This is a genomic window from Saccharothrix saharensis, from assembly GCF_006716745.1.
GTDB classification, from domain to species: domain Bacteria; phylum Actinomycetota; class Actinomycetes; order Mycobacteriales; family Pseudonocardiaceae; genus Actinosynnema; species Actinosynnema saharense.
The window spans coordinates 115,343-173,013 of the sequence record NZ_VFPP01000001.1 but is presented as its reverse complement, the minus strand read 5'-3'; the positions used below and the strand labels follow the sequence as shown (position 1 = coordinate 173,013).

The following is a 57,671-nucleotide window of genomic DNA, read 5'->3' as shown; positions in this document are numbered from 1 at the left end:
GGAACGCCAACTTGCCCGGCACCACCGGGGACGACTCGGCGCGCGCGACCGCGGCCAGGCCGTCACGCAGGTCCGCCAGGTCACCGCCGACCACCACGGCCCGGTGCTCGAACATCGTGCGCCGCAGCAACGACCGGCCGACGTCGACCGGCGCCACGTCCGCGCCCTCGGCCCAGTCCCGCAGCTTCGCCGCCTGACCGGCCAGCGCGGCAGGCGTCTTCGCGGACAGCACCCACGGCACGAGACCGGTCTCCGCCGGGGCCGCCGCGGGCTCGTCCGGCGCTTGCTCCAGGATCACGTGCGCGTTCGTGCCGCTGATGCCGAACGACGAGATCCCGGCCCGACGCGGTCGCGTCACCCGCGGCCACGGCCGCGCCGACGTGAGCAGCTCGACCGCGCCCGCGTCCCAGTCGACCTTGGCGGACGGCACGTCCACGTGCAGCGTCTTCGGCAGCAGCCCGTGCCGCAGCGCCTGCACGACCTTGATCACGGCCGCCGCACCCGCCGCGGACTGCGTGTGGCCGATGTTCGACTTGATCGAACCGAGCCAGAGCGGCTCTCCGGATCGTTCGGCGCCGTAGGTCGCGATCAACGCCTGGGCCTCGATCGGGTCGCCCAACGTCGTGCCGGTGCCGTGCGCCTCGACCACGTCGACGTCCGAGGTGGTCAAACCGGCCGAGGCGAGGGCCGCGCGGATCACCCGCTGCTGCGACGGGCCGTTCGGCGCGGTCAACCCGTTGGACGCGCCGTCCTGGTTCACCGCGCTACCGCGCACCACCGCCAGCACGGTGTGCCCGTTGCGGCGGGCGTCCGACAGGCGTTCGACCAGGATCATGCCGACGCCTTCGCCCCAGCCGGTGCCGTCGGCGGCTTCGGCGAACGACTTGCAGCGGCCGTCGGCGGCCAGGCCGCGCTGCCGGCTGAAGTCGACGAACGTGGTCGGCGTGGCCATCACCGCGACACCGCCGGCCAACGCCAGGTCGCACTCGCCCTGCCGCAGTGCCTGCGCGGCGAGGTGCAACGCGACCAGGGACGACGAGCACGCCGTGTCGACCGTGACCGCGGGACCTTCCAGTCCGAGCGCGTAGGACACGCGGCCGGACGCCACGCTGCCCGCCACGCCGGTGCCCGCGAACGCGGCCAGCTCCTCGCCTCCTTCGACCAGGAACCGGCCGTAGTCGTGGTACATCACGCCCGCGAACACCCCGGTCCGGCTGCCGCGCAACGTCACCGGGTCGATGCCCGCGTGCTCCAACGCCTCCCACGACGTCTCCAACAGCAGCCGCTGCTGGGGGTCCATCGCCATCGCCTCACGGGGTGAGATGCCGAAGAACGCCGCGTCGAAGTCGGCCGCCTCGTGCAGGAACCCGCCCTCACGGGTGTAGGTCTTGCCGGGCTTGCCCGGTTCGGGGTCGTAGAGGCCGTCCACGTCCCAGTCGCGGTTGGTCGGGAACCGGGTGATCCCGTCCCGTCCTTCCGCCACCAACCGCCACAAGCCGTCCGGGCTCGTCACACCACCGGGGTAACGGCACGCCAGGCCGACGATCACGATCGGGTCGTCGTCGGTCACCACCCGACGCCGCGTGGGCGCGTCGACCGCCCGTTCCCCCACCAGCTCCGCGCGCAGCAGACCGACCACGGCGGCCGGCGTCGGGTAGTCGAACACCAGCGTCGCGGGCAGTCGGGCCCCGGTCGTGGCGGCGAGGCGGTTGCGCAGCTCGACGGCCATCAGCGAGTCGAACCCGAGGTCGGAGAAGGCGCGGTCGGCGGCGATCGCCGAGCCGTCGGCGTACCCGAGCACGCCCGCGACCTGCGTGATCACCACGTCCACCAGCACCGCGTCACGCTCGGCCTCGGCCAGGCCGGCGAGCTTGCGCCCCAGCCCGGTCAGGGTGGGCGCGGCGGTGGCCGTGCGGCGCGACGGTCCGCGGACCAGGCCCCGGAACAACGGCGGCACGGCGTCGGTCATCGCGCGCGGGTCGAACTTGATCGGCACCACCGCCGGCGCACCCGCGGCCGTGGCGGCGTCGAACAGCCGCAGCCCTTCGGCGGTCGACAGCGCGGCCACACCTTCGCGGGACATCCGCCGCAGGTCCGCTTCGGTGAGGTCGCCGGTCATGCCGCTGCGCTCGGCCCACAGCCCCCACGCCAGCGACACGGCGGGCAGCCCGCGGGCGTGGCGGTGCTGGGCGAGGCCGTCGAGGAACGCGTTCGCCGCCGCGTAGTTGCCCTGGCCGGGTCCGCCGACCACGCCGGCGGCCGCGGAGTAGAGCACGAAGGCGCGCACGTCGCCGAGCAGTTCGTGCAGGTGCCAGGCCGCGTCGACCTTCGGCCGGAACACGCCGTCGACCCGGTCCGGGGTCAACGCGGTCACCACGCCGTCGTCCACCACGCCCGCGGTGTGCACGACACCGGTGAAGCGCTGTTCGGCGAGGCGGGCCACGGCGTCGCGGTCCGCCACGTCGCACGCGACCACCTCGACGTCGGCGCCGAGTGCGGCCAGCCGCGCCACCAGCTCGTCGGCTCCGGGCGCGTCCGGTCCACGCCGGCTGGTCAGGACCAGGGTCCGCACGCCCCGCGTCACCAGGTGCTCGGCGATCATCGCGCCCAACGTGCCCGTGCCGCCGGTGACCAGCACGCGGTCGTCGGCGTGCCACGTCGGTTCGCCGGTCGCGGGCACGCGCGCCAGGCGCGGCGCGAACACCCGACCGCCGCGCACGGCGAGCTGCGGCTCGTCGGCCGCGGGCACGTCGACCACATCGGCGTCCGTGTCGAGCAGCACGAACCGGCCGGGGTGCTCGGTCTGCGCCGACCGCATCACGCCCCACACCGCGGCGGTGACCGGGTCGACGTCCTCCCCCGCCACCGAGACCGCGCCCCGCGTCACGACCGCGAGCCGCGCGTCCTCCTCGGCCAGCACCTCGCGCAGCCGCGCCAGGACGTCGTTGACGACAGCACGGGCGGCTGTGGGCGCGTCGCCCTCGGGCCGCACGACCTCGTGCACCGCGATCGGCTCCGCGCCGTCGTGCGGGACACCGACCCACTCGACCCGGAACAGGGAGTCGACGTCGGCGGCCAACTGCTCGACCGACACGGGCCGCAGCGTCAACTGCTCGACGGACGCGACCGGCGCGCCCGTGCCGTCCGCCACGACCACGGACACGCCGGAACCGCTCGGCGTCAGCCGGACCCGCAACGCCGACGCGCCGGACGCGTGCAGCGCCACCCCGGCCCAGCTGAACGGCAACTGCGCCTGTCCCCGCTCTCCGACGAACCGCCCCAGGCCGACCGCGTGCAGGGCGGCGTCCAGCAACGCCGGGTGCAGCCCGAACCGCTCCGGCCGCAACCCGTCGGGCAGGACCACTTCGGCGAACACCTCGTCGCCAACCCGCCACGCCGCCGCCAACCCCTGGAACACCGGCCCGTAACCGAAGCCGTTCGCGGCCAGACCGGGGTAGAAACCGTCGACGTCCACCGGTTCACCCGGCGGCGGCCACTCGTCGAGCGGTGCCGGTTCCTCGCGCGGCTCGGTGGTGAGCACGCCACCCGCGTGCCGGGTCCAGTCGCCGCCGTCACGGGAGTGGACGCTGATCGACCGACGTCCCGTCCCGTCGTCCGCACCGACGAGCACCTGCAGCTGCACGGCGCCGTCCGGGGGGAGGACGAGCGGCGCGCCCAACGTCAGCTCGGCGACCGCCGCACAGCCCACCTCGTCGGCGGCGCGCAGGGCCAGTTCGAGGAACGCCGTGCCGGGCAGCAACGTCGACCCGAGCACCACGTGGTCGGCCAGCCACGGGTGGCTGTGCACGGAGATCCGCCCGGAGAACAACGTCCCACCGGACTCGGGCACCGCCACCACCGCGCCGAGCAACGGGTGCTCGGCCGCGCCCAGCCCCGCCGACGCCACATCACCGACCGACGACGCGGGCGTGGGCCAGTAGCGGCGACGTTCGAACGCGTAGGTCGGCAACTCGACAGGGCGGCCGCCGGGGAACCAGGCGTCCCACTCCACCTTCACACCGCGCGCCACGAGCCGCGCGACCGCCTCGACCAGCGTGCGCAATTCCGGCCGGTCCTTGCGCTGGGACGCGACGAGCGCCGGCACGTCCGACGTCAGCGACTCCTGCCCCATCGCCGCCAGCACACCGTCCGGCCCGACCTCCAGGAACGTCGTCACGCCCTGCGCTTCGAGCCCGCGCACCGCGTCACCGAACCGCACCGTCGCGCTGACGTGCCGCACCCAGTACTCGGCGTCGAACGCCGCGCCTGCGGAAGGGTCCCCGCCCAGGGGAACCCTGTTTACAACGCTACTCGACAGGTCCGACAAAACCGTCGACACGAACGGGATCTGTGGAACGTTGAAGGTTAACCCCGACACCACAGCGCGGAACTCCGCGAGCATCGGAGCCATCAACGGCGAGTGGAAAGCATGACTCACCCGCAACCGCTTCGACTTCACGTCCAGACGCGCAACCAGCGCATCCACCGCCGCTTCCGAGCCCGAGACAACCACCGAACGCGGACCGTTGACCGCCGCGATACCCACCTCGTCGGTCAGCACAGCCCGGACATCATCCTCACCGGCCCGCAACGACACCATCGCGCCACCAGCGGGCAAAGCCTGCATCAGACGACCACGAGCCGTCACCAAGCGGGCGGCATCGGCAAGGGACAACACACCAGAGACGTGAGCGGCGGCGATCTCACCGATCGAGTGACCGGCCACGAAGTCCGGACGGATGCCCCATGCTTCAAGCAAGCGGAACAGAGCCACCTCGAACGCGAACAATCCCGGCTGCGTGAACTCCGTCTGGCTCAGGCGATCCGCATCGCTCCACATCACGTCGCGGAGAGCCGGGTCCAGAGCGGACAGCACCTCATCGAAAGCCGAAGCGAACACCGGGAACGCCGAGTACAGCTCCCGACCCATCCCCACCCGCTGCGCACCCTGACCGGTGAACAGGAACGCCGTGCGCCCGGCCGTGACGGAGTCCACCAGCACACCGGCGGGCACGTCACCGGTCGCCAACCCGGCCAACCCCCGCGTCAACTCGGCGGCATCCGCGGCGACCACCACCGCGCGCCGCGCCAACCCGGCCCGCGTGGTGGCCAACGACCACCCGAGGTCGTGCAGCGACACGCCGTCGACCCGCTCCAGCAGCCGCGCGGCCTGCGGGGGCAACGCCGAGTCCGTGCGCGCCGACAGCAGGAACGGCAGCGGCAGCCCGCTCGTGGCCGGTTCCGGGGCCGGGTCGGCGGCGGGGGCCTGTTCGAGGATGACGTGCGCGTTCGTGCCGCTGATGCCGAACGACGACACCGCCGCCCGGCGCGGCTGGTCACCCGAGTCCCACGGGCGGGCCGACGTGAGCAGCGACACCGCGCCGGCCGACCAGTCGACCTGCGGTGTCGGTGACGCCACGTGCAGGGTTCGGGGCAGCACGCCGTGCCGCATCGCCATGACCATCTTGATGATCCCGGCAACACCCGCCGCCGCCTGCGTGTGACCGATGTTCGACTTCACCGTGCCGAGCCACAACGGTCGGTCGGCGGGTCGCTGCCGGCCGTAGGTGGCGAGCAGCGCCTGCGCCTCGATGGGGTCGCCGAGCGACGTCCCGGTGCCGTGTGCCTCGACGACGTCCACCTCGTCGGAGGCCAGGCGGGCGTTGCCGAGGGCGGCGCGGATCACGCGTTGCTGGGCCGGGCCGTTGGGCGCGGTCAACCCGTTGGACGCGCCGTCCTGGTTGACCGCGCTGCCGCGCACCACGGCGAGCACCCGGTGGCCGTGCCGGCGCGCGTCGGACAGGCGTTCGAGGACGAGCACGCCGACACCTTCACCCCAGCCGGTGCCGTCGGCGTCGGCGGAGAACGCCTTGCACCGGCCGTCGGCGGCCAGGCCTCGTTGCCGGGAGAACTCGACGAACATGCCGGGCGTGCCCATGATCGTCACGCCGCCGGCCAGCGCCAGGGTCGACTCGCCCTGCCGCAGCGACTGCACGGCCAGGTGCAGTGACACCAGCGACGACGAGCACGCGGTGTCGATCGTGACGGCCGGGCCTTCGAGACCGAGGGTGTAGGCGATGCGGCCGGACGCCACGCTGCCCGACGTGCCCGTGCCCACCAGCCCGGCGATGTCCTCGGCCGCGTTCTGCAACGAGTGCACGTAGTCGTGGTAGTTCAGCCCCACGAACACGCCGGTGCGGCTGCCGCGCAGCGACGTCGCGTCGATGCCGGCGTGCTCGAACGCCTCCCACGACGTCTCCAACAGCAGCCGCTGCTGCGGGTCCATCGCGACGGCTTCCCGCGGTGAGATGCCGAAGAAGTTCGGGTCGAACTCGCCGACCCGGCGCAGGAACCCGCCTTCGCGGGCGTAGGACGTGCCGGGGTGCGCCGGGTCGGGGTGGTAGATGCCGTCGACGTCCCAGCCGCGGTCGGCGGGGAAGCCGGAGATGGCGTCCCGTTCGCCGACGACGAGGTCCCACAGCTCGTCGGGCGAGGTGACGTCGCCCGCGAACCGGCACGCCATGCCGACCACGGCGATGGGCTCGCTGCCCCGGTCCTCCACCTCGCGCAGCCGCCGGTGGGCCTCCTGCGCGTCCGCGACGGCTCGTTTCAGGTAGTCACGCAGCGCCTGTTCGCCGGCCATGCGGGTTCAGCTCCTCGCGGTGTTGTCGGGGGTGCGCACGCGACTCACCCGAGTCCTCGGTCGATCAGGGCGAACAGCTCGTCGTCGGTCGCCTCGTCCAGCGCGGCCGGCGCGCCGGTCGCGGCGGCCGAGGTGCCATCGACCAGGGCCAGCAGGTCACGCAGGCGGGCACCGACCTCGTCCAGCGACCCGCCGTCGGACAGCACCGGCCGCAGCGTGATCCGCAGCCGGTCCAGCTCGGCCAGCACCGAGCCGACGCCACCCGCGTCCGCGAGCCCGAGCTGGTCCTTCAGCTCGGCGGCGAGCGCTTCGGGTGTCGGGTGGTCGAACACGAGCGTCGCGGGCAGCGTCAGCCCGGTCGCCGTGCCGAGCCGGTTGCGCAGCTCGACCGCCATCAACGAGTCGAAGCCCAGTTCCTGGAACGCCCGCGCGGGTTCGACGGCGGTCGCGTCGGCGTAGCCGAGGACGGCGGCGACGTGCGTGGCGACGAGGTCGAGCAGTACCCGGTCACGGTCGGCGGCGGACAGCGGCTCCAGCTGTTCCCGCAGGCCACCGACCGCGCGTCGGGTGGTGGCCGCGGCTCGCCGGGTGGGGCGGACCAGGTCGCGGAACAGCGGTGGCACGTCGCCGCCACCGGTCGGGGCGAGCGCGGCCGGGACCAGCGCCGCTTCGTCCAGCGCCAGGGCGGTGTCGAACAACGCCAGGCCGTCGGCCGCGGCCAGCGGCACGACACCGGACCGGGCCGTGCGGCGGCGGTCCACTTCGGACAGCTCGGCGGTCATGCCGCTGGTGTCGGCCCACAGGCCCCACGCCAGCGACACCGCGGGCAGCCCGGACGCCCGCCGGTGCGCCGCCAGGGCGTCGAGGTAGGCGTTGGCGGCCGCGTAGTTCGCCTGGCCGGGTCCGCCGAGCACGCCGGCGGCCGAGGAGAACAGGACGAACGCCCGCAGCCCGAGGTCGAGGGTCAGCTCGTGCAGGTGCCGGGCAGCCTCGACCTTGGGCCGGAACACGCCGTCGACCCGGTCCGGGGTCAACGCCGTCACCACGCCGTCGTCCAGCACACCGGCCGTGTGCACGACGCCGGTCAGCGGCCGGTCCGCGGGCACGTCGGCCAGCACCGCCGCCACGAACGCGCGGTCCGCCACGTCACCGGCGGCGACCACGACGTCGGCGCCCTGCGCGCGCAGGTCGTCGACCAGGGCGGGCGCACCGGGCGCATCCAGGCCGCGGCGGCTGGTCAGGACCAGGCTCCGCACGCCGTGCACGGTGACCAGGTGCCGGGCCACCAGTGCGCCGAGCGTGCCCGTGCCACCGGTCACCAGGACGGTGCCCGACGGGTCCCACACGGGCTTGGGGTCCGGCGCGACGTCCCCGGTGGCCACCTTCGCCAGCCGCGGCGCGTAGACCTTGCCGTCGCGGACCATGACCTGCGGCTCGCCCGCGCCCAGTGCCAGGCCGACGTCGTCGGACCCGCCGTCCACCAGCACGAACCGTCCCGGGTGCTCCGACTGCGCGGACCGCACCAGGCCCCACGCCACCGCGGCGGCCGGGTCGGGGGTGTCGCCGACCGCGCCGGACGTGCGCACGACGAGCTGTTCCGGACGTCCTTCCGCCAGCCAGTCCTGCACGGTCAGCAGCACGGCGTGCGCGACCTCGCGGGGTGTGCCGCCGGGAACCGCGGTGACCACGAACCCGTCCTCGACCACCGGGCCGGACGCGAGCTCCGCCCACCGGACCCGGAACAGCGAGTCCACGTGGCCGCGGGCACGCGCGGGCAGCTCCACGGGCCGGAACCCGACCGTGCCCTGCCACACCGGGTCGCCGTTCGGGTCGGCCGCCCGCACCGCGAACCCGTCGCCGTCGGGCGTGAGCCGGACCCGCAGGGCCGTCGCGCCGGTCGCGTGCGGCACGACGTCCCGCCACCGCGCCGGTACACCGTCCACCGCGAGTGCGTGCGTCATCGCGTCCAGCAGGGCCGGGTGCACGCCGAACGCGCCCGCCTCCACGTCGTCGGGCAGCTCGACCTCGGCGAACACCTCGTCGCCGTGCCGCCACGCGGCCCGCAGGCCCTGGAACACGTACCCGGTGTCGTCGGCGTACCGGTCGGACACGTCGACCGGTGTCGCGCCCGCCGGTGGCCACTGCGCGAGCGAGAACGCGTCGGCCGGTACGGAGCCGACCACGCCGAACCCGTGCCGCGTCCAGGCCGAGCCGTCCTCGGGCTGCGAGAACACCGCCACCTCACGCCGGCCCGCGGTCGCCGCGCCGACCGTCACGCGCAACCGCAGCGCACCCGACTCGGGCAGGACCAGCGGCACGTCCAGCGCGAACTCGACCACCTCGGGGCACCCGGCCTCCTCGCCCGCGTGCGCGGCCACGTCCAGCACCACCGATCCCGGCACCGCGGCCACGTCGGCCAGCCACGGCTGACCCGCGACCGACAGCCGCCCGGTGGACACCAGGGAGTCGGGCAGCGCGATCGCGGCCCCGAGCAGCGGGTGCGTCGACGCGGTGAGGCCGGCACGGGTCACGTCACCGGTGGTCGCGGGCTCGGCGGGCCAGAACCGCTGGTGCCGGAACGCGTAGGTCGGCAGGTCGACCCGCCGACCACCGGCCACCGCGGGCCGCCAGTCGACCTCCACGCCGTGCGCCCACGCCTCGCCCAGCGAGGTGAGGAACCGGGCCCGGCCACCGTCGTCGCGCCGCAGCGTGCCGACCGCCGTGCCGTCGATGCTCACCGCCACCACCGGGTGCGGGCTGACCTCGACGACCACGCCGTCGGCGACCGCGCTGACGACCTCGTGGAACCGCACCGGCTGCCGCAGGTTCGCGTACCAGTACGCGGCGTCCAGGCCGGAGGTGTCGAGCACCCCGCCGGTCACGGTCGAGTGGAACGGGATGGCGGACGGGCGGGGCCGCACGGGGGCCAGCCGGGTCAGCAGCTCGTCGTGGATCTCCTCGACGTGCGCCGAGTGCGAGGCGTAGTCCACGGCGATCCTCTTCGCCCTGACCTCGATCGCCTCGCAGTGCGCGATCAGCTCGTCCAACGCCTCCGGGTCACCGGACACCACCACGGCCGCGGGGCCGTTCACGGCGGCGATCGACACGCGCCCGGCCCACCGCTCGACCATGGCCGCCGCGTCGGCCTGCGGCACCGCGACGGACACCATGCCGCCACGTCCGGCCAGGCCACGGGCGATGGCCTGGCTGCGCAACGCCACCACCCGCGCGCCGTCCTCCAATGACAACCCGCCCGCCACCACGGCCGCCGCGATCTCACCCTGCGAGTGCCCCACCACGGCGGACGGCGTCACGCCGTAGGAGCGCCACAGCTCGGCCAGCGACACCATGACCGCCCACAGGGCGGGCTGCACCACGTCGACCCGCCGCAAGGCGTCCTCGTCGGTCAGCACGTCGAGCAGCCGCCAGTCCGCGAACTCCGACAACGCCGCCGCGCACTCGGCCAGCCTCGCGGCGAACACCGGTTCGTCGCGGGCCAGCTCGGTGGCCATGCCGACCCACTGCGAGCCCTGGCCGGGAAACACGAACACCGGCCGTTTGGCCGGGCCCGCCGCCGCGACGGGGTGCTCGCCGGCGGCCAGCGCGGTCAGGCCGTCCCGCAGGTCGTCACCGGAGCCGACGACCACCGCGCGGTACTCGAACGTCGACCGGGTGGTGGCCAGCGAGTACGCCACGTCGAGCGGTGCGCCGCCGTCGTGGTCGAGCAGGCGTCGCGCCTGGGCGGCGAGGGCGTCCGCGGACTTGGCCGACACCACCCAGGGCACGACACCGGCCTCGACCGGGGTCACCGGCTCCCGCGCCGGGGGCTGTTCCAGGATCACGTGCGCGTTCGTGCCGCTCACGCCGAACGACGACACGCCCGCGCGCCACGGCCGGTCCACCTCGGGCCACGGGCGCGCCGACGTCAGCAGCTCCACCGCGCCCGCGTCCCAGTCCACCTGGGACGTCGGCTCGTCCACGTGCAGCGTCTTCGGCAGCACGCCGTGCCGCATGGCCATGACCATCTTGATCACGCCCGCCGCGCCGGCCGCCGCCTGGGTGTGACCGATGTTGGACTTGATCGAGCCGAGCCGCAGGGGCTCGCCGTCCCGGTCACGGCCGTAGGTGGCCAGCAGGGCCTGCGCTTCGATCGGGTCGCCCAACGTCGTGCCGGTGCCGTGCGCCTCCACCGCGTCCACGCCCGAGGTGGACAGACCGGCCGCGGCGAGCGCCTGCCGGATCACGCGTTGCTGCGAAGGACCGTTGGGCGCGGTCAGGCCGTTGGACGCGCCGTCCTGGTTGACCGCACTGCCCCGCACCACAGCCAACACCTCGTGGCCGTTGCGACGCGCGTCCGACAGGCGCTCCACCAGGATCATGCCCACGCCCTCGGACCACCCGGTGCCGTCGGCCGACGCGGCGAACGACTTGCACCGCCCGTCGGCGGCCAACGCGCGTTGCAGGCTGAAGTCCACGAACGTGGTCGGCGTCGCCATTACCGTAACGCCGCCCGCCAGCGCCAGGTCGCACTCGCCGTTGCGCAGCGCCTGGATCGCCCAGTGCAGCGCGACCAGCGACGACGAGCACGCCGTGTCGACCGTGACCGCCGGACCTTCCAGCCCCAACGCGTAGGCCACGCGACCGGACGCGACGCTGCCCGCCATGCCGGTGCTCGCGAACGCGGCCAGGTCTTCCGGGCCGTCCTGCAGGTAGGCGATGTAGTCGTGGTACATGACGCCCGCGAACACGCCGGTCCGACTGCCGCGCAACGTCACCGGGTCGATGCCCGCGTGCTCCAACGCCTCCCACGACGTCTCCAACAGCAGCCGCTGCTGGGGGTCCATGGCGAGGGCTTCCCGCGGCGAGATGCCGAAGAACGCCGGGTCGAAGTCACCCGCGCGGTGCAGGAAGCCACCCTCACGGGTGTAGCTCTTGCCCGCCTTGCCCGGCTCCGGGTCGTACAGCCGCTCGACGTCCCACCCGCGGTCTCCGGGGAACTCCGTGACGCCGTCCGCGCCCGACTCCACCAGCCGCCACAGGTCGTCCGGGTTGCCGATCCCACCCGGGTAGCGGCACGCCATGCCGACGATCACGATCGGGTCGTCGTCCACCGCGGCCACCTGCGTCACGGCGACGTCCGGCGCGTCCAGCCCGACGAGCTCGCCGAGCAGCAGGTCCGCCACCGCCGCCGGCGTCGGGTGGTCGAACACCAGCGTCGCGGGCAGCCGCAGGCCGGTGGCCGCGTTGAGGCCGTTGCGCAGCTCCACCGCGGTCAGCGAGTCGAACCCGAGGTCGCCGAACGCCCGGTCCGGCTCGATCCGGGTGCCCGCCGGGTAGCCCAGCACGGTCGCGACGTGCGTGCCGACCAGGTCCAGCAGGGTGCGCTTGCGCTCTTCGGCCCCGAGCGCGGCCAACCGGGTTGCGAAACCGTCGGCCTCGACCGCGCCGACCTCGGCCGTGCGGCGGACCGGCGTGCGCACCAGGCCCCGGAACAGCGGCGGCACCACGCCCGACCGGCGCGGGTCCAGCCGGATCGGCACCAGCGCGGGGTCGTCCAGCGCGGACGCCAGGTCCAGCAACGCCATGCCCTCGGCCGCTTCCAGCGCGTCCACGCCCTCGCGGGCCATGCGCTGCCGGTCGGCGTCGGCCAGGCCGCCGGACATGCCGCCGGTTCCCGCCCACAGGCCCCAGGCCAGTGACGTCGCCGGCAGGCCGGTCGCGCGGCGGTGGCGGGCGAACGCGTCCAGGAACGCGTTGGCCGCCGCGTAGTTCGCCTGCCCGGCCGCGCCGAAGACCCCGGACACGGACGAGAACAGCACGAACGCGCTCAGGTCCAGGTCCTTGGTCAGCTCGTGCAGCGTCCAGGCCGCGTCCACCTTGGGACGCAGCACCGCGGCGACCCGGTCGGGGGTGAGAGCGGTCAGCACGCCGTCGTCCAGCACGCCCGCCGTGTGCACGACACCGGTCAGCGGCCGGTCGGCCGGGATCGCGGCCAGCACCCGCGCCACGGCCTCGGAGTCGGCCACGTCGCACGCCACCAGCCGCACGTCCGCACCGGCCGCGCGCAGTTCGGCGGCCAGGTCGTCCGCGCCGGGGGCGTCCGGGCCGCGCCGGCTGGTCAGAACCAGGCCGCGGACACCGTGCGCGGTCACCAGGTGCCGGGCGACCAGCGCGCCCAACTCGCCCGTGCCGCCGGTGACGAGGACTGTGCCGGAGGCGTCCCACACCGGCGTCGTGTCCGCTGCCGCCACGCGCGCCAGACGCGGCACGTGGACCTTGCCGTCACGCAGCGCGACCTGCGGTTCGTCGATCGGCAGCGCGCTCAACGCCTCGGTGGACGCCGGCGTGCCGTCGGTGTCGACCAGGAGGAACCGGCCCGGGTGCTCGGTCTGCGCCGACCGCACCAAGCCCCACACGGCCGCCGCCGCGAGGTCGGGCGTCGCGTCCAGGACCGCGCCGGCGGTGAGCACGGCCAGCCGTCCCGGGCGTTCGGCGGCCAGCCACGACTGGAGTTCGGCCAGCACGGTGGTGGTCGCCTCGTGGACGGCGGCGGCGTCCAGCCCACCGGGGGCCGTCACGACCTCGACGTCCGACTGCTCGTCTGGGACGGGCACCTCGACCCAGTCGACCCGGAACAGCGAGTCGACCACGTCCCTCGCCACCGCGAGCTGGTCCGCCGACACCGCGCGCAGCACCAGCGAGTCGATCGTGGCGACCGGCGCGCCCGTGCCGTCGGCCAACGCGACCACGACACCGCCGTCCGCGCCTTCCGACACCCGCACCCGCAGCTCGGTCGCGCCGGTGGCGTGCAGGGTGACGCCGCGCCACGCGAACGGCAGGCGCAGCCGGCCGTCGCCGAACCCGCTGAACCCGCCCAGCGGCACGGTGTGCAGCGCCGCGTCCAGCAGGGCGGGGTGCAGGCCGAAGCCGTCCGCGTCACCGCCGGGCAGCACCACCTCGGCGAACAGCTCGCCGCCACGCCGCCACGCCGCCCGCAACCCCTGGAACGCGGGACCGTAGGCGAAGCCGCCCGACGCGAAGTCCTCGTACAGGCGGTCCACCGCGACCGGCTCGGCGTGCGCGGGCGGCCACTCGGTCAGCTCGACGCCGGTCGTGGTCGGCGGCGCCAGCACACCGGCCGCGTGCCGCGTCCAGGCACCGTCCTTCTCCGGCCGGGAGTGCACCGACACCGCGCGCCGTCCCCGCGCGTCCGCCTCGCCGACGGACAGCTGGAGCTGCACGCCGCCGTGTTCCGGCAGCACCAGCGGCGCCTCCAGCGTCAACTCCTCGACCTGTGCGCCACCGAACTCGTCACCGGCCCGGATCGCCAGCTCCACGAACGCCGTGCCGGGCACCAGGACCGTGCCGAGCGCGGCGTGGTCGGCCAGCCACGGGTGGGTCTGCACGGAGATCCGCCCGGACAACAACGCGCCGTCCGACGCCGGCAACGCCACCGCCGCGCCCAGCAGCGCGTGCCCGGCCGCCGTGAGCCCGGCCGCCGCGACGTCCCCGGCCACCGCCCCGACCTTCGGCCAGTAGCGCTCGTGCTGGAACGCGTAGGTCGGCAACTCGATCCGTTGCGCACCGCGTCCGGCGAAGAACCCGGCCCAGTCCACGCCGGCACCGCGGACGTGGAGCTGTCCGACGGCTTCGACCAGCGCCCGGTCCTCGGGCCGGTCCTTGCGCTGCGACGCGACCAGCGCCGGTCCTTCGGTGGTGAGGCAGTCCTGGCCCATGGCGGCGAGCACACCGTCCGGCCCGACCTCCAGGAACGTCGTCACACCTTCGGCTTCCAGCACCCGCACCGCGTCCTGGAACCGCACCGTCGCGCTGACGTGCCGCACCCAGTAATCAGCGTCGAACGCCGTGCCTGCGGAGGGGTCCCCGCCCAGGGGATCCCTGTTTTCAACGCTACTCGAACCGTCCGACAACACCGTGGACACGATCGGGATCTGTGGATCATTGAACGTCAAACCGGCGACCACAGCCCGGAACTCCGCGAGCATCGGAGCCATCAACGGCGAGTGGAAAGCATGACTCACCCGCAACCGCTTCGACTTCACATCAAGACGCGCAACCAGCGCATCCACCGCCGCTTCCGAGCCCGAGACAACCACCGAACGCGGACCGTTGACCGCCGCGATACCCACCTCGTCGGTCAGCAAGGGCACGACGTCAGCTTCGTTGACCTGCAACGACACCATCACACCACCAGCGGGCAAAGCCTGCATCAAACGACCACGAGCCGTCACCAAACGAGCCGCGTCAGCCAAAGACAACACACCCGACACGTGCGCCGCCGCGATCTCACCGATCGAGTGACCAGCCACGAAGTCCGGACGCACCCCCCATGATTCAAGCAAGCGGAACAAAGCCACCTCGAACGCGAACAGACCCGGCTGCGTGAACTCCGTCCGGTTCAAGCGATCCGCGTCGTCCCACATCACCTCACGCAGAGCCGGGTCCAGAACCGCACACACCTCATCGAACGCCGAAGCGAAAGCAGGAAACGCACGATGCAGCTCCCGACCCATCCCCACCCGCTGCGCACCCTGACCCGTGAACAGGAACGCCAGCCGACCCGACCGCACCACCGCGCCGGGCGCACCATCGGCCAGGGCACGCACCCCGGCAACCAGCTCCTCGCGCTCCCCCACCACCACCGCTCGGTGGTCGAACGCGGCACGCGTGGTCGCCAGCGAGAAGCCGACGTCGACCGGCGAGCCGTCCACCGCCAGCAGCCGTTGCGCCTGCGCCCGCAGACCCTCGGCGGACTTCGCCGACAGCACCCAGGGCACCACGGCACCGGTCACGTCCACCGGGTCGGGAGTGGCCGCGGGCAGAGGCGACTCCTCCAGGATCACGTGCGCGTTGGTCCCGCTGATCCCGAACGACGACACCCCGGCCCGTCGTGGGTGCGCGCCGCGCTCCCACGGCCGCGCCGACGTGAGCAGCGAAACGGCGCCGGCCGACCAGTCGACGTGCGGCGTGGGCTCGTCCACGTGCAACGTCTGCGGCAGGACGCCGTGGCGCAGCGCCATGACCACCTTGATGATCCCGGCGACACCGGCGGCCGACTGGGTGTGCCCGATGTTCGACTTGACCGTGCCCAGCCACAACGGCTCGCCGGACCGTTCCGCTCCGTAGGTCGCCAACAACGCCTGCGCCTCGATCGGGTCACCGAGGGTCGTGCCGGTGCCGTGCGCCTCCACAGCGTCCACTTCGGACGCCGGGACACCCGCGTTCGCCAGCGCCGCCCGGATCACCCGCTGCTGCGACGGACCGTTCGGCGCCGTCAGGCCGTTCGACGCACCGTCCTGGTTCACCGCGCTACCGCGCACCACCGCCAATACCGGGTGGCCGTTGCGGACCGCGTCGGACAGGCGTTCCACCAGCAGCATGCCGACGCCCTCGCCCCAGCCGGTGCCGTCGGCCGCGCCCGCGAACGCCTTGCACCGGCCGTCCGGGGCCAGGCCGCGCTGCCGGCTGAAGTCCACGAAGATGTCCGGCATCGTCATCACGGTCACGCCGCCCGCGAGCGCCATGTCCGCCTCGCCCTGCCGCAGCGCCTGCACGGCCAGGTGCAGCGACACCAGCGACGACGAGCACGCCGTGTCGACCGTGACCGCCGGACCTTCCAAGCCGAACGTGTAGGCGACGCGACCGGACGCGACGCTGCCCGCGATGCCGGTCGCCATGAACCCGGCGAAGTCCTCGGCCGCGGCCTGGAGGTGGGCGGCGTAGTCGTGGTAGTTCAGGCCCGCGTAGACACCGGTGCGGCTGCCGCGCACGGTCGCCGGGTCGATCCCGGCCCGTTCGAACGCCTCCCAGGCCGTCTCCAACAGCAGTCGCTGCTGCGGGTCCATCGTCAACGCCTCGCGCGGCGAGATGCCGAAGAACCCGGCGTCGAACTCGGCCGCCTCGTAGAGGAACGCGCCGTGCCGGGCGTAGGTGGTGCCGCGGTGGTCGGGGTCGGGGTGGTAGAGCCCGTCGAGGTCCCACGCCCGGTCGGTCGGGAACCCGGCCACGGCGTCCGTGCCGGAGCTGACCAGCCGCCACAGTCCTTCGGGGTCGTTGACACCGCCCGGGAAGCGGCACGCCATGCCGATGATCGCGATCGGTTCGCCGTCCACCGGCGCGGACGCGGCGGTGACGGGGGTGACCAGCGCGTCACCGAGGAGTTCGGTGCGCAGCAGGCGGACGAGCGCGCGGGGCGTCGGGTGGTCGAACACCAGTGTCGCGGGCAGTTGCAGGCCCGTTTCGGTGTTGAGCCGGTTGCGCAGCTCCACGGCGGTGAGCGAGTCGAAGCCGAGTTCCTTGAACGCCCGCTCCACCTCCACGGGGGTGCCGGGCGCGTAGCCGAGCACGGCGCCGACCTGGGCGCTGACCAGGTCGAGCAGCACCCGGTCCTGGTCGGCGACGGACAGGGCGGCCAGCCGGTGGGCGAGGTCGCCGCCGGTCGCGACGGCGGCGGTCCGCGCCACGCGTCGGGTTGGCGTGCGGACCAGCCCGCGGAACAACGGCGGCACGACCGCCAGGCCGTTCAGGTCCAAGCGAGCGGGCATGAGCACGGCGGCGTCCCGCGCGCAGGCGGCGTCGAACAACGCCATGCCCTCGGCGGAGTCCATCGGCGCGATGCCCGACCGGGCCAGTCGGCGCAGGTCGGCTTCGCCGAGGTCGCCGGTCATGCCGCTCGCGTCGGCCCACAGGCCCCACGACAGCGCGAGGGCGGGCTTGCCCTGCGCCCGGCGCAGCTCGGCCAGCGCGTTGAGGTAGCCGTTCGCGGCGGCGTAGTTGCCCTGGCCGGGTCCGCCGGCGACGCCCGCGACCGACGAGTACAGGACGAACGCGTCGAGGTCGCCGGCCAGGTCGTGCAGGTGCCAGGCCGCGTCCACCTTGGGCCGCAGCACGGTGTCGACGCGGTCCGGGGTGAGGGAGGTGATCAGGCCGTCGTCCAGCACACCGGCCGTGTGCACGACCGCGGTCACCGGGGTTTCGGCGAGCAGCGCGGCCACCGCGTCGCGGTCCGCCACGTCGCAGGCCACGACCCGCACCCGCGCGCCGAGCCCGGTCAGCTCCTCGACCAGGTCGACCGCGCCGGGGGCGTCCGCGCCGCGCCGACTGGTCAGCACGAGGTCGCGGACGCCGTGCTCGCGCACGAGGTGCCGCGCGGCCAGCACGCCGAGGGTGCCGGTGCCGCCGGTGATCAGCACGGTGCCGTCGGGGTTCCACGCGGGTGCCTGGTCGTCGGAAGCGGGCACGCGGGCCAGGCGCGGCGCGAACAGCTCGCCGTCCCGGACCGCGACCTGGTCCTCGTCCAGAGCGGCGATCACCGGCAGCAGCGCGTCGTCGGGCGCGTCGACCAGCAGGAACCGCCCGGGCGTCTCGACCTGGGCGGACTTCACCAGGCCCCACACGGCTGCCGCGCCGAGGTCCGGGGTCGGCCCCGTCGCGCCGTCGGTCAGCACGAGCAGGCGGGCATCGGCGAACCGCTCGTCGGCCAGCCAGTCCTGCAGCAACCGGAGCGTGTCGTGCACCAGGGCCCGCACCTCGGGCCCCGACCCGTGCGCGCCGGCCTGCCGCGAGACCACGACGTCCGGTACGTCCACCAGGCTGTCCAGGCTGCCGTCGAGCACGGCGAACGACGCGGTCGACGGCTGCGGCGCGGTGATCGGCACCCAGTCCACCCGGTACAGGGAGTCGACGTACCCGGACGCCCTGGCCCGCAGCGACCGCAGCTCGAAGCGCTCGACGGACAGCACCGGCTCGCCCGCCGGGTCCACCGCGAGCAGCGAGAAGCCGCTGTCGACGGGCTGGACCCGCACCCGCACGGCCGCCGCGCCGGTCGCGTGCAGCGTCACGCCCCGCCACGACGCGGGCACACCCGATCCGCCGGCCAGGCGCGTGGCCTCGTCCAACAGCATCGGGTGGAACAGGGACCCGCCCGGCTCGACGTCTTCGGGCAGCGCGACGTCCACGAAGTCACCGCCGACGTCGAGCGGTGCCCCGCCGGCCGCGAGGACGCCACGCGCGTGACGCTGCCAGGGGTCGTCCGCGCGCCGCGAGTGCACGGTCAGGTTGCGCTTACCGTCCACCACGACCCGCACCTGCACGGAGTCGCCCAGCACCAGGGGTGCCTCGACCTCCAGCTCCGCGACGCGGTCGCAGCCGATCTCGTCGCCGGCGCGCAGCGCCAGGTCCACGAGCACCGACGTGGGCACGTCGCCACCCGCCCACGGCTGCGGCGACAACCGCCCGGTGAGCACCACGCCGTCGTCCGGCAGCGTCACGGCCGACAGCTCGCCCGTGGTCTCGGTGTGGCCGACCCAGTAGCGGCGGCGCTGGAACGGGTAGGTGGGCAGGTCGACCCGTCGTGCGCCGGGGAACACCCGTGCCCAGTCGACCGCGACACCGGCCACCCACGCCTCCGCGGCCGACAGCAGCACGCGGTCGAAGCCGCCTTCATCGCGGCGCAACGTGCCGACCGCCGTGCCCTCGATGCCCACCGCCAGCACCGGGTGTGGGCTGACCTCGACGAACACGCTGTCGTCGAGCAGGCGCGTCACCCGGTCGAACTGCACGGTCTGCCGCAGGTTCGCGTACCAGTACTCGGCGTCCAGCGCGGCCGTGTCGATCAAGCCGCCGGTGACCGTGGAGTAGAACGGCACGTCACCCGGGCGGGGCGTGACGTCGGCAAGCAGGGTCAGCAGATCGTCCCGGATCAGCTCGACGTGCGCGGAGTGCGAGGCGTAGTCCACGGCGATCTTCTTGGCCCGCACGCCGGTCGACTCGCAGTGCGCGACCAGCTCGTCCACCGCGTCCGGGTCACCGGACAGCACCACCGCCGCGGGACCGTTGAGCGCCGCGGTGGACACGCGTCCCGCCCACCGGTCGACCAGCTCGGCCGCGTCCTGCTGCGGCACCGCGACGGACACCATGCCGCCACGTCCCGCCAGGCCACGGGCGATGGCCCGACTGCGCAACGCCACCACCCGCGCCCCGTCCTCCAACGACAACCCACCCGCCACCACGGCCGCCGCGATCTCACCCTGCGAGTGCCCCACCACCGCGTCCGGCTCGACGCCCAGCGACCGCCAGACCCCGGCCAGCGACACCATCACCGCCCACAACACCGGCTGCACGACATCGACCCGCCGCAACGCCTCGGCGTCGTCCACGACCTCGTCGAGGTCCCAGTCCACGAAGGACCGCAGCGCGACGCCGCACTCGGCGAACCGGGACGCGAAGACCTCGGAGGTGGCCACCAGCTCGCGCGCCATGCCGACCCACTGCGAACCCTGGCCGGGGAACACGAACACGGTCCGCCTGCCGGTACCCGCGACACCGCGCACCACGTCCGCGCCGTCGGCCGCCAGGGTCCGCAACCCGGCCACCAGCTCGTCGCGGTCGGAGCCGATCACGACGGCGCGGTGCTCCAGCGCGGCCCGCGTGGTGGCCAGGGAGAACCCGACGTCGCCGGGGTGCAGGTCCGCGACGTGCGCCGCGAGCGACGCAGCCTGGGCGGCGAGCCCGGCCCGGTCGCGCCCGGACACCACCCACGGCACCACCGGCGGCACGGGCGCGGGGGGCTCCTCTTCGCCGGCGGGCGCCTGTTCCACGATGACGTGCGCGTTCGTGCCGCTGAACCCGAACGAGGACACGCCGGCGCGGCGCGGGTGGTCACCCGGCTCCCACGGCACCGGCTCGGTGAGCAGCCGCACGGCACCGGTGGTCCAGTCGACGTGCGGGGTGGGCTCGTCCACGTGCAGCGTCTTCGGCAGCACGCCGTGCCGCATCGCCATGACCATCTTGATGATCCCGGCGACACCGGCGGCGGCCTGGGTGTGGCCGATGTTGGACTTGACCGAGCCGAGCCACAGCGGCTCGGCGCGGTCCTGCCCGTAGGTGTTCAGCAGCGCCTGCGCCTCGATCGGGTCACCCAGGGTGGTGCCGGTGCCGTGCGCTTCGACGACGTCGACCTCGGCGGGCGTGAGGCGGGCGTTGGCCAGGGCGGCGCGGATCACGCGTTGCTGCGACGGGCCGTTGGGCGCGCTGAGGCCGTTGGACGCGCCGTCCTGGTTGGTGGCGGTGCCGCGGATGACCGCGAGCACGGGGTGGCCGAGGCGGCGGGCGTCGGAGAGGCGTTCGAGCAGCAGCACGCCCGCGCCCTCGGCCCAGCCCGCGCCGTCGGCGGAGGCGGCGAACGAGCGGCAGCGGCCGTCCGGGGACAGCGCGCCCTGCCGGGAGAACTCGACGAACATGGCGGGCGTGGCGAGGACCGTGACGCCGCCCGCCAGCGCGAGCGTGCAGTCGCCCTGGCGCAGCGCTTGCACCGCCAGGTGCACCGCGACCAGCGACGACGAGCACGCGGTGTCCACGGTGACGGCCGGGCCTTCGAGGCCGAGCGTGTAGGAGACGCGGCCGGACGCGATGCTGCCGCCCGTGCCGGAGCCCGCGTAGTCGTGGTACATGACGCCCGCGAACACGCCGGTCGGGCTGCCCTTGAGCTTCAGCGGGTCGATGCCGGCCCGTTCGAACGCCTCCCACGACGTCTCCAGCAGCAGCCGGTGCTGCGGGTCGGTCTGCACGGCGTCACGGGGGCTGATGCCGAAGAACCCGGCGTCGAAGTCGGCCACGTCGTGCAGGAAGCCGCCCTCGCGGGTGTAGCTCTTGCCCGCCTGGCCGGGCGTCGGGTCGTAGACCGGCTCCCAGCCGCGGTCGGCCGGGAATTCCGTGACGACGTCCAGCCCGTCCGCGACCACCCGCCAGAGCTCTTCCGGCGACCGCACCCCGCCCGGGTAGCGGCAGCTCATGGCCACGACCGCGATCGGCTCCTGCGCGCGTTCCTCGGCTTCGCGCAGCCGGCGCTTGGTCTGCTTGAGGTCGGCGGTGGCCCGCTTGAGATAGTCGCGGAGCTTGTCGTCGTTGCTCATCGGCCTGGTACCCATCTCGAACGGTTCGTGGTCAGCGGGCGGTGTCGACGCCGAGCTCGGAGTCGAGGGCGTCGAACAGCTCCTCGTCGGTGGCCGCGTCGAAGTCCGGCTCCTCGTCGGGGCCGGCGGCGCTGACGTGCGTGTCGTGCCAGCGGCGGACGAGGGCGTCCAGCCGCGCGGTGACCGGACCGCGGTCCACCTCCGGGTCCAGCGCGGCGATCACCGCCGCCAGCCGGTCCACCTCGGCGAGCACCGCGGCGGTCGGGTCGGCTTCGGCGGGGGTGAGCAGCACGTCGAGGTGACCGGCCAGGACCGCGGCGGACGGGTAGTCGAACACCAGCGTCGACGGCAACCGCAAGCCGGTGGCCTGGTTGAGCTGGTTGCGCAGCTCGACCGCGGCCAGGGAGTCGAAGCCCAGTTCGCTGAACGCCCGGTCCGGGGCGACGGCCTCCGCGCCGCGGTGGCCGAGGACGCCCGCGACGGTGCCGCGGACCAGGTCGAGCAGCGCGCGTTCCCGTTCCGCCGGGGGCAGGTCGCGCAGCCGGGCGGGCAGGTCGACCGGCGCGGCGGCCTCGGTGGCGCGGCCGAGGTCGCGCAGCATGCCGGGCAGCGCGTCGGTGCGGGCCCGCAGCGCGGCCTGGTCCAGGCGGATCGGCACGAGCACCGCGTCGTCGGCCGCGAGGGCGGCGTCGAACAGGTCCAGCCCTTCGGCCGGGGACAGCGGTGGCATGCCGAGGCGGCGCATCCGGGCGAACCCGGCGTCGTCCAGGCCCGCGGCCAGGCCCGCCGTGCCGTCCCACAGGCCCCACGCCAGCGAGGTGGCGGGCAGGCCGTGCGCGCGGCGGTGCTCGGCGAGGGCGTCGAGGAACACGTTGGCCGCCGCGTAGTTGCCCTGGCCCGCGCCGACGACCAGGCCGGCCGCGGACGAGAACAGCACGAACGCGTCCAGGTCACCCGTCAACTCGTGCAGGTTCCAGGCGGCGTCCACCTTGGGCCGCAGGACCCGGTCCACCTGCTCCGGGGTCAGCGCGGTGATCACGGCGTTGTCCACGACACCGGCGGCGTGCACGACGGCTTTCACGGGGTGTTCGGCGAGCAGCGCGGCCAGGGCGTCCCGGTCGGCGACGTCGCACGCCGCCACCGTGACGTCCGCGCCGAGTGCGCGCAGGTCGGCGGCCGGCTCGGGGGCGTGGCCGCGGCGGCTGACCAGCAGCAGGTCCCGCACGCCGTGCTCGACCACGAGGTGGCGGGCGACGAGCGCGCCCAGACCGGTGGTGCCGCCGGTGACCAGCACGGTGCCGGTGAACTTCGGGGGCTCGCCGGCCGGGTTCGTCCGGACCAGGCGTGGCGCGGACGCCTTGCCCCCGCGGACGGTGATCTCGGGTTCGCCGGAGGCCAGCGCGGCGGGCAGGGCGCGGGTGGAGGCGGGGTCGTCGTCGAGGTCGGCCAGCACGAACCGGTCGGCGTGCTCGGCCTGGGCGGACCGCACCAGGCCCCGGATCGGCGCCACGGCGAGGTCGGCGGTGCGGGTGACGACGACCAGCTTCGCGTGCGCCTGCCGTTCGTCGGCCAGCCAGTCGCGGATCAGCCGCAGGGTGGTGTCCACGTTGGCGCGCACGGCCGCCGGCACGTCACCACCGGTCCGCAGTTCCGGTTCCACCACGACGAACCCGTCCGAGGGCTCGGTCGCGGGCAGCGCGAACGGCGTCCACTCCACCCGGTACAGCGACCGGGGCCGGGCTCCGCCGAGCTGCGCGGCCGACACCGGGCGGGCGACCAGCGAGCGGACCTCGGCGACGGGGTTGCCCGCCTCGTCGGACAGTGAGACCGCGAGGCCGTCCGCGGTCGGTGAGATGCGGGTGCGGACCACGCGCACGCCGTGCTTGCGGCGGGTGACGCCGTGCCAGGCGAACGGCAGGGCGGTGCCCTGGGCGCTCTCCTCGATGAGGTTCGCGTGCAGGGCGGCGTCGAACAGCGCGGGGTGCAGGCCGTAGCGGTCGGCGTCGGCGACCGCGTCGGGCAGGGCGGCTTCGGCGAACACCTCGTCGCCCCGGCGCCAGGCCGCGCGCAGGGCCCGGAACGCGGGACCGTAGACGTAGCCCTGGTCGGCGAGCCGGTCGTACAGGCCGTCGAGCGGCAACGGCTCGGCGCCGGCGGGCGGCCACGCCTCGGCGGTGGCGGGGTGCCCGGCGGTGCGGGTGAGCAGGCCGGTGGCGTGCTTGGTCCACGGCGCGTCGTCCTCGTCGGGCCGCGAGTGCACCGACACGGGCCGGAAGCCGTCACCGTCCGGTGCGCCGACCGTGACCTGCACGGCGACCGCGCCCTGCTCGGGCAGCACGAGCGGCGCGGCGAGGGTCAGCTCTTCGACGGTCTCGCAGCCCACCTCGGCCGCCGCCCGGCCGACCAGTTCCACCAGTCCGGTGCCGGGCACCAGGATCGTGCCGAGCACCTCGTGGTCGGCCAGCCACGGGTGCGTGCGGACCGAGAGCAGCCCCGTGCACACCACACCACCGGTCTCGGGGTCCGGCACGGCCGCGCCCAGCAGCGGGTGGTCCAGCGCGGTCTGGCCGAGCCCGCCCGCGTCACCGACCGGGGCGGCCTGGTCGAGCCAGTAGCGCTCCCGCTGGAACGGGTACGTCGGCAGGTCCACGCGCCGGGCACCGCGCGGGGCGAAGAACGCCTCCCAGTCCACCCGCGCGCCGCGCACGTGCAGCCGGGCCAGCGCCTCGACCAGCGCCACGTCGTCCGGGCGGTCGCGGACCAGCACGGGGACGACTGCCGCCGGGTCGTCCAGGAACTCCTGCGCCATCGCGGTCAGCACGCCGTGCGGCCCGAGCTCCAGGAACGTCCGGACGCCGTCGGCCTGGAGCTGCCGCACCGCGTCGTGGAACCGCACCGCGACCCGCGCGTGCCGGACCCAGTACTCCGCGCCGAAGTCCACTCCACCCGCCGCACCGCCACGCGGGCCCGTGCCCGCGGACGTGCCTCCGGACGTGCTTTCGCGCGTACCTGCGGAGGGGTCCCCGCCCAGGGGAACCCTGTTGTTCACGCTACCCGACAGGTCCGACAAAAAGCCGCCGGCGGTCGAGACGATGGGGATGGTGGGCGGCGAGTACGTCAACGACTCGGCCACCGTCCGGAACTCGCCGAGCGCCGCGTTCATCCGGTGGGAGTGGAACGCGTGGCTGACCCGCAGCCGCTTGCCCTGGTCGCCGAACGCCGCCGCGACCCGCAGCACCTCGTCCTCGTCACCGGACACCACCACCGACCGCGGCCCGTTCACCGCCGCGAGGTCCACCCAGTCCGACAACAGCGGCAGCACGTCGTCCTCCGGCACCGGGAGCGCCACCATCGCGCCGCCCTCCGGCAACGCCTGCATCAACCGGCCCCGTGCCGCCACCAGCCGGGCCGCGTCGTCCAGGGACAGCACGCCCGCCACGTGCGCGGCCGCGATCTCGCCGATCGAGTGCCCGGCCAGGAAGTCCGGCCGCACGCCCCACGACACCACCAGCCGGAACAGCGCCACCTCGACCGCGAACAACGCGGGCTGCGCGTACTCGGTCCGGTCGATGTCCGCCGACGCCAGCACCTCCGCCAACGGCCGGTCCAGCCACGGCGCCAACGCCGCCGCCACCTCGTCGAACGCCGCCGCGTACGCCGGGAAGCGCTGGTACGCGGTCAACCCCATGCCGGCCCGTTGCGCGCCCTGCCCGGTGAACAGGAACGCGACCCCGCCCTCGACGACCTCGCCCCGCGCCACACCGGGCGCGCCGGCGGCCACCGCGTCCAGACCCGCCGCGAAGTCCTCGGCCGACGACCCGACGACCACGGCCCGGTGCGGGAACGCCGAGCGCGACGTGGCCAACGAGTACGCCACGTCGACCGGGTCGCCGGACACCGCGCCCAGCCGCGCGGCCTGAGCGGACACCGCGGCCCGGGTCCGTCCGGAAAGGACCCACGGCACCACGGCGCCGGAGGGAACCGGGGGTTCCTCGGCCGGCGTGACGCCTTCCAGGATCACGTGCGCGTTCGTGCCGCTGATCCCGAACGACGAGACCGCCGCCCGTCGCGGCCGGTCCACCGACGGCCACGGCCGCGCCTCCGCCAGCAGCGACACCGCGCCCGCCGACCAGTCCACCCGTGACGACGGCTCGCCCACGTGCAGCGTCCGCGGCAGCACGCCGTGCCGCATCGCCAGCACCGACTTGATGATCCCGGCGACACCGGCCGCGGCCTGCGTGTGCCCGATGTTCGACTTCACCGACCCGAGCCACAGCGGCTCGTCGCGGCCCTGGCCGTAGGTCGCCAGCAGCGCCTGCGCCTCGATCGGGTCGCCCAACGTGGTGCCGGTGCCGTGCGCCTCGACCAGGTCCACGTCGGCGGCGATCAGCCCGGCGTTGGCCAGGGCGTCCCGGATCACGCGCTGCTGCGAGGGTCCGTTGGGCGCGGTCAGGCCGCTGCTCGCGCCGTCGGAGTTCACCGCCGAGCCGCGCACCACGGCCAGCACCGGGTGCCCCAGCCGTTCGGCGTCGGACAGCCGTTCCACCAGCAGCACGCCCGCGCCCTCGCCCCAGCCGGTGCCGTCGGCGTCGTCGGAGAACGACTTGCAGCGGCCGTCGGCGGCCAGGCCGCGCTGCCGGCTGAAGTCGATGAACGTCGCCGGGGTCGACATCACGGTCACGCCGCCGGCCAGCGCCAGGTCGCACTCCCCCGCCCGCAGCGCGCGCACGGCCAGGTGCAGCGCCACCAGGGACGACGAACACGCCGTGTCGACCGTGACGGCAGGTCCTTCGAAGCCGAACGTGTAGGCGACGCGCCCGGACACGACGCTGCCGAGCCCGCCCGTGCCGAGGTAGCCCTCGACCTCTTCGGGCACCCTGGTCAGCTTGCTCGCGTAGTCCCGGTACATGACGCCCGCGAACACGCCGGTGCGGCTGCCGCGCAGCGCGGCCGGGTCGAGGCCACCGCGTTCCAGCGCTTCCCACGCGACTTCCAGCAGCAGCCGCTGCTGCGGGTCGGTGGCCAGCGCCTCGCGCGGGGAGATGCCGAAGAAGTCCGGGTCGAACCCGGCCACGTCGTCGAGGAACCCGCCTTCGCGGGAGTAGGTCTTGCCCGGCACGCCCGGCCGCGGGTCGTAGACGCCGTCGGTGTCCCAGCCGCGGTCGGTCGGGAACTCCGTGATCGCGTCCCGGCCGGCGTCGACGAGCCGCCACAGGTCCTCCGGGGAGGACACCCCGCCGGGGTAGCGGCAGGCCATGGCGACGATCGCGATCGGCTCGGCGTCCCGCCGTTCGACGGCCCGCAGGCGGCGCTTGGTCTCCCGCAGTTCCGCGGTCGTCCGCTTGAGGTAGCCGAGCAGCTTCTCCTCGTTGTCCAACGCTCTCCCCAGCATCCCGCGCGCGCATCACGGCTGCGCGACCCGGATGCGCGCCCCCTCGCCCGATGGGTTCACGCTATGGCCGGACGCGGGGGGTGGACCAACCCCTAGCGACCCCTTACGACACCCGAAAAAAGGCGGGGCCGGACCGCCGTGGTGGCGATCCGGCCCCTGGGGGGAGGGGGTCAGGAGTCGAGCTTGGCCAGCTTGCTCGGCCACCAAAACTTGCGTCCGATGTGGATGGTCAACGCGGGCACCAGCAGCGACCGGACGATCAGCGTGTCCAGCAGCACGCCGAACGACACCAGGAACGCCATCTGCACCAGCCCGACCAGCGGCAGCACGGCCAGGGCGCCGAACGTGGCCGCCAGCACCACGCCGGCCGACACGATCACCCCGCCGACCAGCGTCAGGCCGCGCCGGGTGCCCTCGCGGGTGCCCTCCTTGGCCGCTTCCTCCCTGATCCGGTGCATCAGGAAGATGTTGTAGTCGGTGCCCAGCGCCGCGATGAACACGAACGCGAGCACCGGCAGGCTCGGGTCGGTGTTGGCGAACTCGAACAGCTCGTTGAACACCAGCGCTGCCACCCCGATGGTCGCCGCGTAGGAGACCGCGACGGTCAGCGTGAGCAGGATCGGCGCCAGCAGGGACCGCAACAGCAGGATCAGCATGAGCAGGATCACGATCAGCAGCGCCGGGATGATCACCCACCGGTCCTGCTCGGCCGTGGTGCGGGTGTCGAGCAGGGCGGCGCTGTCACCGCCGACCAGGGCGTCCGCGCCCGGCACCGCGTGCACGGCGTCACGCAGCCGCACGATCGTGTCCTGCGCCGCCCGTGACGTGGAGATGTCGCGCAGCGTCACGTCGATCGACGACAGCCCGTCGGCCTCCTTCGGCTGCCCGGTCTCCAGGTCGACGGTGGGCGTGACGCGGGCGACGCCGTCCACGGCCTGCGCGGCGGCGATCACCTCGTCCCGCTGCTCGGTCCTGGCGATGATCGTGCCGGGCAGGTTCGCGCCGCCGGGGAAGTGCTCGGCGGAGACCTCCAGGCCGCGCACCGACTCCGTGTCCTTGGTGAACGTGTCGACGTAGTCCAGGCCGGAGGCGCGGAACTGGGGCGCGAACGCCGCCGCGGCCAGCAGCAGCACCAGCGTGCCCGCCCACACCGTGCGCGGTTTGCGCGACACCAGGGCCGAGACCTTGGCGAACAGGCCGTGCCGCTGGGGCTGCCCGTCGTGCTTCGGGCGGAACGGCCAGAACGAGGCGCGGCCGAACAGGGCGAGCAGGGCGGGCAGGAACGTCAGCGTGACGGCCAGGGACGCGGCGACGCCGATCGCGCCGACCGGGCCGAGGCTGCGGTTGTTGTTCAGGTCCGACAGCAGCAGGCACAGCAGGCCGAGCGCGACCGTGCCCGCCGAGGCGAACAGCGGCGCGACGCAGGCCCGCACGCTCTTGCGCACCGCGTCGAACCGGTTGGCGGTCAGGTGCAGCTCTTCGCGGAACCGTGCGACGACGAGCAGGGCGTAGTCCGTGGCGGCGCCGAACACGAGCACCATCAGGATGCCCTGGCCCTGGCTGTCCAGGGTGAGCACGCCGTCGCGGGCCAGCAGGTAGACCACGGCGGACGCGGTGGTCAGCGCCAGGCCGCTGGACGTCAGCACGATCAGCGGCATCAGCGGGCTGCGGTAGATCAGCAGCAGGATGACGATGACCGCGCCGACCGTGACCAGCAGCAGCATGCCGTCGATCGCGCCGAACACGCCTTCGAGGTCGACGCCGATGCCGGCCGGGCCGGTGAGGTTGACCTCCAGGCCGGCCGGGATGCCCTCGCCGGCGATGCGGCGCAGCTCCTTGGCGACGCCGGCTTCCTTGTCGCCCAGCGCCGCGTCCAGCGCGACGATGATCTGCGCGGCCTCGCCGTCCTCGGACGGGATGACCGGCAGGGTCCGTTCGGCCAGGCCGCCCAGGGGGTCCAGGTCGGGGTGCTTGAGGCCGGCGATCTCGGCCTGCTTGTCGTTCAGGTAGGTCAGGTCGGCCTCGGTGAGGCCGCCGTCCCGGTTGAACGTCAGCAGCGCCGGGGAGATCGCCTCGGTCTCGAACGCCTTCTTCATCTCGGCGACCCGGGTCGCCTCCGCCGAGGCGGGCAGGAACGCCTCGTTGCTGTTCTCCAGCACCTCGCCGAGTCGCGCCTGGTAGTCGGCGCCCACGCCGCCGATCACCACCCAGATGATCAGCAGCAACGCCGGCAGCAGCCACCGGCCGCGCTTGGTCCGGGTGCGCGCCGACTCGTGCTTGTCCTCGTCCGACCGCGTCTTTTCAGCGGACGTCGCCATGAGGAGTACACCCCCAATGCCGGCATGCCCGGCCTCATGTCCTTGTGTGCGCTCCCAGGCTAGGAAAGAGGCCGTCGCCGCAGAATCCGCTTGGAACCCGTCCCCATGGTTGACCTAGCCCCACCCCTGGGAGCGTTGCGGGCGTTCAACCCGGGGTGCCTGAACGGAGGACTCCCGCGGCGCGAACGCAGGACTCTCGCGGGGGTCCTACGTTTGGGCGTTGTTCAGGTAGGCGATGACGGCCAGGACGCGGCGGTTGGTGTCGTCGGAGACGGCCAGGCCGAGCTTGGCGAAGATGCTGGCGGTGTGCTTGCCCACGGCGCCGTCGCCGATGAACAGGCGCTGGCCGATCGCGGCGTTGGAGCAGCCTTCCGCCATCAGCTCCAGCACCTCCCGCTCACGCGGCGTCAGGGTGCCGAGCGGCTGCTTGTTCGCGTTGCTGGCCAGCAACTTCGCGATGACGTCGGGGTCCATCACGGTCCCGCCGCCGGCCACACGCCGCAACGCGTCCACGAACTGCGCGGCGTTCATCACCCGGTCCTTGAGCAGGTAGCCGATCGCGCCCACGCCGTCGGCCAGCAGCTCCCGCGCGTACAGCTGCTCCACGTGCTGCGACAGCACGAGCACCGGCAGCCCGGGGCGCTTGCGCCGCACCTCCAGCGCCGTCTGCAACCCCTCGTCGGTGAACGTCGGTGGCAGCCGGACGTCCACAATGGCCACGTCGGGCGAGTGCTCCTCGATCGCCGCGGCGAGCTCCGGGCCGGACTCCACCGCGGCCACGACCTCGCAGCCGTGCGCGGTGAGCAGGTGGGTCAACCCGTCTCGGAGGAGGTAGAGGTCCTCGGCAAGGACAACGCGCACGGTATCTCCAAGATCACACTGGTCGGACCGCCCCGCGGGCTGCGCAGGGACAGCGTCCCGTCAAACGTAGCGATACGCCGCTGCACGCCGCGCAGCCCGGTGCCGTTGCGCGGGTCGGCGCCGCCGCGGCCGTCGTCGGCGACCTCGACCCGCAGCACGCCGTCGCGGTGCGCGACGTCGACCTCCGCGGTCACGGCCTCGGCGTGCTTGGCGGCGTTGGTCAGCAGTTCCTGCACCGAGAAGTACACGCCGACCTCGATCGGCGCCTCGGCCCGGCCGGGCAGGTCGATGCGGACCTCGACGTCCAGCGGCGAGTCCATCGCCAACGCCCGGAGCGCGTCGGGCAGGCCGCGTTCGGCGAGCACGGGCGGGTGGATGCCGCGGATCAGCTCGCGCAGCTCCCGCAACGCGTTCACCGACGACTGCTGCGCCTGGACGACCAGGTTCTTCGCCGCCTCGGGGTCGCGGTCGATCAGCTGCTCGACCACGCCGAGCCGCATGCCCATGGCCACCCAGTGCGCTTGCGCGCCGTCGTGCAGGTCCCGTTCGATCCGGCGCAGCTCGGCGGCCTGCGCGTCGCTGGCGTCGGCACGGGTCTCGGTGAGCCGGTCGACCCGGCGCGCCAGCACGGCGGCCTTCGTCGGCGCGAGCAGCAGCCTGCTCACCCACGCGTACGCGAGCAGCGCCAACGGCGCCAGCGCGAGCCCGGCGACGGTCGCCACCAGACCCACCAGCGGCGACAGCGGCCCCGGCACCACGGTCAACCTGGGCACGAGGTCGGTCAGGGCCGTCCACGCGAACCAGCTGTCGTACGGCACGAACAGCCGCACCAACTGCGCCCAGGCCGCGACCCACAGCAGCCCCACGAACCCGTAGCCGACCAGGGCCAGCGGCACCGCCGCCAGCACCACGACCAGCAGCGGGTTCACCAGCAGCCACGCCAGGTCCCGCCACGCGGCCGGGTCGCGCACCGTCCACTGCCGCCGTTGCGCCTGCCTCAGCTCCTCGGCCGACCGGTACAGCACGGTGACCAGCGGGCGGCGCAGCCGGTAGGTGCCGTCCGCCTCGGGGGTCGGCGGTTCGGGCTCCGGCAGGTACGGCTCGGGCACGTCCAGCCCGGTCCAGCGGGTCAGCTCGTCGCGGCGGCGCTGCACGACGCGGCGGCTGACCAGCGTCACCTCCGGCCACCACAGCAGGAACGTCGGCACGATCGCCAGCACGTGCAGGGCGGCGAGCCCGAGCCCGCCGACCGCCGTGCCGATGGTGGACGCCAGGCGCACCACCGCCATCGCCCGCGGCGCGGTCCACGCCCACGCCTGGGTGCGCCCGGTGCGCTCGGTCGGCGCGAGCAGCACGGGCGTCCACCACGCCTGCCAGCGCATCACCGCCGGCCCGAGCGCGAACCCGGTCGCGACCAGCAGCACGCCGAGCGGCAGCGGCCGCCACGCGCCCGCCGCGATCAGCCCGGCGGGCAGCAGCGCGGGCACACCGCCGACGACCGGGTTGAGCAGCGTCCACCCGTGGTCGCGCAGCGTGGCCGGGTCCTGCGTCAGCCAGTCCCACTGCCGCTTGAACAGCGCGATCCACGGCGTGGAGTACAGCTGGTCCTCGTCGCGGTACCAGCCGTCGGCGTCCGGTTCGGGCTTGGGCGGCGGCGGCCGGTAGGGCACCGGCACGGGCGTGCCGGACCACCGGCCCACCAGCCGGCGGCACAGGTTCGGCAGCCACCGCGCCCAGCGGATGGGCACGGTCGGCGGCGGCATGCCCGCGTGACCGATCACGAACACGACCACGAGCTGGACCAGCCCGACCAGGGACAGCACGCCGAGCGCCAGGCCGTACAGGGGCGCGGTCAGGACCCTGCGGACCACTGCCCCACCTCCCCCGGTCAGCCGGACACCTCCAGCTCGTCGTCCAGTATGTCGAACAGCTCGTCGGCGGTCACCGCGTCCAGCCCGCGTGCGTCGTCGGCGTCGTCGTCCGGGTCCTCCCACCGGCTGAGCAGGGCGCGCAGCCTGCCGACGGCGTGCCGGGCCCGGTCCTTCGGTGTCGCGGCGAGCGCCGCTTCCAGTCGGGTCAGCTCCTCGTCCACCGACGGCCCGCTCTCCTCGGCGAGCAGTTCGCCGAGCAGGGCGGCGACGGCCGCCGGGGTCGGGTGGTCGAACACCAGCGTGGACGGCAGCCGCACGCCCGCCGCCGCGGTCAGCCGGTTGCGCAGCTCCACCGCGGTCAACGAGTCGAAGCCCAGCTCCAGGAACCCGCGGTCGGGCACGACCGCCGCCGGTCCGCTGTGCCCGAGCACCACGGCGACGTGCGCGCGGACCTCGTCCAGCAGCACCCGGTCCCGGTCCTCACCGGTCAGGCCGGTCAGCCGGGCCGTCAGCGCGGCCACCGGCGGCGGTTCGCGCCGGGTCCGCCGCACCAGGGCACGTGCCACGCGGGGCAGCTCGGCGGAGGTGAGGTCGAACCGCACCGGGTAGACCACCGGTGCGTCGGCGGCCAGTGCCGCGTCGAAGGCCGCCAGCCCCTGCTCGGCGTCGAACGGCAGCACGCCGCCGCGCGCCACCCGCTGCGCGTCGGCTCCGGCGAGCCGTCCGCCCATGCCGTCGGCGAGCCGCCACCAGCCCCAGGCCAGCGAACGTCCGGGCTTGCCCTCGGCGTGCCGGTGTCGGGCCAGCTCGTCCAGGAACGCGTTCGCCGCCGCGTACCCTGCCTGTCCCGCGCCGCTCAACGCGCCCGCGGCGGAGGAGAACAGCACCAGCGGCACGTCGCCGAGCAGCTCGTGCAGGTGCCAGGCGGCGTCGACCTTGGCCCGCAGCACCGCGTCCACCCGGTCGGGGGTCACCGTGGTGATCACGCCGTCGTCCAGCACGCCGGCCGCGTGCACGACACCGGTGAACGCGTGGTCGGCCAGGAGCGCGGCGACCGCGTCCCGGTCGGTGAAGTCGCAGGCCACGATCCGTGCGTCCAGCTCGGCGGCCAGGTCGGCGGCTCCGGGCGCGTCCGGGCCGCGACGCCCGGCCAGCACCACGTCCACACCCCTGGCGACGAGGTGGCGGGCCACCTGCGCGCCGAGCGCGCCCGTGCCGCCGGTGATCAGGACCGTGCCGGCCAGGTCGAGCGCGGCGGCACCGCCCTTGGCCCGGACCAGCCGCGGTGTCACCACGTCGCCGTCGCGGACCGCCCACTCCGGGGCGTCGGACGCCAGGCCCCGGGCCAGCAGGTCGGGCGTGACGCCGTCGAGGTGCGCCAGCGACACCCGGTCGGGGTGTTCGGCCGCCGCGCCGCGCACCAGCCCGGCCACCGTCGCGGCGACCAGCGGCGGTTGGGTGGCGTCGAGCGTGACGACCAGGCGGGACCGGGCGAACGTCGGCTCGGCCAGCCACTCCTGGACCAACCCCAAGACCCGGCGGGTGGCGTGCCGGACCGCGTCGGGCACGTCGGTCGCCCCGCCCTCGCCGAGCACGGCGGGCAGCAGCACGACCGGTGGCGGGTCGACGAGCGTGGACAGGTCGTCGACCGCTACCCACCGCACGTCGGCCGGCTCGACCGCCGCGGGTGCCCAGTCCAGCTCGTACAGCGCGTCCCCGGCGGCCAGGTCGCGGCTCGACACCGGGCGCGTCACCAGGCCGTCGACGGTCAGCACGGGTGTGCCGTCCGGCGCGGTCGCGACCACCCGGACGGTGTCCGTGCCGGAGACCTTCACCCGCAGCGAGGACGGCCCGGTCGCCGCGCCGGACGCGACCCCGGTCCACGAGAACGGCAGCACGGGCCCGTCCGCCGCACCGGGCAGCAGCACACATGCGTGCAAAGCTGCATCAAGCAACGCGGGGTGCACGCCGAATCCGTCGCCTTGCACTTCTTCAGGCAACGCCACCTCGGCGAACACGTCGTCGCCGACCCGCCAGGCGGCCCGCAGCCCGCGGAACGCCGGCCCGTAGTCCAGCCCGCGGTCGGCGAGCGCGTCGTAGAGCCCGGTGACGTCGACCGGCGTGCCGCCGACCGGCCAGGTCAGTGCCTCGGCGGTGCCTTCGGTGGCGAACGCGCCGGTCGCGTGGCGCGTCCAGTCGTCGCCGACGCGGGAGTGGATGGCCACGTCACGTCCGGTGACCGCCACCTGCACGGCCACCGCGCCGTCGTCGGGCAGCACCAGCGGTGCTTCCAGCGTCAACTCCTCCAGCGCCGCGAACCCGACCTGCCCGCCCGCCCGCAGCGCCAGGTCGACGAACGCCGTGCCGGGCACGAGCACCGAACCCAGCACCGCGTGGTCGGCCAGCCACGGCTGCGCCGCCACCGACAACCGCCCGGTCAGCACCACGTCGTCCCGGTCGGCCATCCTCAGCACCGCGCCGAGCACCGGGTGCCCGGCCGGGTCCTGCCCGAAGTCCGCCGCGTCCCCGACCGCCGTGCCCGCGTCCAACCAGAACCGCCGGTGCCGGAACGCGTACGTCGGCAACTCCACCCGCCGGGGCCGGTGCGGCGCGAAGAACGCCTCCCAGTCCACCGCCGCACCACGCAGGTGCAGCCGCCCGACCGCGTCGACCACGGCGTGGTCCTCGGCCCGGTCCTTCCGCTGCGCCGCCACCAACTCGAGCCCGTCGGCAACGAGACAATCCTGTCCCATCACCGCCAACACCGCGTCCGGCCCCAGCTCCAGGAACGTCGTCACGCCCGCCATCTCCAGTGTGCGCACCGCGTCCCGGAACCTCACGGCCGCCATCACGTGCCGCACCCAGTACTCGGCGTCGAACACCGCGCCTGCGGAAGGGTCCCCGCCCAGGGGATCCCTGTTTTCAACGCTACTCGAACCGTCCGACAACACCGTGGACACGATCGGGATCTGTGGATCGTTGTAGACCAAGGACGACGCGACCGCCCGGAACCCGTCCAGCATCGGGGCCATCAACGGCGAGTGGAAAGCATGACTCACCCGCAACCGCTTCGACTTCACGTCCAAGCGCGCCACCAGAGCACCCACAGCGGCCTCAGAGCCCGAGACCACGACGGAACGGGGACCGTTGACCGCGGCGATGCCCACCTCGTCCGTCAGCAGGGGCAGGACGTCGTCCTCGCTCGCCTGCAACGACACCATCGCGCCGCCGACGGGCAGCGCGGCCATGAGCCGTCCCCGAGCGGTCACCAGGCGAGCGGCGTCCGCCAAGGACAGCACGCCGGAGACATGGGCGGCGGCGATCTCACCGATCGAGTGACCGGCGAGGTAGTCGGGGCGCACGCCCCACGACGTCACCAGCCGGAACAGAGCCACCTCGAACGCGAACAGAGCAGGCTGCGTGAACTCGGTCCGATCCAACCGGTCCGCATCGCCCCACATCACCTCGCGCAATGACGGATCCAGCTCCGCGCACACCTCGTCGAAAGCCGAAGCGAACACCGGGAACGCCGAGTACAGCTCCCGGCCCATCCCCGCCCGCTGCGCGCCCTGCCCCGTGAACAGGAACGCCAGCCGACCGCCGGCCGTCGCACCGAGCGCGGTCGCGCCCGACGCCACGGCCCGCAAGCCCTCCCGCAGTTCCGGAACGTCCCGCCCGACCACGACCGCGCGGTCCTCGAACGCCGTCCGCCCGGTCAACGCCGAGTAGGCCACGTCCGCGGGCACCCGGCCGTCGACGAAGTCCAGCAGCCGAGCCGCCTGGGCCCGCACCGCCTCCGCACCGCGCCCGGACACGACCAGCGGCACGGGCAGCGCCACCGAGTCCCGCTCGACGACCGGCTCGACCGGACCGGACTCCAGGATCACGTGCGCGTTCGTCCCGCTGATCCCGAACGACGACACACCGGCACGCCGGGGCCGGTCACCCGCGGGCCACGGCACCGGTGACGTCAGCAGCCGCACCGCACCGGCCGACCAGTCCACCTCGGGTGACGGCTCGTCCACGTGCAGGGTCCGCGGCAGCACGCCGTGCCGCATCGCCATCACCATCTTGATCACCCCGGCCACGCCCGCCGCCGCTTGCGTGTGCCCGATGTTCGACTTCACCGTGCCCAGCCACAACGGCTCGGCCCGATCGGCGCCGTAGGTCGCCAGCAACGCCTGCGCCTCGATCGGATCACCGAGCGTGGTACCGGTGCCGTGCGCCTCGACCACGTCCACTTCGGACGGGCGCAACCCGGCCGTCGCCAGGGCCGCCCGGATCACCCGCTGCTGCGACGGGCCGTTCGGCGCGGTCAACCCGTTGGACGCGCCGTCCTGGTTCACCGCGCTGCCCCGCACCACCGCCAGCACGGTGTGTCCGTTGCGGCGGGCGTCCGACAGGCGTTCCAACAACAACACGCCGATCCCGTCGGACAGCCCGGCGCCGTCGGCCGCCGCCGCGAACGCCTTGCTCCGCCCGTCCCGGGCCAGGTTGCCCTGCCTGCTGAACTCCACGAACACGCCGGGCGTGGACATGACCGTCACGCCGCCCGCCAACGCCAGGTCGCACTCGCCGCGCCGCAGCGCCTGCGCCGCCAGGTGCAGCGACACCAGCGACGACGAGCACGCGGTGTCCACGCTGACCGCCGGGCCTTCCAGCCCGAACGCGTACGACACCCGCCCGGACAGCACGCTGGCCAGGTTGCCGTTGCCGAGGTAGGCGGCGAGGTCGTCGGGCACGTCACGCAGCCGCGAGCCGTACTCCTGGTACATCACGCCCGCGAACACCCCGGTCCGGCTGCCCCTCAGCGCCACCGGGTCGATGCCCGCCCGTTCGACGGCCTCCCACGCCGTTTCCAGCAGCAGCCGCTGCTGCGGGTCGGTGGCCAGCGCCTCGCGCGGCGAGATGCCGAAGAAGTCGGCGTCGAACCCGGCCGCGTCGTCGAGGAACCCGCCGGCACGCGTGTAGACCTTGCCGGGTCCGCCCGCCGGGTCGTAGAGGCCGTCCAGGTCCCAGCCGCGGTCGTCGGGGAACGCGGAGATCGCGTCACCGCCGGACGCGACCAGCCGCCACAGATCCTCGGGGGAGGTGACCCCGCCGGGGAACCGGCAGCTCATGCCCACGATCGCGATCGGCTCGTCCACCGGAACGGTTGCCACGGGCGCGACCACGGCCGGCGCGCCGCCGAGCAGGCGTTCACCGAGGTGGCCGGCGAGGGCGGCGGTCGTCGGGTAGTCGAACACCAGGGTCGCGGGCAGCCGCAGGCCGGTGGCCGCGCCGAGCCGGTTGCGCAGCTCGACCGCGGCCAGGGAGTCGAAGCCGAGCTCCTTGAACGCGCGTCGGGGGGCGACCGCGTCGAATCCGTCGTGCCCGAGCACGGCGGCCACGTGGCCGCGCACCAGGTCGACCAGTTCTCGTTCGCGGTCTTCGGCGGGCAGCGCCACGAGCCGGTCGCGCAACGCCGACGTGCCGCCGGCCGTCGAGGACGCCGATCCGCGCCGCACCCGCGACCGCACGAGCCCGCGCAGCAGCGGTGACACGCCGTCCGCCGGCCGCTGGTCCACGCGCAGGGCCGCCACCACCGGCTCGTCCTGCGCCAACGCGCCGTCGAACAGCGCCAACCCGGCCTGCTCGGTCAGCGGCAGCACGCCGCCGCGCGCGATCCGGGCCACGTCGCCGTCGGACAGGTGACCGGTCATGGCGCTGCGCTGTTCCCAGAAGCCCCACACGACGGACTGCGCCGGCTGCCCGTGTGCCCGGCGGTGCCGGGCCAGGGCGTCCACGAACGCGTTGGCCGCCGCGTAGTTGCCCTGGCCGGGGCCGCCGAGCGTGCCGGCGGCCGAGGAGAACAGCACGAACGCGTCCAGGTCGCCCGCCAGCTCGTGCAGGTGCCAGGCGGCGTCGACCTTGGGCCGGAACACGCTGTCGACGCGCTCGGCGGTCAACGCCGTCACGACGCCGTCGTCCAGCGCGCCCGCCGCGTGCACGACCGCGCGCACGGGGTGCTCGGCCAGCAACGCGGCCACCGCGTCCCGTTCCGCGAAGTCGCACGCCACGACGTGCACCTCCGCGCCCAACGAGGTCAGCTCGGCCCGCAGTTCGGCCGCACCGTCGGCTCGGGGCCCGCTGCGTGAGGCCAGGACCAGCGAGCGCACGTCGTGCTCGACCACCAGGTGCCGGGCGACCAGTGCGCCCAGCACGCCCGTGCCGCCGGTCACCAGGACGGGACCGGACCAGTGTGGGGACTCCGCCGGCGCGGTGCGCGTCAAGCGCGGCACGGCGAGGTGCCCGTCCCTGATCCGCACCTGCGGTTCGCCGGTGGCGACGGCCGCCGCGAGGTCGTCCGGTCGGGCGTCGAGCGCGTCGATCAGCACGAACCGGTCGGGGTGCTCGGCCTGCGCGGACCGCACCAGGCCCCAGGCGGTGGCCGCGGGCAGGTCCGTGCCGTCGGTCGCGCCCCACGTGACGAACGCGAGCTTGCCGGGCCGGTCGGCCTCCAACCACTCCCGCAGCAGCGCCAGGACGTGCCCGGTCACCTCGCGCGCACCGGTCGCCACGTCGTCGGCGGTCGACTCGACCACCTCGAACACCGCGTCCTCGCCCCGGTCCGGCCGGGGTACGTCGACCCACTCGACCCGGTACAGCCCGCCCGCCGCGGGCCGGGACAGCCCGCCTTCGACGGGCCGCAGCACCAGCGACTCCACCGCCGCGACCGGCGCACCGGCCGGGTCGGCCACCTGCACCGCCGAGCCCGCGAGGCGCACCCGCAGCTCCGACGCGCCGGCCGCGAACAGCGTCACCCCGCTCCACGCGAACGGCAGCCGCACCGGGCCCCCGGGCTCCTCGACCGCGCTCGACGCGTGCAGCGCCGCGTCCAGCAGCGCCGGGTGCAGGCCGAACCGCGCCGCGTCACCCCGCGCCTGCTCCGGCAGCGCCACCTCGGCGAACACCTCGTCCCCGCGTCGCCACACCGCGCGCAGGCCCTGGAACACGGGCCCGTAGCCGTAGCCCTCGGCCGCCAACCGCTCGTACCGCCCGTCCAACGCCACCGGGCTCGCACCGGGCGGCGGCCACTCGGCCAGCGAGAACGACGGCGTCACCGCCCCGGTGGCGAGCACGCCGCTCGCGTGCCGCACCCACTCGTCGGAGTCGCGCGAGTGCACGGCCAGCGAACGCCGCCCGGTCGCGTCGGGCGCGCCGACCGTGACCTGGACCTGCGTGCCCGAGCCGATGACCAGGGGCGCTTCGACGGTCAGCTCTTCGACAGTGCCGCAGCCGACTTCGTCGCCCGCCCGCACGGCCAGCTCCACGAACGCGGTGCCGGGCAGGATCACCGTGCCGGACACGGCGTGGTCGCCCAGCCACGGGTGCGTGTGCAGCGACAGCCGACCGGTCAGCACCACCTCGCCCGACCCGGGCAGGGCCAGCGCCGCGCCGAGCAGCGGGTGGTCGGCCTCGCCGAGACCGGCGGCGGTGACGTCACCCGCGCCCGCTTCCGAGGTCAGCCAGAACCGACGGCGCTGGAACGCGTAGGTCGGCAGGTCGACGTGCCGTGCGCCGGGGAACGCCCGTGCCCAGTCGACCGAGACACCGGCCACCCACGCCTCGGCCGCCGACCTCAGCACCCGGTCGAGCCCGCCCTCGTCACGCCGCAACGTGCCCACAGCCGTGCCGTCGATGCCCACCGCCAGCACCGGGTGCGGGCTGACCTCGACGAACACCCCGTCCAGCGACCGCACCACCCGGTCGAACAACACCGGCTGACGCAGATTCGCGTACCAGTACTCCGCGTCCAACACCGACGTATCGACCACCCCACCGGTCACCGTCGAGTGGAACGGCACCGACGACGACCCCGGCGTCACACCGGCCAACAACTCCAGCAACTCGTCCCGGATCACCTCCACGTGCGCCGAGTGCGACGCGTAGTCCACCGCGATCCTCTTCGCCCGCACGTCACCCGCGCCCGCGACCAGCTCGTCCAACGCATCCGGGTCACCCGACACGACCACGGACGCCGGACCGTTGACGGCGGCGATCGACACGCGCCCGGTCCACGGTTCGATCATCGCCGCCGCGTCGGATTCCGACAGGCCCAGCGACACCATGCCGCCACGCCCGGCCAGCCCGCGCGCGATGGCCTGACTGCGCAACGCCACCACCCGAGCGCCGTCCTCCAACGACAACCCACCCGACACCACAGCCGCCGCGATCTCACCCTGCGAATGACCGACCACGGCGTCCGGCGTCACGCCCAGCGACCGCCACACCTCGGCCAACGACACCATCACCGCCCACAACACCGGCTGCACGACGTCCACCCGCCGCAACGCCTCGGCGTCGTCCACGACCTCGTCGAGCTTCCAGTCCACGAAGGACCGCAACGCCCCGCCGCACTCGGCGAACCGGGACGCGAACACCTCGGACGTGGACAGGAGCTCCCGCGCCATGCCGACCCACTGCGAACCCTGACCGGGGAACACGAACACGACCGGCCGCGCGGCGGCCTCGCCCACGACCGCGTTCCCGGCCGACCCGCCCGCCGCCACGGCTTCCAGCCCGGCCACGAGCGCGGACCGGTCCCCCACCACCACGGCCCGGTGCTCCAGCGCCGCACGGGTGGTCAACGTGAACCCGACGTCGCGGGTGTCGAGCCCGTCCACGGCCGCGACCAGCCGGGACGCCTGCGCCGCCAACGCCTCGGGCGTGCGGGCGGACAGCACCCACGGCACCACCGCACCGGTCGCCGGCCGCTCCTCGGCGGCCTCGGCGGGCACTTCCTCCAGCACCACGTGCGCGTTGGTGCCGCTGATCCCGAACGACGACACCGCCGCCCGACGCGCGCGACCGGTCCGCGGCCACGGACGCGCGGACGTCAGCAGCTCCACCGCGCCCGCCGACCACTCCACGTGCGGCGACGGCCGGTCGACGTGCAGGGTCTTCGGCATCACCCCGTGCCGCATCGCCATGACCATCTTGATCACGCCGCCGACACCGGCCGCGGCCTGCGTGTGGCCGACGTTGGACTTGAACGACCCCAGCCACAGCGGCTCGCCGGTGCGGCCCTGGCCGTAGGTGGCCAGCAGCGCCTCGGCCTCGATCGGGTCGCCCAGCGTGGTCCCGGTGCCGTGCGCCTCGACGAGGTCCACGTCCGCCGTGGTCAGCCGGGCGTCGGCGAGCGCGGCGCGGATGACCCGCTGCTGGGCCTGCCCGTTGGGCGCGGCGAGCCCGTTGGACGCGCCGTCCTGGTTGGTGGCGCTGCCCCGCACCACGGCCAGCACCTGGTGGCCGTTGCGGCGGGCGTCGGAGAGCCGTTCGAGCAGCAGGACACCGACGCCCTCGCCCCAGCCGGTGCCGTCGGCCGCGCCCGCGAACGCCTTGCACCGGCCGTCGGGTGCCATGCCGCGCTGCTGGCTGAAGTCGACGAACGCGGCCGGCGTGGACATGACCGTCACGCCGCCGGCCAACGCCATCTCGCACTCGCCGCGCCGCAGCGCCTGCGCGGCCAGGTGCAGCGACACCAGCGACGAGCTGCACGCCGTGTCGACCGTGACGGCCGGGCCTTCCAGCCCCAGCACGTACGCCACGCGGCCGGACACCACGCTGGTGAGCGAGCCGCTGACCAGGTAGCCGTCCACGCCTTCGGGCACGCGGGTGAGGTTCTTGGTGTAGTCCTGGTTGACCACGCCCGCGAACACGCCGACCGAACGGCCCTTCAGCGACAGCGGGTCGATGCCGGCGCGTTCGAACACCTCCCACGACGTCTCCAGCAGCAACCGCTGCTGCGGGTCCATCGCCAGTGCCTCGCGGGGCGAGATGGAGAAGAACTCGGCGTCGAAGTCCGGCGCGTCGTGCAGGAACCCGCCTTCGCGGGTGTAGGTCTTGCCGGGTGTGGCCGGTTGCGGGTCGTACAGCCCGGCCACGTCCCAGCCGCGGTTGTCGGGGAAGCCGGTGAAGCCGTCCACGCCGTCGGCGACCAGCCGCCACAGCTCCTCGGGTGACGACACGCCGCCGGGGTAGCGGCAGCTCATCGCCACGATGGCGATCGGCTCGGCGGCCCGGTCGCGTTCGGCGCGCAGCCGTTCCGCGGTGTCGTGCAGCTCGGCGGTGACCCGCTTGAGGTAGTCCCGCAGCTTCTGCTCGGTCGACTGGGGTGCGCTCGGGTTCGACATGGTCACCGGCCCTGTCCCGCGGAGTCGCCGAAGTTGGCGTCGATGAAGTCGAACAGGTCGTCGTCGGACGCCTCCTCGATCCTCCCCGCCACGCCGCCGTCGGTCTCCGGCTCCGTTTCGGTCCACTTGGCCAGCAGCGCTTTCAGGCGCGTGCCGACGTGCGCCCGTGCGGTCACGGGCAAGGTCTCCTCGTCCGCCGTGGCGGCGGCGAAGCTGAGTTCCAGCCGGTCCAGCTCGGCCAGCAGGCGGTCGGCCGGGTCTACGTCGGGCACCAGCAGCGCGCCGAGGTGGCGGGCCAGCGCGGTGGGGCTGGGGTGGTCGAACACGACGGTGGCGATCAGCCGCAGGCCGGTGACCGCGGTCATCCGGTTGCGCAGCTCGACCGCGGCCAGCGAGTCGAAGCCCAGCTCCTTGAACGGCCGGTCCGGGCCGATCGCACTCGCGTCGTCGTGGCCGAGCACGGCGGCGACGTGCTCGCGCACCAGGTCGACCAGCAGCCGTTCCCGTTCGGCGTCGGGCAGCGGGGCCAGCCGTTGCTGCCACGCCGAGCCTTCCGCGGCGGGAGCGCTCACGGCCACGCGACGCACCGGGGTGCGCACGAGTCCGCGCAGCAACGCGGGCACGTCGGGTGCTTCGCGCAGCGCGGCCACGTCCAGCTTGAGCGGAGCGAGCACCGGCTCGCCCAGCGCCAGGGCGGCGTCGAACATCGCCAGTCCTTCCTCGGCGGTCACGCCGAGCACGCCGGAGCGCGCCATCCGGGTCAGGTCGCCGTCGGTGAGGTGCCCGGTCATGCCGCTGCGGGTCTCCCAGAAGCCCCACACCAGCGACCGCGCGGGCAGGCCGAGCGCGTGCCGGTGGCGGGCCAGGCCGTCGAGGAACGCGTTGGCCGCCGCGTAGTTGCCCTGCCCCGCGCCGCCCAGCGTCCCGGCGGCGGAGGAGAACAGGACGAACGCGGCCAGGTCCAGGTCGCGGGTCAGCTCGTGCAGGTGGCGTGCGGCGTCGGCCTTGGGTCGCAGCACGGTGTCGAGCCGGTCCGGGGTCAACGCGGTCACCACGCCGTCGTCCAGCGCCCCGGCCGCGTGCACGACGGCGGTCAGCGGGTGCTCGACCTCGCCGAGCAGCCGGGCCACCGCGGTCCGGTCGCCCACGTCGCACGCGGCGACCACGACGTGCGCGCCCAGCCCCGTCAGCTCCTCGGCCAGGTCGGCGGCGCCGGGTGCGGCGAGGCCTTGGCGGCTGGTGAGCACCAGCCGGCGCACGCCGTGCGCGGTGACGAGGTGCCGGGCCAGCAGACCACCCAGCACGCCGGTGCCGCCGGTGATCAGCACCGTGCCGTCCGGGTCGAGCGCGCGGGGCACGGTGAGCACGACCTTGCCGATGTGGCGTGCCTGCGACATGTGCCGCAGCGCCTCCCGGCCGGCGCGGACGTCCCACGCGGTCAGCGGCAGCGGCTCGGCCAGCGCCATGACCTCGGTGAGCATGCGGTGCGCGAGGTGGGGGTCGGCGTCGGGGCCGTCCGCGCGCAGCAGCCCGAACAGGTCGTAGGGCGCGTAGGCGACGCCGGGGTGCCGCCCGGTCACCTCGGCCGGGTCGCGCAGGTCCGTCTTGCCCATCTCCAGGAACCGGCCGCCGTGCGGCAGCAGCCGCAACGACGCGTCCACGAACTCGTCGGCCAGCGAGTTGAGCACGACGTCGACGCCGCGGCCACCGGTCGCGGCCAGGAACTCGTCGGCGAAGTCGAGGGTGCGGGAGGAGGCGATGTGGTCGTCGTCCAGGCCCATCGCGCGCAACGCGTCCCACTTGCCGGGGCTCGCGGTGGCGAACACCTCCGCGCCCAGGCTCCGGGCCAGTCGGACCGCGGCCGTGCCCACACCGCCCGCGGCGGCGTGCACGAGCACCTTGTCGCCCGCGCCGATCCCGCCGAGCACGACCAGGCCGTAGTACGCGGTCAGGTAGGCCATCGGGATGGTCGCGGCCTCGGCGAACGACATGCCGTCGGGAACGGGTGTGAGCAGCCGGTGGTCGGTGACGCCCAGCGGCCCGAAGCCGCCCGCCACGATGCCGGTGACCCGGTCGCCCGGCGCGAGGTCGGTGACGTTCGCACCGACCTCCAGCACCACGCCCGCCGCTTCACCGCCCAGCGCCTGCCCGCCGCGCGGCACCATGCCGAGCGTGACGAGCACGTCGCGGAAGTTGACGCCCGCGGCGCGGATCGACAGGCGCACCTCGTCCGGGCCGAGCGGCTCGGTGACGTCGGGCGCGGGCACGAGGTCGAGGGCGGCCAGGGTGCCCGCGCCGGTCGCGTCGAGCCGCCAGGCCGAGCCGTCCGGCGGCGTGAGGTCCGGTGTGGCCGGGGCGAGCCTGGGCGTCACGACCTGGCCGTCGCGGACCGCCAGCTGCGGCTCGCCCGCCTCGACCGCCCCGAGCACCGCCGCGGCGGGCAGGTCGTCGGAACCGAGGTCGAGCAGCGCGAACCGGCCGGGGTGCTCGGCCTGCGCGGACCGCACCAGGCCCCACACGGCCGCGGCGGCCGGGTCGCGGCCGTCGACCGCACCCCGGGTCACCACCACCAGCGTGGTGTCGGGCACGTCCGCCGGCCACCGCCGCACCAGCGCCAGCGCGTGACCGGTGGCCGCGCGCACGTCGCCGGTCACCGGGACCGGCGCGAAGACCACGTCCCGGCCCTGGTCCGGTTCGGTCAGCAATTCGGCGTCCGGCACGCCGAGCCGGTCGGTGCCCAGGATCGCCCACCTCAGGTCCGCCTCGCCCGTGGTCGCGGCCGGCCAGTCGAGCCGGTACAGCGGGTGGCGCGCCGCCGGGCCGGCGAGCCGCCCGGCCGGTCGGGTGATCAGGGACGCCACCGAGGCGACGGGCGCGCCGGTGGTGTCGGCCGCCCACAGGGCCAGGCCGTCGCCGTCCGGCGCGAGCCGCACCCGCAGCGTCGACGCGCCGGTGGCGGCGAGCGTCACGCCGGTCCACGCGAACGGCAGCCGCACGCCCTGCTCCCCGCCCGTGAAGTGCACGGCGTGCAGTGCCGCGTCCAGCAACGCCGGGTGCAGGCCGAACGCGCCGCCGTCCACGTCGTCGGGCAACGCGACCTCGGCGAACACCTCCCCGCCGCGCCGCCACGCCGCCCGCAGGCCCCGGAACACCGGGCCGTAGCCGTACCCCTGCTCGGCGAGCCGGTCGTACAGGCCGTCCACGGTGACCGGCTCGGCGCCGGCGGGGGGCCACTCGACCAGCTCGAACGCACCCGGAGTCGCCTCCGACAGGGTGCCGGTGGCGTGGCGGGTCCACTCGCCGTCCTCCGGTGCGGAGTGGATCTCGACCGTGCCGCGGTCGTGCACCACGACCTGGAGCCGCAGCGCGCCGGTCTCCGGCAGCACGAGCGGCGCTTCCAGCGTCAGCTCCTCGACCGTGCCGCGGCCGACCTCGTCACCCGCCCGCACGGCCAGTTCCACGAACGCGGTGCCCGGCAGCACGACCGTGCCGGACACGGCGTGATCCGCCAGCCACGGGTGGGTCTTGAGCGAGAGCCTGCCGGTCAGCACCACGTCGCCCGCGCCGGCGACCGGCACCAGCGCACCGAGCAGCGGGTGGCCGGGCGTGCCGAGACCGGCCGCGGACACGTCGGCCGCGTCCTCGGCGGACTCCAACCAGTACCGCTGCCGCTGGAACGCGTAGGTGGGCAGGTCGACCCGTCGTGCGCCGGGGAACACCCGTGCCCAGTCGACCGCGACACCGGCCACCCACGCCTCCGCGGCCGACAGCAGCACGCGGTCGAAGCCGCCTTCATCGCGGCGCAACGTGCCGACCGCCGTGCCCTCGATGCCCACCGCCAGCACCGGGTGCGGGCTGACCTCGACGAACACGCTGCCGTCCAAGACCCGCGTCACCCGGTCGAACTGCACGGTCTGCCGCAGGTTCGCGTACCAGTACTCGGCGTCCAGCGCGGCCGTGTCGATCAGCTCACCCGTCACCGTCGAGTAGAACGGCACGTCACCGGACCGGGGCGTGACGTCGGCAAGCAGCTCCACCAGCTCGTCCCGGATCGCCTCCACGTGCGCGGAGTGCGACGCGTAGTCCACCGCGATCCTCTTCGCCCGCACGTCACCCGCGCCCGCGACCAGCTCGTCCAACGCATCAGGATCACCCGACACCACCACGGACGCCGGACCGTTCACCACGGCGATCGAGATCCGCCCGGCCCACGGCTCGACCATCGCCACCGCGTCGGCCTCGGCCACCCCGAGCGACACCATGCCGCCACGACCGGCCAAACCTCGGGCGATGGCCTGACTGCGCAACGCCACCACCCGCGCGCCGTCCTCCAGCGACAACCCACCGGAGACGACAGCCGCCGCGATCTCGCCCTGCGAGTGACCGACGACCGCCTCCGGCGTCACGCCCAGCGACCGCCAGACCTCGGCCAACGACACCATGACCGCCCACAAGACCGGCTGCACGACGTCCACCCGCTGCAACGCCTCGGCGTCGTCCACGACCTCGTCGAGCTTCCAGTCCACGAAGGACCGCAATGCCTGGCCGCACTCGGCGAACCGGGACGCGAACACCTCGGACATGGACAGGAGGTCGCGGGCCATGCCCACCCACTGCGAGCCCTGACCGGGGAACACGAACACGACCGGCCGGGTCGTGGCGGTGCCGACGACGACGTTCGCGGCCGACCGGCCGGACGCCAGCGCTTCCAGGCCTGCCCGGTCCGTCACGACGGCCCGGTGCTCCAGCGCCGCACGGGCGGTCAACGACAGGCCGACGTCGACCGGGTCCAGCCCGTCGACGGCCGACAGCAGGCGGGACGCCTGGGCTGCCAACGCCCCCGACGTGCGGGCCGACAACACCCACGGGGTCACCACGTCGTCCGAGGGCCGTTCCGCCGCCACTTCGGCGGGCACGTGCTCCAGCACGACGTGCGCGTTGGTGCCGCTGATCCCGAACGACGACACTGCCGCCCGTCGCGGCCGGTCCACCGCAGGCCACTCCCGAGCCTCGGTCAACAGCTCGACCGACCCCGCCGACCAGTCGATGTGCGGCGACGGCTCGTCCACGTGCAACGTCTTCGGCAACACACCGTGCCGCATCGCCATCACCATCTTGATCACACCACCGACACCCGCCGCCGCCTGGGCATGACCGATGTTCGACTTCAACGACCCCAACCACAACGGCTCGTCCCGACCCTGGCCGTAGGTCGCCAACAACGCCTGCGCCTCGATCGGGTCACCCAACGTCGTACCGGTGCCGTGCGCCTCCACCGCGTCGACCTCCGGAGCGGACAGCCCGGCGTTCGCCAGGGCCGCCCGGATCACGCGCTGCTGCGACGGACCGTTGGGCGCGGTCAGCCCGTTGGACGCGCCGTCCTGGTTCACCGCGCTGCCGCGCACCACCGCCAGCACGTGGTGGCCGTTGCGGCGGGCGTCGGACAACCGCTCCAGCAGGAGCATGCCGACGCCCTCGGACCAGCCCGTGCCGTCCGCCGACGCGGCGAACGCCCGGCACCGGCCGTCCGCCGACAGGCCGCGTTGCCGCGAGAACTCCACGAACGTGTCGGGTGACGCCATCACCGTGACGCCGCCCGCCAACGCCAGGTCGCACTCGCCCTGGCGCAGCGCCTGCGCCGCCAGGTGCAGCGACACCAACGACGAACTGCACGCCGTGTCCACCGTGACCGCCGGACCTTCGAGCCCGAACGTGTAGGCGAGCCGCCCGGAGACGACGCTGCCCGCGTTGCCGGTGCCCACGTACCCCTCGACGTCGTCCGGCACGCTGCGCAACCGTGCCGCGTAGTCGTGGTACATCACGCCCGCGAACACGCCGGTGCGGCTGCCGCGCAGCGACGTCGGGTCGATCCCGGCCCGCTCGAACGCCTCCCACGACGTCTCCAGCAGCAACCGCTGCTGCGGGTCCATGGCCAGCGCCTCGCGCGGCGAGATCCCGAAGAACACCGGGTCGAACTCGTCGGCGTCGTGCAGGAACCCGCCGTGGCGGGCGTAGGTCGTGCCGGGCCGGTCGGGGTCGGGGTGGTAGAGGCCGTCGAGGTCCCAGCCCCGGTTGTCGGGGAACGGCGAGATGCCGTCCGCACCGGCGGCCACCAGCCGCCACAGGTCCTCGGGTGAGGCGACGCCGCCCGGGTAGCGGCAGCTCATCGCCACGATCGCGATCGGCTCGTCGACCGGGGCGGACGCCGGGGTCGGGCCGACGGCGAGCCGGTGGCCGAGCAGTTCGTCGCGCACGTGGTCGGCCACGGCGGCGGCGTTCGGGTAGTCGAAGATCAGCGTGGCGGGCAGCCGGAGCCCGGTGGCGGCGTTGAGGCGGTTGCGCAGCTCGACCGCGGTGAGCGAGTCGAAGCCGAGGTCGGCGAACGACCGGTCGACGTCACCGGCGGTCGAGGCCTTGCCCAGCACGGCGGCGACCTGCGCCCCGACCAGGTCGCGCACCTCGCGGTCGCGCTCGGCCTCGGGCAGGGTGAGCAGCCTGCGGGCCAGGGTGCCGTCCACGCCGGACGCCTCGCGTCGTGCGGGGAGCCGGACCAGGTCGCGCAGCATCGGTGGCACCGCGCCGGACGTGCGCAACGCGGCCGGGTCGAGCTTCGCGGCCACCACGGCGGGCGGACCGGCGAGCGCCGCGTCGAAGAACGCCAGCCCTTCGTCGGTCGAGAGGTTCACCACGCCGGACCGGGTGAGCCTGCGGACACCGGTGGCGTCCAGCCCGGCGGCGAGGCTGCCGTCCTCGGTCCACAGGCCCCAGGCGACCGACACGGCGGGTTGTCCGTTCGCGCGGCGGTGGTGCGCCAGGGCGTCGAGGAAGACGTTCGCGGCGGCGTAGTTGGCCTGGCCCGCGCCGCCGAGCGTGCCGGAGACGGACGAGAACACCACGAACGCGCTCAGGTCGGTGGTCAGCTCGTGCAGGGTGAGCGCGGCGTCGACCTTGGGCCGCAGCACGGTGTCGAGCCGGTCGGGGTCCTGCGCGGCCAGCACGCCGTCGTCCAGGACACCGGCGCTGTGCACGACGGCGCGCACGGGGTGGTCGGCCAGCAGCGCGGCCACCGCGGACCGGTCGGCCACGTCGCAGGCGTGCAGCGACACGTCCGCGCCCAACGTCTCCAACTCGGCCACGAACTCCTTGGCGCCCGGTGCTTCCGCGCCGGACCTGCTGGTCAGCAGCAGGCTGCGGACGCCGTGGGACGTGACGAGGTGCCGGGTCACGACGCGGCCCAGCGCACCGGTCGCCCCGGTGACCAGGACCGTCCCGTCGAACGTCACCGGCGGCGCGGTGCGCGCCTTCACCAGGCGTGGCGCGAGGAGCTCGCCGTCGCGGACGGCGACCTGCGGTTCGCCCGTGCCGAGCGCGGCGGCCAGCAGGGCGTCGTCGTCCAGGTCGACCAGCACGAACCGGTCGGGGTGCTCGGTCTGCGCGGACCGGACCAGCCCCCACACGGCGGCGTTCGCCAGGTCCGGCACGTCCTCGTCGCCGACCGCGACCGCGCCGCGCGTCACGAACGCGAGCCGGGTGGTGGCGAACCGGTCGTCGGCCAGCCACTCCTGGAGCGCGCGCAGCGCCTTGGCCGTGGCGGCCCTGGTCGTCCGCGGGAGCGGTCCGTCCTCGGGGGCGCACCGCACCACGACCGTGTCGGGCAGCGGGTCGGCCGCGTGGTCGGCCCACGTGACGTCGTCGAGGGCGGTCACCGGGGTCCAGCCGACCTCCAGCAACGCCGGGCCGCCGAGGCCGCGCAGCTTGTCCGGGTCGATCGGCCGCAGCACGAGCGAGTCGACCGACGCCACGGGCCGGCCCGCCGGGTCGGCGACCAGGATCGCCACCGAGTCGGTGCCCACGCCGGACAGGCGGACCCGCAGGGCGGACGCGCCGGTGGCGTGCAGCGTGATCCCGGACCAGGCGAACGGCAGGTCCAGCGAGTCGGACCCGCCCGTCACGTTCAGCGCGTGCAGCGCCGCGTCCAGCAGCGCCGGGTGCAGGCCGTAGCCGTCGACGTCCTCCGGCACGACCACCTCGGCGTACACCTCGCCACCGCGCCGCCAGGCCGCCCGCAGCCCCTGGAACGCGGGGCCGTAGCCGTAGCCGCGTTCGGCGAGCCGGTCGTACAGGCCGTCCACGGGGACGGGGGACGCTCCGTGCGGCGGCCACTGCGCCAACGACTCCGGTTCGCCCGGTCGGGCCGCCACGAGTGCGCCGGTCGCGTGCCGGACCCAGCCGTCCTGGTGGGAGTGCACGCCGACGGTCCGCCGCCCGGACCCGTCCGGCGCGTCGATCACCACCTGCACCTGCACGGACCCGGTCTCGGGCAGCACGAGCGGCGCTTCGAGCGTCAGCTCCTCGACGGTTGCGCAGCCGACCTCGTCGCCCGCCCGCACGGCCAGTTCCACGAACGCGGTGCCGGGCAGGATCACCGTGCCGGACACCGCGTGGTCGGCCAGCCACGGCAGCGTGCGCCGCGACAAGCGGCCGGTGAGCACGACCTGGTCGCCGCCCGCGACCGACACCAGCGCGCCCAGCAGCGGGTGGGCGGCCTCGCCCAGGCCGGCCGCGGTGACGTCGCCGGCGGTGGTCGTCGCGCCGTCGAGCCAGTACCGCTGCCGCTGGAACGGGTAGGTGGGCAGGTCGACGTGCCGTGCGCCGGGGAAGACCCGCGCCCAGTCGACCGCGACACCGACCACCCACGCCTCGGCCGCCGCTTGGAGGAACCGCCGCCAGCCGCCCTCGTCACGCCGCAACGTGCCCACAGCCGTGCCGTCGATGCCCACCGCCAGCACCGGGTGCGGGCTGACCTCGACGAACACCCCGTCCAGCGACCGCACCACCCGGTCGAACAACACCGGCTGACGCAGATTCGCGTACCAGTACTCCGCGTCCAACACCGACGTATCGACCACCCCACCGGTCACCGTCGAGTGGAACGGCACCGACGACGACCCCGGCGTCACACCGGCCAACAACTCCAGCAACTCGTCCCGGATCACCTCCACGTGCGCCGAGTGCGACGCGTAGTCCACCGCGATCCTCTTCGCCCGCACATCACCCGCGCCCGCGACCAGCTCGTCCAATGCGTCCGGGTCACCGGAGACGACCACCGAGCCGGGACCGTTCACCGCCGCCACCGACACCCGGCCGGACCACTGCCCGATCAGCTCACGGGCCCGGTCGTCGGACACCGACAGCGACACCATGCCGCCACGACCGGCCAGCCCGCGCGCGATGGCCTGACTGCGCAACGCCACCACCCGCGCGCCGTCCTCCAACGACAACCCACCCGACACCACAGCCGCCGCGATCTCACCCTGCGAATGACCGACCACGGCGTCCGGCGTCACGCCCAGCGACCGCCACACCTCGGCCAACGACACCATCACCGCCCACAACACCGGCTGCACGACGTCCACCCGGCGCAGCGCGTCCTCGTCGTCGACGACGGCGGTGAGGTCCCAGTCCACGAAGGACTTCAGTGCCTGGCCGCACTCGGCGAACCGGGCCGCGAACACCGGCGACTCCTGCAGTTCGCGGGCCATGCCGACCCACTGCGAGCCCTGGCCGGGGAACACGAACACGACCGGCCGGTCCGGTGCCGCCTCGCCCACGGTCGCGCCGGTCAGGTCGCGCAGCCCGGCCACCAGGTCGGCCCGGTCGCCGACGACCACGGCCCGGTGCTCGAACGCGGTCCGGGTGGTCGCCAGCGACCAGCCCACGTCCTCCGGCGACAGCCCGCCCTCGGCCAGCGGCGCGAGCCGTTCCGCCTGGGCGGCCAGCGCTTCGGGTGTGCGGGCCGAGACGACCCACGGCACGGTGCCGTCCGACGGGCGGGCCTCGGCGACGGGCTCGGGCGCGCCTTCCAGCACGACGTGCGCGTTGGTGCCGCTGATCCCGAACGACGACACCGCCGCCCGCCTCGGCCGGTCCACCGCAGGCCATTCCCGAGCCTCGGTCAACAGCTCGACCGACCCCGCCGACCAGTCGATGTGCGGCGACGGCTCGTCCACGTGCAACGTCTTGGGCAGCACACCGTGCCGCATCGCCATCACCATCTTGATCACACCACCGACACCCGCCGCCGCCTGGGCGTGACCGATGTTCGACTTCAACGACCCCAGCCACAACGGCTCATCCCGACCCTGGCCGTAGGTCGCCAACAACGCCTGCGCCTCGATCGGGTCACCCAACGTCGTGCCGGTGCCGTGCGCCTCCACCGCGTCGACGTCGGCGGTGGTCAGACCACCGCTCGCGAGGGCGGCGCGGATCACGCGCTGCTGCGACGGGCCGTTGGGCGCGGTGAGGCCGTTGGACGCGCCGTCCTGGTTGGTCGCGCTGCCGCGCACCACCGCGAGGACGGGGTGGCCGTTGCGGCGGGCGTCGGACAGCCGCTCCAGCAGGAGCATGCCGACGCCCTCGGACCAGCCCGTGCCGTCCGCCGAGGCGGCGAATGCCTTGCACCGGCCGTCCGGTGACAACGCGCGCTGCCGGGAGAACTCGACGAACACCTGCGGCGACGACATGACCGCGACGCCACCGGCCAACGCCAGGTCGCACTCGCCCTGGCGCAACGCCTGCGCCGCCAGGTGCAGCGACACCAACGACGAACTGCACGCCGTGTCCACCGTGACCGCCGGGCCCTCCAGCCCGAGAACGTAGGCCACGCGGCCGGACGCGACGCTGCCCGCCGCCGCCGTGCTCAGGTAGCCCTCCAGGTCCTTGGGCACCCGGTCGAACCTCGCGGCGTAGTCGTGGTGCATGAGACCCGCGAACACGCCGGTGCGGCTGCCGCGCAGCGACGTCGGGTCGATCCCGGCCCGCTCGAACGCCTCCCACGACGTCTCCAGCAGCAACCGCTGCTGCGGGTCCATCACCAACGCCTCGCCGGGCGCGATGCCGAAGAACAGCGGGTCGAAGTCGGGTGCGCGGTGCAGGAACCCGCCGTGCCGGGCGTAGGACGTGCCGGTGCGGTCGGGATCGGGGTCGAACAACGCGGCCAGGTCCCAACCCCGGTCGTCGGGGAACCCGGACCGGGCCTCCGCGCCGTCCGCGACGAGCCGCCACAGCTCCTCCGGTGACGTCACGCCGCCCGGGTAGCGGCAGCTCATCGCCACGATGGCCACGGGGTCGTCCGAGGCCGCGGTGGTCGGGGTGGTGACGCGGGCGGGTGCGTCGGCGACACCGGTCAGGTCGGCGCGCAGCCGCCGGGCCAGGCGGCGGGAGGTCGGGTAGTCGAACGCCACCGTCGCGGGCAGCTCCAGCCCGGTGACGGCGGCGAGCCGGTTGCGCAGCCGCACAGCCGTGACCGATTCGAGCCCCAGCTCCTTGAACGCGCGGTCCGCGCCGACGCCGCCCTCGACGGCGTCACCGAGCAGCTCGGTCACCTCCGCCCGGATCAGGGCCAGCAGCTCGGCTTCCTGCTCGCCCGGCGACAACGCGCGCAGCCGCCCGGACAGCTCCGAGCGCACGGCCTCGTCGGCGGCGGTCCACGCCATCGCCTCGGTGTCCGGCCGGGGCCGCACGGCCCGCAGCACCGGTTCGCGCGCCAGCAGCGCCGCGTCGAGCAGGGCCGGGAGGTCGGTCACGTCGTGGGCCGCGGTCACGTGCACCGACCCGGGCCGCTGCCGGACCGCCGCGACGGCCGCCTCGCGGTCGGGGTCGTCCACGGCGGACAGCACGACCAGCCGCACGTCGCTGGCCGGCTCGGGCAGGTCGGCGGCCGGTCCGATGTGCACGACCACGTCGACCGGTTCGCCGGCGGCACGCACGACCCGCACGCCGTAGCCGGCCGTCAGGTGGTCCGCGATCCAGGCGTCACCGCTGACCAGCACGGTCATGCCGGGCGCCAGTCCGGCGTCGGCGTGCAGCGCCACCGGTGCGGCCGCCTCGTCCGGGCCGACCAGCGCCTCGTGCCGGCCCGTGCCGGTGGCCAGCAGCCGGCGGGGCAGGTCCAGCAGCTCCCGGCGGACGATCTTGCCCGACGGGGTGCGCGGCACCTCGCCGATCCGGTACACCTCGTCGGGCACCTTGTAGTAGGACAGGCGGGCCCGGCACTCGGCGAACAGGGCACGCGCGTCCACGCCGCCGGCGGCGGGCACGACCAGCGCGACCGGCACCTGGCCCAGCACCTCGTGCGGTTTGCCCGCGACCGCGACATCGGCCACGCCGGGCACGGCCCGCAGCACGTCCTCGACCTCCCCGGGGTGGATGTTCTCGCCACCCCGGATGATCAGCTCCTTGATCCGACCGGTGATGGTGAGGTAGCCGGACTCGTCGCGGCGGGCCAGGTCGCCGGTGTGGTACCAGCCGTCGGTCAGCACCTCGGCGGTCGCCTCGGGCTGGTCGTGGTAGCCGAGCATGACGTTGGGGCCGTTGACCCACAGCTCGCCCTCGTCGCCCGCGGGCACGTCCAGGCCGGTGTCGGGGTCGACCAGGCGCACGCTCAGGCCGGGCAGCGGCAGGCCGCACGAGCCGGGCACGCGGTGGCCGGTCGGCCAGTTCGTGGTGATCGGGCCGCAGGTCTCGGTCGTGCCGAGGCTGTCGATCAGCGAGACGCCGAAGACCTCCTCGAACTCCTGCCCCAGCGCGGCCGACGCCACCGAGCCGGCGGTCAGGCACATGCGCAGGGCGGTGGCGGGCGCGCCCCGCTCGCGGGCGGCCTGCACGAGCTGGTGGTACATGGCGGGCACGGCGGCGAGGAACGTGAACGGCTCCTCGGCCAGCGCGTCGAGCACGGCGCCCGCGGAGAAGCCGTCCATGATGCGGGCGCTCGCGCCCACGGCCAGGACGCCGAGCACGCCGAGGTGGTGGCCGAGGCAGTGCGACAGCGGCAGCGGCCACAGCACCCGGTCGGTGTCGGAGAAGCCGAGGATCGGGGCGTAGCAGGCGGCGATCGTCCACAGCGAGTTGCGGGTGGTGGACCGCACGCCCTTGGGGTTGCCGGTGGTGCCGGACGTGTAGAGCAGGAAGCCGGGGTCGTCCAGGCCGAGGTCGTCGCGGGCGGGCTGCGCCGGGTCGGTGGTCGCGAGCGCCTCGAACGACCCGACGCCCGGCACGTCCTCCCGGGTGACGACGACGCGGGCGTGCCCGGCGACCCGCAGCACCTGGTCCAGCCGGGTGGGGTCGGTGATCACGAGCGTCGCGCCGCTGTCGCGCAGCAGGTGGTCCAGCTCGTCGTCGCTGGTGCGCGGTTTCACCGGCACGCCGACGCCCGCGGCGCGCGCCACGGCCAGGTAGCTCTCGGCCATCTCGACGCAGTTGCCGGTGTAGAGGGCGGCGCGGTCGCCGCGTCCCAGGCCCAGCGCGGCGAAGTGGCCCGCCAGGCGGGCGGTGCGCCGGTCCAGGTCGGCGTAGGTCACCTCGCGCCTGCCGTCGGCGAACGCCACCCGGTCGCCGTGCCGGGCGGCTCGCGTGCGCACCAGTTCGGACAGCGGCCGGAGCAGATCGGTGCGCAGCACGCCACCACACCCCTCAGAATTGTTTTCCCAGCACGAATCAGCCAGACCCGGGCCCCCACGCCCGACTCGGGCGAGCCTAGCCCGGCTAATGTGGTCACCCCAGCTCCTACCGCTTCCGGGAGCACCCCTAACAAACCCCTACGCCCTCCCCTGAATGGACGTGGGGCCCTCAAGGCGGACGGGTCGTCGCGATAGTCATTGCTCCGGGGAGCGAATCTGCGATCCACCCCGGCGACCGGGAAGTTGAGATGAAGAGCACACTACTGCCGGCATACGCGCCGGTCTCCACCTTCAGGAGCCCGGGGGACGCCCACCGCACCACGCCGGAACAGCACACCCTGGGGGTCGTGACGTTCACCGACGGGTGGGCGCGCCCGCGTCTGCGCGACGGCCACCCCGAGGTGGGGTTGCACCTGGCAGGCTCGTCCGGGGACGGGTTCGCCGAGGTGTGGATTTCACCGCGGCCGGTGACCGGGGGCGAATTCGGCGACATCACCTACGGGCACGACGGCGAATACGTGTTCTGCGCGACGCACATTCCGGAGACGGCGGACTACCCGACCGCGACGGAAACCGCGTACAGCGCGCTGCTGGAACTGCTGACGTCTTTGGGATATCCGCAGATATTCCGGATCTGGCACTACATGAGCGACATCAACGCCGATTCGCCGCGCGGCATGGAGGTCTACCGGGAGTTCTGCGTGGGCCGGGCCAAGGTGCTCGAACGGCACGGGATGAGCCACGACATGCCGGCGGCCACGGTGATCGGCGCGCACGGCGGCGGGATCTTCCTGTACCTGCTGGCGTGCCGCGGCGGCACGCAGGTCAACATCGAGAACCCGCGCCAGGTGCCCGCCTACCACTACCCCAGCAAGTACGGGCCGAAGTCGCCGAACTTCGCCCGCGCCACCTATTTCGCCCCGGACGGTCCGGGCCGGATCTTCGTTTCCGGCACCGCGGCCATCCTGGGGCACCAGACCATGCACCACGGTGACGTCGAGCGGCAGTGCCGGTTGGCGCTGGGCAACATCGCGCAGGTGATCGGCACCGGCACGTTGTCCGCCTACGACCTCGAACCGGGCCACGGGCTGGCCGACCTCGACCAGATCAAGGTGTACGTGCGCCGGACCGAGGACATGGACCGGGTCCGGCGCATCTGCCGGGAGTACTTCGCGCCCACCGCCGACATCGTGTTCCTCAACGCCGACATCTGCCGGTCCGACCTGCTGGTCGAGATCGAGGGCATCGTCGCCCGCACCGGCTCCTCTTAGGACCGCGTCCCCCGGAGCGCGTCCCGCCTACGGCGGCACCCTGCCAGGAAGGCCACGCCATGCTCGCGTCCACCACCGCATCCACCACGACGATCGCCCCCGACGACTGGGACGCGCTGCCCGCGGCCCAGCAGCCCGACTGGCGGTCGCACGCCTCGTTCGACCGCGTGCGCCGCAAGCTGTCCGCCGTCGCGCCGCTGGTGACGCCCGCGGAGGTGCTGGAGGTCCGCGCCGGTCTCGCCGCCGTGGCCGCGGGCGACGCGGTCCTGCTCCAGGCCGGGGACTGCGCGGAGAGCTTCTACGAGACGACCCCGGAGCACATCGCGGCCAAGATCGCCGCGTTGGACGCGTTGGCGGCACGGTTGGGTTCGCGCGCGGGCCGTCCCGTGCTCAAGGTCGGCCGGGTGGCGGGCCAGTACGGCAAGCCGCGCTCGCACTCGCACGAGGTGGTCGACGGCGTGGAGCTGCCCGCGTTCCGGGGGCACCTGGTGAACTCCGAGGCGCCGTCGGCCGAGGCGCGGCGGCACGACCCGCGGCGGATGCTGTGGGCGTACCACTTCAGCGACGCGCTGATGCGCGAGCTGCGGGCGCGCCGTGCCGCCGACCCGGCCACCGGTCCGGTCCACTTCGGCCCGTGGTCCAGCCACGACGCGCTGGTGCTGGACTACGAGGGGCCGCAGGTGCGGGTGGACGGGGCGACCGGGCGGCGGTTCCTGGGTTCCACGCACTTCCCGTGGATCGGGGAGCGCA

General features: G+C 74.3%; 10 protein-coding genes (2 of these 10 running past the window's edge). 2 read left to right on the top strand and 8 right to left on the bottom strand.

Translation table 11 applies throughout. From position 1 onward, the window contains the following. The 8 genes from FHX81_RS00360 to FHX81_RS00325 form a co-directional block, all read right to left on the bottom strand. On the bottom strand, nt 1-6,643 hold the 5' portion of the coding sequence (locus FHX81_RS00360) for a type I polyketide synthase (protein WP_141974663.1). Its footprint begins 3,377 nt before the window's first position; the window shows 6,643 of its 10,020 coding nt (coding positions 1-6,643); the start codon lies at nt 6,641-6,643; its stop codon lies off the left edge, out of view. 44 nt (nt 6,644-6,687) lie between these two features. Further along, nucleotides 6,688-21,576, bottom strand: coding sequence for a type I polyketide synthase (locus FHX81_RS00355; protein ID WP_141974662.1), 14,889 nt, complete (start codon nt 21,574-21,576; stop codon nt 6,688-6,690). A 31-nt stretch (nt 21,577-21,607) separates the two neighbouring features. Next, nucleotides 21,608-26,953: a type I polyketide synthase gene (locus FHX81_RS00350; RefSeq protein WP_425473870.1), complete on the bottom strand. Its 5,346-nt coding sequence runs from the start codon at nt 26,951-26,953 to the stop codon at nt 21,608-21,610. A gap of 185 nt (nt 26,954-27,138) precedes the next feature. Continuing rightward, a complete protein-coding gene (locus FHX81_RS00345) occupies nt 27,139-29,286 on the bottom strand; it encodes an MMPL family transporter (RefSeq protein ID WP_141974660.1) in 2,148 nt (715 codons plus the stop codon). Between the two features lie 207 nt (nt 29,287-29,493). Continuing rightward, complete coding sequence (locus FHX81_RS00340; protein ID WP_141974659.1) at nt 29,494-30,147, bottom strand: response regulator; 654 nt, start codon at nt 30,145-30,147, stop codon at nt 29,494-29,496. Beyond that, a complete protein-coding gene (locus tag FHX81_RS00335) occupies nt 30,099-32,018 on the bottom strand; it encodes a sensor histidine kinase (RefSeq protein ID WP_141974658.1) in 1,920 nt (639 codons plus the stop codon). The genes FHX81_RS00340 and FHX81_RS00335 overlap by 49 nt, the downstream gene beginning before the upstream one ends. A 17-nt stretch (nt 32,019-32,035) precedes the next feature. Further along, nucleotides 32,036-42,199 (bottom strand): SDR family NAD(P)-dependent oxidoreductase, encoded by a 10,164-nt coding sequence (locus FHX81_RS00330; RefSeq protein ID WP_425473791.1) that lies wholly within the window; start codon nt 42,197-42,199, stop codon nt 32,036-32,038. Next, the gene (locus tag FHX81_RS00325; protein ID WP_141974657.1) at nt 42,196-55,650 is read right to left on the bottom strand and encodes a type I polyketide synthase; all 13,455 of its coding nucleotides are present in this window, start codon (nt 55,648-55,650) and stop codon (nt 42,196-42,198) included. Before FHX81_RS00325 ends, FHX81_RS00330 begins: the two co-directional genes overlap by 4 nt. A 248-nt stretch (nt 55,651-55,898) precedes the next feature. Here FHX81_RS00325 and FHX81_RS00320 point away from each other — a divergent pair, with 248 nt between their 5' ends. After that, a complete protein-coding gene (locus tag FHX81_RS00320; protein WP_141974656.1) occupies nt 55,899-56,921 on the top strand; it encodes an FkbO/Hyg5 family chorismatase in 1,023 nt (340 codons plus the stop codon). Nucleotides 56,922-56,980: 59 nt separating this feature from the next. After that, on the top strand, nt 56,981-57,671 hold the 5' portion of the coding sequence (locus tag FHX81_RS00315) for a 3-deoxy-7-phosphoheptulonate synthase (RefSeq protein WP_141974655.1). It continues 518 nt past the right edge of the window; the window shows 691 of its 1,209 coding nt (coding positions 1-691); its start codon is at nt 56,981-56,983; its stop codon lies beyond the right edge, outside the window.

Coding starts and splice junctions, on each gene's coding strand:
- FHX81_RS00355 (WP_141974662.1), bottom strand. CDS start 21,576: ATGAGCAACGACGACAAGCTCCGCGACTATCTCAAGCGGGCCACCGCC.
- FHX81_RS00345 (WP_141974660.1), bottom strand. CDS start 29,286: ATGGCGACGTCCGCTGAAAAGACGCGGTCGGACGAGGACAAGCACGAG.
- FHX81_RS00320 (WP_141974656.1), top strand. CDS start 55,899: ATGAAGAGCACACTACTGCCGGCATACGCGCCGGTCTCCACCTTCAGG.